The following is a 54979-nucleotide window of genomic DNA, read 5'->3' as shown; positions in this document are numbered from 1 at the left end:
CCTCAGGCAGTCTTGCCCCGGCTGACCGGGTGGTTGTAGTGCAAGCGAAGCTGTAGGGCAGGTTCCTGGCCAGGGATGCAGTTTGCGCTCTGCTGGTTTTGATTGCAGGGTTGGCATTCCATCGATGTAGATGACCTCATGGCTCTCGTTGATGTCTGGTTCAGCAAGCACCACCTCCAGCTCCAGTTGATCGATCCGGCTGGCGGCCAGCACAAGCTCAAGGGGGGCGGTTGTTGGCCAGGGTTGACCGGCGAGGAACAGCGGATGCCAATGATGTTGTCCACCGCGCTGATCCCAGCAGCGCAGAGAGACTCCGCGGTGCAGTACATCCTGAACTTTGACCCCCGGTGTGAGTTGCAGGGCTCCAACAGCAACGGCCTCTATGGGGGGAGGCGTGAGGAGTGGGGCTGGTTGCGTTTGCTGCTGCAACCAACTGCGAACGAGGGGGATTTGTGCACCGCCGCCGACGGCTACGACCCCCTGTAGGTCTTTGAGTTCGCAACCATTGCCACGCCCCCTTGCCAGGGTTTCATTGAGCAGGCTGGCCAGGCTGTTAAGAAAGCCTCTGGCGATGAGCAGCTCTTCCAGCTCCCTGCGGCAGAGACGTAGAGGCAGGACTTCATTGCCTTCTGAATCGGCGGCAATCTCCAGCTGGGTGGCCTCGGCGCGAAGATCCACCTGGCTAAGGCGGCATTTGAGCCTCTCTGCAGCATTGAGGAGTGTTTCTGAGAGCGGAACGTCGGGATAAAGATGATTGGCAATCCAATGATCGAGGTCCCGTCCACCCAGCTTCAGTCCAGCCTTTCCAAGCACGCGTGCGCAGCGCAGGGCTTGTTTGCTGCTGTCCTGGAGATCTTGGCCAGCAAATCGAAGTAATTGGGCGATTGGAGCCGCCCGTCCTTCACCACCCTCGAGGGCCACGAGGGAGAGATCAATGGTGCTGCCACCTATGTCCATCACCAACAGCTTGGAGCCTGGGGGTAGGCCGGCACCCATGGCAGCGGCGGTGGGTTCATCAACCAGAGCGATCTCTTCGACCGGCAGTGTTGTGCAGACCTGATTCAGCCAGGTTCTGTAGGCGCGATAGCTCTCCACTGGCGCAGTGAGCACAAGACGTCGCACCTCGATATGGGGAGGGAGTCGGCGCCAGATCTGCTGCAGCAAGATTTCTCCGGCCTGTTCTGGCGAGAGGCAAGAGCCATCGCTTTTGGTTGGATGAGGTGCACCGATCCAGCGCTTGAAGTCTCTGCTCAAGCTTGGGTGACCCTGCCCCACCAGGCCTGCTTCGTCCACTTGCTGCCCCACTAGAGGGTTGGGGTCATTGCTTTGGCCGGCCCAGATCAAACTGGGGACTTCTCCAGGGCGACGGCTGATTGGTGGGAGATCGAGGAGTTGAGGGCTGGCAGCACGTTCAGCTTGGAAGGCCACAACCGTGGTGGTGTTCCCAAGGTCAATGGCAAGGGTGCCAACTTGTTGGAAAACCTGAAGCTTTTCTTCGCCCTCTGGGGGCATGTCCATGGCCATGGCCAGGTTGTAGTCATCACAAGGTTAAGAGACAATGACCATGGATCGGTTGCAGCGCCTGGTGCTCTCTTTTTATCGAGAGGACCCTTGCATTGAGGCTGAGCTCGAACCGTTGCTCGATTGCCGCATGACCCGTAGTTGGGGGAGCATCCGGATTGAGTGTGTGGATGAAGAGCACTTGGAGGAAGTCAGCGCTTTGCTGACCCATCTGAGGCTTCCCTTGGCGGCCTTGGGACTTGGCCGACAGATTGTTTTGCGGGTGCCGGGTTCTTTACAACGGACCTATCCCATGCATGTGCCCTTTCACAGTGATCTATTGGCCTAATGCTGAGCAGCGCTCGCCTACAGTGACCTTGAGAGATAAGAAGTTTCTGTGATCACATCGGGAGTGGAACCCAAAGACCTTGCCAAGCGTGGGGAGAGTCTCATCCGTCAGTCGAGCAACCGCTACCTCACTACGGTTCGAATTGCGTTTCGGGCGAAGCAGCGCCGTTTTGATGATTTTGATGGCCTTTTGGAGGAATCGAGTGTGAAGCCGGTTCAGCGAGCCATCGTTGAACTAAGCGACGAGCAGGACCAACCGGATCTGCTGCCTGGCTGAGGTGATGATTCAACAGGAGGGCCCTGGCTGGCGACTTGCCAGGGACCCTGCTAGGACATCCTTCCCGGTGCTGATTGGAGGGGAAGGCTGGGCTATCGAGCTCACTCAAGATGAGTGGCAGTGTTTGCAGTCTCTGGTTGTTGAACTCACTGATCAACATCAGCAGCTTGTTGATCAGCTGCTGGCAGAGGAATCTGTCTGTCTGGAGATGGAACGTCAGCCGTGGTGGGCTTGTCTGGATGGGGATCGTCACAGCTGGAGCCTGCAGGTGATTTTGCAGGGCGATGGCGAGAAGGCTCGTGGCGCTGAAGGATGTTGGTCGGTACCTGCTGCGCAAGCGATGGCCACTGCGATGAGAACCACCTGGGACTTTGATCAATGATTAGAGAGGCTGATCGATAGCGGGATCATTGATCTTTCCCCGAGCTTGCACAAGGTAATTCACAGTTTTTCCACAGCCTGCAGGTTTGAATCGCCCTCTCGGCTCAAGCATGTGGAAAAAGGTCTGCTTAGGTGCTTGCCCCCTTGACGTGGATCGTTCTTGCTTCCCATCGAGACTGCATGCTGACAGCCTTGCAGTGGAAGGCTGTCAGAGCGTTGTTCTCGCCATGAGATTGATTGAGATGAGGTCTTTGGGTAGGTCTTGACGGGAGTGGTTCAGATGTGGAGAACTGGTGTCGTGTTCTGGAGTCAAGATGCACTTGAGGGATGTCCAAGAGATCGCAGAAGAAACTGTGAGACAACCGATGGTGCAAGCTCAGAAGGTGCAATCCCAGGAGGTTGTAGAGGATGCCAGGCTGGATGGCGTGGTCAGCTTCCAGGCCGAACTGCCTCTGCCTCTGCAAGAGGCTATGGCAGGCTTTATCGAGACATGTCCCAATTGGGATCAGTATCGGTTGATCAAAGCAGCTTTGGCTGGCTTCCTTGTGCAGAACGGGGTGGATTCAAGAGAGATCACCCGTCTTTACGTGGCCAACATGTTTCGCAGCGATTCTCTGATGCAGGGATTTTGAATGCTGCTGCTGGCTTATTCGTTAGTGGCGGGAGGGTGCGCCTTACTTGGCTGAAGCGTCGTTAGCTGGCTTGTGGTTCGAGCAACAGACATGTTCCTGGCATCTGGTCTGACGACAAGAGCAGCCCTTCTGTGATTGGTTTTGAGGAAGGCTTAGTGGAGTGGTCCAAGCCATTGCAGCAGATCATTGGCAGTGCTTTTGGGAATTGGCAAGATTGAGAGGCGATTGCCCTTGCGAAGCACTGGTAGTTGCTCAGCGCTGTATTTGTCCCGCAGACTTTCTAGACTTAGGAGTTCGCTAAAGCGTCCGAGATAATGCAGTCGAACGCAATCCCAGCGCGGCTTGTCTGGTGATGACTTTGGGTCGTAGTACTTGGCTTTTGGATCAAATTGTGTGGGGTCCACCAGGCCGGTTTCAATGACCTCCATGAGCCCTACGATTCCAGGAGGCTTGCAGTTTGAGTGATAAAAGAATGCTTTGTCTCCTATGAGCATCGAACGCATAAAATTGCGTGCTTGGTAGTTGCGAATCCCATCCCAGAGGGTGTTGCCTTCTTTTTGGAGGTGGTTGATGCCGTAGGCATCGGGCTCGCTTTTCATCAACCAGTAGTTAGGGTCTTGTTTTGTCATAGGATCTAAAAAAAAGTGGTGGTTTGGATAAGGTTTTGCTAGCCCCCTTCCTAGGGGTCTTATTCGTTATGAACCTTTCTAGCTAATCGAGCTATAGAGGCATTCCTTTGAAAAGGTAATTAACTTGATGCCAATCCCTATTGAAAATCTGTGTCTTTGGATCTGATTGCTTGCTATCGCAACACTGGTTTCGAGGCTGTTGCTGATGGGGTGATGTCATTCTTTGATCGGCGCCTTGATCTTCAACATAGTGGAGTCGCATTCGGCAATAACTCATCTTCATCCGAGGCAGAACCAGCCAAAGTGTCAACCGATATCAGCCTTGTTGCAATTGATCGCTCAGATCCAGAGGCATTTGCTCTTGCAGATGTGATTGTTCGAGGTGTTACTGCTGCTCTCGATCAATATCTTAAGGATCGTCCGTTATTTAGAGACTGCTCTCCAGAACAGTCTCTGTTTGTTATTCCGATTTTTAATATCCAACGTTATGGTCCTGGGGAAGGTTTCAAACGCTGGCATTGTGATTGGACTATCAGCGATGAGGCAACTGAGCCTGTTCATAGAATGCTTGCTTGGATCCTTTATTGCAATGATCTTGATTCGGCTGGTACTGAGTTTTATTGGCAGCAACATCATGAATCTGCAGAGCGAGGAAAGCTAGTCATTTTCCCTGCAGGCCCATCTCATATTCATCGTGGCCAAGTGAATCATAAAAGCACTAAAACGATTGCTACAGGCTGGATTAATGCAGGCAGTAGAGACTCTTATCTTTCACGTTTGGCAGACTCTTGAAACTTTTGTTCAAAAGCAAATTCTCAGCCCAAGATTCATAAATTTTTATACTGAGTTCGTTAAATGTTGATTCTGAGACTCTTTAGTGAATTGTTGCCTTTGCTGGCACTCGGCTATTTGATTGGTCGCTTTAAAGCAGAACTTGCATCTCAAATAGCGCCACCTCTTATCAACTTTGGTATACCAGTAAGCCTGATGGGTCTTCTGCTCAAGAGTGGGATGGATTGGCGCCTTTTTGAGGCCCTTGCGATGTCATTGCTTACGATTGGATTGCTGATAGTTGTCATTAGAACTTTCCCAAAAATCAGAACTATTATTGGTAAGCGAAGTTTGCTGTTGGGTAGTGTCTTTGGGAATTCAGGCCATTTAGGGATTCCTGTTTCATTGGCTCTTTTGCCAAGTCAAGCACTCAGTTTTAGTATTGGTTATGACCTTGCCTCCACGTTACTTGTATGGAGTTTAGGACCCATACTTTTCGCAAACTCCTCATCCGAATTGAAGGGAAGAGCTGCTTGGACTAATCTTTTAGGTGTTCTGACTAGTAGTCCTGCGACGAAGGGACTGGTTGGGGCATTTTTTGTTCAGTTGACTCCATGGAATGATCAAATCACCTCTGCTCTTTGGGCCCCATCCAGAATTGTGATTGTTCTAGCTCTAATGATTGTTGGGATCCGTTTGGGCTCTTTTGGGTCTGTTAATAATCCAGGAATTAGAAACTTGTTCTCATTAGTTGGACCTAGCTTGCTGATAAAGCTGATGTTTCTTCCTGCCTTAATGTTGACGCTTGCCAAGGTTTTTGGCTTGTCAACTTTGATGTCTAATGCCCTTGTCTTGCAGGCGGCTACACCCACAGCTATATCTGTTTTGTTGTTAGCGGAAGCAAGTGGTAAGGAGCAACACGTTGCGGCTTCTTTAGTGGCTTGGAGTACTTTGATTTCATTGGCGACAATCCCTATTTGCTATTTAGTTCTTCAATCGATTAATTAATTCAAGAATTGAAGTTATTCTCAAAAAAATCATAGAGGCGACTTCTTGTTAATGAATTGCCTGAGTTGGCTAACGATTTTTGACTCCCTAAGTATCTTTACTCTCTTTCAACAGGAAGTTTTCACTGCTTACTCGTTGATGGTCTGTCTTATGTTGGCCATGGTTGAGATTTGAGGAATTGATGTTTGTGCTGCTGCTAAGGTGTATTTGGAAAGCATTTCTCGATGAGCTTTAGAGAATGCTAATTGTGGTAGAAGTGATAAGATCTAGGCCTGCAGACTATCAACAATGAGTTTATATCAAAGATGTTAAGTTTTCTCGGCAATTACAGTGCTTGAGTAGACCGGGGATGAGGCATACCCATCTGGGCTTTTACTTGCTAACTTCTGCGCTCTTGCAAGTTCTAAACGCACTATGATGAGCGCGAGCAGTCTGCAAGTCTTACCGATGGATTTTTCTGGTCCGGGTGCAATTGATCAAGCGATTGAGGCAGGGATAGATCTTGATGGCAGCCCAATTCCTGTGGAGATGCTCAAACTCTACAAGGAAGTCATGGATCAAGAAGGTGCGAGAAAGAGGAGTGGAGTCAAGAAGTCTATGCGTAATCGTATCGTCCGTTCAGGAGCCAAGCATTTCGATCAAGAGATCCTCAATCAACGTCTTATCGCTGCTGGATGGGAAGGCTTGACGTCAAAGGAGATTGCATTTTTCTTTGGCTGATTCAGACTGCATAAGTGCGATATCTTTGATAAACGATTTGTTGATCGTTAACCTTTTGATGGCTACCTCTAGGCCGAGAGTTGTTATCAAATAGACACTTATATTCGTCAATAGGTTTTGATTTGACTATTGCTCTAGACGTTGGTGTGATTAAATTGATTGGCATGAGGGTGATTGTTCTTTGTCTAGCCGCGAAGTCAAGCATGAAAGCAGATTGACAAGTCTTCCTGCTTCACAGGAGCTTTTAAAGCTTGAAGCCTCGGCGAGAAAGCAAGGCAGCGGGATTGAGATTAATTCACTCAATGGACTTTGGAAGTTTGTATCTGTTTGGAAGCAAGGCAAAGAGAAAAAAGACTTCTTCTCTTCTTTGATGCTTCGATTTTTCTCTGCGAGCCTAGAGCTCAGGCAAGAGAATGGGAGTCATGAATGCTTGCCTTTGGTGATTGCTAACTCTGTTGCCATTGGCTTGCTAAAGCTTGAATTCACAGGTCGAGGGGCGCTCAAGGGATCGCAGCCTCTACTGCCTTTCTTTTTTGATCGAATCACAGTTAGTTTTGCTTCAAGGGTTTTATGGAGCCGCTCGCTTGATGTGCCCGAAGAGAAAGAAAGGCCTTTCTTTGCTCTGATCTCAATGGCCCCGAACGAAGACTGGCTGGCGGCTAGAGGCCGTGGGGGCGGCCTTGCGCTTTGGCTCAAGGGCTAAATCAAACAAGCAGCCCATTAAGGTTTAATATTGCCCTGGCTATTATTAATCGATAAACCAGTAGGATTGCCGTTACAAATAGAGCACCAGTCGCATCATTGTCGAAGAGAGGAATGAGCATGAAGTTGAGGCTAGTGATCAGTTGGCCGTAGATTAGGCCCTTAAATGTGGTGCAATTAGGTTGCGGAAATGTTCGCCGCGGGCTTCGAAATCTTGGTATTGATCAAAACTTGCGCAGGCAGGTGAAAGCAACAGGCAAGCGGCTTGTCGCTCTAGGCCCAGTGGAATGGCCAAAGTCACAGCAGCGTTGAGGTTGCTGCAGCAATGCAACTCACCACTGAAGCCAGATGTTTGGATCAGCTCTTGCAGTTCTGAAGCGCCTGCACCAAACAGGATTACAGCGCAGGCGTTCTGATCCAATTGCTTGAGCCATCCAGAAGCATCGCCCTGTTTGGTTTGCCCACCTGCAAGCACAACTGCAGGAGCAGGGACGGCCTTGAGGCCCACACAGGCGGCGTCATAGTTCGTGGCCTTGCTGTCGTTGTAGACGCTCATTTGCTGGATATGCCCAAGCTGTTCGAGTCTGTGAGGCACGCCTGGGAACGAGCGCAGGCTGGCTTCGATGGCCTTTGCTGGCAACCCCGTTTGCCGGGCTGCGGCTGTCACCAGCAGCAGGTTTTGAAGATTGTGTTGTCCAGGCATGGCCAAAGCCGAAGCGGCAAAAAGCGCTCCTTGCGGTTCCCTAACCAGCCCCTCAGCGTCAATCCAAAAGTCGGCGCGATGGTTTGCAGTACCAGGCCCTTCGCTGCTCACCCACAGCCCCTTATCCCAGCTGGATCTTTGGCTGCGAAGATCTGGATCATCGCCATTGAAGATGCGGATCTCTGAGCGCTCCAGTAGGCCACGCTTGATCGTTCGGTAAGCATCAAGGGTGCCGTGGCGTTCGAGGTGGTCGGGGGTGAGGTTGGTCCAAATGCCAATGCGTGGGGCAATCTCAGGGGCGGCTTCGATCTGGTAACTGCTGAGCTCCATGACCAGCCAGTCGGGGCGCTGTGCGTTTGGTTGCCGCCATTTGAGTGCGACTTCAGCCGCGGCATGGCCAACATTGCCGCCCATTGGTGCTCTGAGGCCATTGCTTTCAAGCAAATGATTGAGCAGGTGGGTCACTGTTGTTTTGCCATTCGTGCCGGTAATGGCGATCCATGGCAGATGGCTCAGGCTTCGCCAGGCCACTGCCATCTCTCCATCGATGTCGATGCCGCGTTGACGCAGTGCAGTCAGTGTTGGGTGGTCCCAGGCGATGCCAGGGCTGATGACCACGGCATCAAGTTGATCCAGCCAAGGGATGAAGCTCGTCAGCTCTAGAGGTTTGCCTAGCTCGACAGCAATTCCCTGCAGACGTAGATCAGCTGCCAAGCTTTGGAGATGGGGCTCGATGCTGCGCTCAAGCACTGTGACTTGATGTCCCTCTGCTTGCAGAAGTCGTGCCGCACCTATGCCGGAGCGTCCAAGCCCCACGACCACAGTGCGTGCCATCGATGAGTCCTGTGTTTGTAAGGGGAGTGGGCGATACTGGAATCGAACCAGTGACTCCTACCGTGTCAAGGTAGTGCTCTACCTCTGAGCTAATCGCCCGCGGGGCCCTTCGATCAGAGTGAGTGGTGACCGGTGGCTTTTCAAGCAGCGAAGCTAGCAGCCTGGCGATACGAATCTTCAGTGCCGCAGCATTTCCACCCGCCAGCGCTGACGCTTGGTCATTTCCAGCGCCAGCACCTTGAGCGTGCCTCGACCCTGAAGTTGCAGGCGATCGCCCACTACAAGTTCTCGACTTGTTTGTCGGACTGGTTCCCAGTTCAGGCGCAGATGACCTTGCTTGATTTGATTGACCACTTTGGCCCGCGATAGACCAAAGCCGGCCGAGGCGATTGCATCGATCCTGCAAGAGGCCTCAATACTGTTCAATCGGCGGGTCAGGCGATGAGCTGGTGGCTGCAGTTGAGCTACTGCCACGGCTTCACAGGTGATCTCTACCTCTCGCACCCTGCTGCTGCGGCCGTCGAGATTGACGGCTAACTCAGGAGTGCAAAGGGCTTGTGCACCGCGATCACCGCGAATCCACAGATCTCCAAGTTGTTCTGGTTGAGCGTCGATCGCCTCTAGGGCTTGGCGGAGATCTGTTGGGCTGGGGGCATCAAATAAAAAGTTGCCATGCAGCAGCAGACCATGAATCGGGGCTGCTTGTGAGGGAGTGGGGTGATGGTGATCTTCGCTGCGCCAGCAACACAGCCGCTGGCGTTCAGCGCCAGGGTGACCACCGTCGGCGTGCCAGTGCAGATCAGTGAGGGTGGAAAATCGATGCAGGGCTTCTTCCCGCAAGGGAGCAGAAACAAACGCACTCCAGCTGGGCTGCCAGGTCCGTAGCACTGTGTCTGCCTGGACGAGCAGGGCTTCCATGCCTTGTGGATCCAGGCAACCTTTGAGCAGCTCTTGCCTCGGCAAGATCACAGTTCGCTGAGGCTCGTTAAGGCGAGGGGATTGGCTTCTCGTAGCACTTTCCAGGGCAAATCGATGCCCATTGGGGTCTCTAGCAGCAGCAGCCACTGGCCTTGGTCATGGCGATTGCGCAGGATGCGAACGTCTTCAGCGTTTGGAATTTTGACGCTGATTGCGGCTGCATAACTACCCATCCAACCTGAGACGAGGCCCAGCAGTCCTCCGATGATTGATGCACCCAGGGTGCCGTAACTGGCAAAGGTATCCATATCTGTACTGAGCGTGATGAAGATGCCGAAGATGAAGCCAAACGGCAGCAACCAGACGGCCATCAGTTTTTGACGACGGCTACGGGTCAGCTTGGGGCTCAGCCTCTCGATTGAATCAATGTCCATCGATTGGAGTGGGTTGCCATTTCCCTTGGGCTCTGAGGCCGTTCTCTCAGGTTGTGTTTCTGAGTTGGTTGCCGGCTGAATCAGCTCACAGCGGGTTAGCGGGGTCTCTGCTGCCTTGAGTTGTTCATTCAATTGATCTGCGTGGTCTCTTTCGGCGAGAACAAGAACGCAAATAGCCATACAACACACCTCAATCGTTTGAATTCTGAACCCTGTTTTGTGATCTGCAGGGCTTGGAGCCTGTAGATCTCTACAGTGCCCTGCTGCAGTCTTGCGCCGGTTGATGACGAAAGTTCTGGTTTCAGACCCTATCGACCAAGCGGGAATTGACATCCTCGCTCAGGTTGCACAGGTGGATCAGCGTGTGGGCCTGTCAGAGGATGACCTCAAGGCGATGATCGGCGACTACGACGCGCTGATGATTCGTTCTGGCACGCAGGTCACGGCGGATGTGATCAAAGCCGGTGCACGTTTGCGCATCATTGGTCGGGCGGGTGTTGGCGTCGATAATGTTGATGTGCCGACGGCCACCCAACAGGGTGTTTTGGTGGTGAATTCGCCGGAAGGCAACACTATTGCTGCTGCCGAACAAGCGTTGGCTTTAATGCTTTCGCTCTCTCGGCATGTGCCTCAGGCCCATGCCAGCACGATGGCTGGGGGTTGGGATCGCAAGAAATATGTAGGGAACGAGCTCTATAAGAAAGTTCTTGGCGTGGTTGGGCTCGGCAAGATCGGCTCCCATGTGGCCCGGGTTTGCAATGCCATGGGTATGGAGGTCATCGCTTACGACCCCTTCATCTCTGCGGACCGTGCTCAACAGATGCAGGTGCGACTCTCAAGCTTGGAGAATCTTTTTGAGCAGGCCGACTACATCACCTTGCATCTCCCTCGAACTCCCGATACCGAGAATTTGGTCAATGCGGAATTGCTGGGCAAGATGAAGTCCACAGCAAGGCTCGTGAACTGTGCTCGCGGTGGCATCATCGATGAGTCAGCCCTTGCTGATGCCTTGACGGCTGGAGTGATTAGCGGGGCTGCCTTGGATGTTTATGCCCAGGAGCCATTGGCTACCGATTCGCCGCTGCGCTCTGTGCAGGAGCGCTTGATCCTTACGCCCCATCTCGGTGCCTCAACGACGGAGGCGCAGGAGAACGTGGCTGTGGATGTGGCGGAACAGATCCGAGACGTCCTGCTTGGTCTTCCTGCCCGCAGTGCTGTGAACATCCCTGGCCTCAGTGCAGAGATCATGGAGCGGCTCAAGCCTCATTTGCAATTAGCCGAGACCCTGGGGCTGTTGGTGAGCCAGCTCTCCGGAGGACAGTTGCAGGAGCTTGAAGTTCGTCTTCAGGGGGAGTTCGCTCAGCATCCCTCTCAGCCTCTGGTGATTGCTGCTCTCAAGGGCGTGCTGACCAGTGCCCTTGGCGATCGGATCAATTACGTGAATGCGTCCTTAGAAGCCAAGGGCCGTGGCATTCGTGTCTTGGAGGTCAAGGACGAGACAAGTAAGGATTTTGCCGGAGGGTCCTTGCAACTGACGACTCGTGGTGACCAGGGCGGTCACAGCGTGACGGGTGCGGTGTTTGCCAATGGCGATCTGCGCATCACCACCATTGATGAATTCCCGGTCAACGTGTCGCCTAGTCGACACATGCTGTTGACCAGGCACCGCGATATGCCTGGGATCATCGGTCAGTTGGGCTCCGTGCTTGGTGAACACAACGTCAACATTGCATCGATGCAGGTGGGGCGTCGCATTGTGCGCGGTGATGCGGTGATGGTGCTGAGCATTGATGATCCAATTCCGCCCAGCTTGCTGGTCACCATCCATGCGATCAATGGCATTAAGGAAGCCCATCCGGTCACCCTCTGATCAGGGCTGATGAGATGAACTCTGCTGCTGCTCTTCTCTGGTGGCGTCTTTCTCTGCCTATTGCAGATGAGCTGGAAGAGTCGATCATCTGGAAGCTGACAGATCTGGGTATCTGCCGACTTGCTGTTCAACATGCGCCTGAGAACTCTGAGCGCACCCTGTTGGCATGGTTGCCATCGTCTGAGTGGTCCGAGTCGGACAGAGATCAGCTGATGGTCAACCTGCGTCCTCTGGCAGAACCATTTGGCCTGAAATTAGCCAACCCCACTTGGTGCGAGGTGGCCGATGAAGACTGGAGTTTGAACTGGAAGCAAGATTGGCAACCCGATCCGGTGGGGCAGCGTCTGTTGATCTTGCCGGCTTGGTTGGATCTGCCGCAGGAGTATGCCGATCGGCTTGTTGTGCGAATGGACCCTGGCAGTGCTTTTGGTACTGGTAGCCATCCCAGCACTCGCCTTTGCCTGGAGGCGCTAGAGAGGAACCCCCCGCTGGGCTTGAGGGTGGCAGATCTCGGCTGTGGCAGTGGGGTGTTGGGTTTCGCCGCATTGGGTTTTGGGGCCAGGCAGGTGCTGGCCGCTGATACGGATTCTCAGGCTGTCTGCGCCTCTAGAGCCAATGCAGAGCTCAATCAGCTCGATTTAGATCGTTTCAGGGTTGTGCATGGTTCTGTGGATGCTTTGTCAGCGCAGTTGCAGGGAGAGGTCGTCGACCTACTGCTCTGCAACATCCTTGCTCCTGTGATTGAGGCTTTGGCTTCAAGCTTTGATCAGTTGTTGAGTGCGAATGGTCGATGTTTGCTCAGTGGCTTGCTGGTTGATCAAGCGCCAAGGCTTCAGGTGGTTTTGGAGGCGCTGGGATGGCGGGTGAATAGCCTGACTGAGCAGGGCTGCTGGGGGCTTTTAGATGTTTCTAAGCGGTAATTCTGCGCAAATTTTTATATAAGCCAGGGTTATCAGTACTCGTTCTTTGATTGGCCTTAGCCGGGCAGATTGCACGATCAGACTGTATTTTTGCTGTGAGGGTGTTAGAAGGAGCGATCCAGGGGGGTTTACTTCTGGATTTCTATGCGTTTCCATCCATTCCATGGCTTCCTACAAAGTCACCTTGATCAGCGAGAGCGAGGGCCTGAACAAGACCATTGAGGTTCCCGATGATCAGTACATCCTTGATGCTGCTGAAGAGCAGGGCATCGACCTGCCCTATTCCTGCCGTGCTGGGGCCTGCTCCACATGTGCAGGCAAGCTCACAGGTGGTTCTGTGGATCAGTCCGATCAGAGCTTCCTCGACGACGATCAGCTTGAGGCTGGTTTCGTGTTGACCTGCGTTGCTTATCCAACCTCTGATTGCACCATCAAGACCCATGCTGAGGAAGAGCTCTATTGAGCTCAGGGCAGTTGTCTCTGTTCCCGATCAGTGCTTGCGAATCGGGATCCCATCAGCCACCCTCAGCGGGTGGCTTTTTGCTTCATGGTGGTGTTGATGGCTCTGTTTTAGATGTGACGTCTGTTGCCCCTGCCAGAGCGGATGTCGATGTTGTGTTGGCGCACGGCAGTATTCACACCAGTCCTGGTGGGCAATACAGTTTTCGTGTGATTGGTTCTTGTTGCCGGCTGTTTGATCGCGAGGAACTGCCATGGCCTTGCTGTCGCCTTGCCTGGCGGAGCAAGGAGCCAAGTTGGCGACGTGTGGGCCGGCGCTTTGTTGCTGATGTGGCGGCTCGTCGTTGTCCGTCTTATGTCGTCGAGCTATTGCAGCCTGGTTCAAAGCCCACAGTCACAGTGCTGACATTGTTTTCTCAGCGTTTGACGCCGAGTTTGCAGGAGTGGTGGTATAGCCGTGGGCAGCTCTCCAAGGACCCAGCAAATCTGCTGCCAGCTTCGATGCTGCTTGCAAGCGAAGAGGCCCCATAGTGTTGCTCGGCTCAGGGGTGATTGGCTACTTGCTTGGCATTCTGATCAACGGCCAACTTGTTATGAGTGCGATTCACTTAGACAGCTGATCGAAGTTATTGATAGAGCATTTGCCAGCTTTGGATTGCATCAAACAGAAGCCAAAGCAGCTTTTTTTGAACGAGGCTTTGCGTATAGAAGCAGTAAATGATTTGCTGAGAAGGAGCGTATTGATAAAATTATCAGCCTGGAAATTGCTATTGATTGTGCTGAGCAGGCTATGTAAAAGCCTTGTTGAGGCATGATTGGGTCATCAGTGAAAACAGGCTTCGATTCTCACCTCAAAGTTACAGCTTGGGTCTTGAGAAGCTTGTCTGATCGCCACAAGAAGAAATGAGATCACTTTCCTCATGATTTGGTTTGGCTGGGAATGGGATGACATTTGTTTGTCTCCATCTCTCAGCTCAAGCGGTTGTAAGTAAAGTCAGAAATGCGGAAGTTCGTTCATCCATTCATGCCAAATCAGTTGGCGGCTGGAGGCATTGCTGCGCCATGCTTTGCCTTGCGATTGATGATTCATTTTTGTTTTGCCTGGCCATAGATGCCAAAGACTTTTGTTGATAACTGCAGGCCATGCTTCTGCTAGAAGTGATGCTGGCCAGCTGATTAGTAGCTTCAATGAGAGGTTAAAGAGAGCCCTTTTTGAATGGCTCATCTTTACTTTCAGTTCTGCAATCCAAATGCTTAAGCAAGGTGTTCTTGAACAAGCTTTTGAGAAGGCTTGATCGCTGTAAGGCTTGTCTTTTGCGGCAATCCTTGAGCTATGAGCAGCAGATCTTTGTGTAGAGCGCAGGCGAAGCCTCTCAGAGGAGATTGTTCTGAAGATCGGCGCCTTATTCAGGCCAAGCCTTCAAGCCAATCATTCCTCCCAGCGCGCGAGCGACAGGGCAGGCGGAATCAGTCTTGAGGCAGACCCTCGCCTGCAACCTGCTCATTTGATCTAGGGCGATTTGCTAGTTCCCCTGGGAGGTTGAGAGTATGTAGCTGACAAGCCTTGTCTCGCAGAAGAGATATCTCTCAATCAGCTTGTTCAATCAGTGATTAAGACAGGAACAAACACTGAAGTTTTAGATCGCTATTGCAGACAAGACTCTTTCAAACGAGATGATGGCCAGATTTGTCAGGCAAAAAAAAGGACCTCAGCTTTCGCTGAGATCCACTGATTGTTTTTTGCTTCTTGAGTGATCAGAAGTAGATCTTGCCACCACCCCATTGGTCGCCCTGTACTTTCTCAGCCGTGAGGATGTAACCGGCGATTAGGCGCAGGTCTTCATCGTTGAGCGTACGCATCTGAACGTAGACATCGCTGCTGCTGATGCCTGGGTGGGTGTCGGCAATGCTGTATTCCCCGTCATATGACATGGGATTTTTCAGGAATTCGACCAGGCCGTCCACGTTGTCACGAGGAGGTGATGCCAGTGAGAGAGCCTCAAGGTCCAGACCAACGTTTTGATTGGTCTTGGTGACGCCTTGGTTATGGCAGGTGGCGCAGTTGCTTTTGAAGAGCTTGCTAGCGCTCTTGATTTCTGACTCGCTGAAGGTTACCTGCTGTCCGCCTGAGCCTGCGGGAACGGTGAGGGTCTCGGCATCCCATTGGGCAGCCATGGCCGGAGAGCTAATGCTCAAGCCAATTATTACGGGCAAAACGATCAATAGTTTGATCAGGGACCGTCCCAGGGATGCAAAGAGAGAGGCCATGGAATACGCCAGTTACTGACAGAAGCGACAACACCTTGTATCACGGGGCGGGAGCTCTAAGGGCCGTAATCAAGAACTGTTGCAGCTCGGAGCGACTTCAAAACTGAGGAAATCCTTGGCGAGGATGGTGTTCGAAAAGATCGCTTGAGCTTCTCGTAGCAGGTCATTTGGGGTAACCGGATTGCCTGGCGCATAGCGGGGACTGAGGTGGGTCAATACGAGTTTCCCGACGCCGGCTTCGGCAGCTGTTTGGGCCGCCATGGTGCTGGTGGAGTGCTGCTTCTGATAAGCCATTTCTGCTTCGCTATGGGCGAAGGTTGCTTCGTGGATCAGCAGGTCCGCGCCTGCGGCTAGCGAGACAGCAGCTTCTGAAAACACCGTATCGGTGCAGAACACGATGCTGGCGCCTGGGCGCTCTGGTCCACAGAAGTCCCGGCCATCCACCACGCGGCCATCATCGAGGCTGACCTGTTCACCACGCTTTAAGGCGGCATAGACGGGGCCTGGCGGGATGCCGAGGCTTTGGGCTCGCTCAAGGTTGAAATGGCCTGGCTTGGGTTTTTGGTCCACGCGATAGGCGTAGGCCGGCACTCGATGGGTGAGCGGGGTGCAGCGCACCAGGATGTCTTTGTCTTCAAACACAATCAGGTTCTGCTCTGCTGCGTCTCGCACGCGATGAACCTTGAGGGGGTATCCGATCCTGGTGGAGCTATTGCGCAGCACGCCTTGCAGATAGCTTTCCAGTGGATCGGGGCCGTAGAGATCCACTCCGTTGCTGTTGCCGGATAGGCCGAGGCTGGCCAACAGACCCGGCAGGCCAAACACATGGTCGCCATGCATGTGGCTAACGAACACTCGTCTGAGTTGAGACAGACGCAGATCGCTGCGCAGGAACTGATGCTGAGTGCCTTCTCCGCAATCAAACAGCCACAACTCAGCACGTTGGGGCAGCCGCAGAGCCACGGCAGAAACATTGCGGGCTCGTGTCGGTACGCCCGAGCTGGTGCCGAGAAAGGTGACCTGCAAGGCCTTGCACACCCCAAAGACCATGCTGCCATGGCTTGGGGCCTGGCCTGGTTGTTGTGATCGGGGCACACTGAATGTCCTTGTTGAACATGTTGATTGGCTTTGCCAGCGCCGCTATGGGCTATGGGATTGGTCGGCGGGGTCACACTCACGGCCGTAAGCCCTGCTGCCGAGGTGATTGCTGTGCAGGAGCCAGTGATGCGGGTGCTGGTGCTGGAAGCATCAGCTCTGCGTCTGCGGGCTGATGCTGAGCAGCCTTTGCTTGTGGCAGGCCTGGGTTCGAGGGAGCAGAGGCTGAGGGCGCTTTCTGTTCGCAAGCAGCGCGGTCAGCTGCGGCTGACCCTTGAGGGGCGGTCGCGGCGATCGCTATCGCTTGCTTTGCAGCGTGAGCTCAGGGTTCGCAGTGCAGACCCACGCGGGATATGGCTGGGCAAGCGTCGCTATCGCGGTGAGTTGAGGGTTCGATCAGTTGGTGCAGGCTTGCAGGTGGTGAACCACCTGCGCGTTGAGGACTATCTGGCCAGTGTGGTGGGCAGTGAGATGCCGGAATCCTGGCCTCTGGCTGCACTGCAGGCCCAGGCGGTGGCCGCTCGCACCTATGCCCTCGCTCAACACGGCAAAGCAGGTGGTTTTGATCTCAAGGCCACCGTTGCCAGTCAGGTGTATCGCGGTGTGGAATCTGAAACCGCCAACACTCTGAAGGCGGTGGAAAGCACCCATTCGCTGGTTTTAGTGCATGGCGGCCAGTTGATCGATGCTGTTTTCCACAGCAGCTCTGGAGGGGCAACAGAAGCCAGCGGGGCGGTATGGAGCAAGCAGCTGCCTTATCTGGTCAGCGTGCCGGACCACGATCAACACAGCCCTGTGCATCAGTGGGACGTGTGGTTTGAGCCGCATCAGTTGCGAAGAGCGTTCCGCGAAACCGGTGGTTTGAGCAGCATTGCTGTGTTGGGCACCACGGGCACGGGCAGAATTCGCCAGGCTCTTGTGCAGGGTCCTCGTGGTGATTTGCTGCTGAGCGGCAAGCAGCTGCGCCAGCGTTTGGGTTTGAAGAGCACCTTGGTGCGCTTTGAAATGCTTGCTTCGAAGTCTGCAAAGCCTGGCGCAGGCGTTGGCCTTAAGCGCTTTGAGCACAGCTTTGGAGATAGAAAATCTTCTGGCGCTGGAACGGTTTTGATGGGGTCTTGGCGTGATCGAACAACAGCCAGCGTTGATGCCAATGCCAGTTTCATGGGCCTGACCCCGCCGCCGCCTGTGCCGCCTCTGCCGCTTCACTCAACACGCCGTTCGCGCCATCAGCCGCTGATGTTGCTGGCTATGGGGCAAGGTTTTGGCCATGGCGTCGGCATGAGTCAGTGGGGTGCCCATGGCCTGGCGCAACGGGGTGCAGATTTCCGCCAAATCCTCAATCACTACTACCGAGGCGCAGAGATTGTTCCCTATCGGCAGCTACAGAATTCCTCTTTGGCCTTCCTGTGGCGCTCTCCCCAGCCTGGAAGAGTTGAGAGCATGGGAGACGCCTAATTGAACCTCTTGCGGTCTTCTGTCGCCTCTGAGCAAGGGTTCGCGAGCACGATCACGCTGCGAGAGAACCTGCCAAGCCTTGTGGAAGCTGTTGTTGATGCCCTAGAGGGGCATCTAAGGCAGCGGCTGGGGGAGCAGAGGCCGAAACCGCTTGGCTTGGCCACTGGCCGCACGATGGTGCCGATCTATGCCGCACTGGTGGCCCGTGTGCAGCGTTGGCCCGCTGATGAGCTGGAGCATCTGCGGCGCAGTTGGTGCAGCTTCAATCTCGATGAGTATGTGGGCTTGGGGTTAGCTGATAGGCGCAGCTTTGCGGCCTATATGACGCGTCATTTAGGCAAGCCGTTGCAATTGAGCCCGCAGCAGTTGCATCTTCCCGATGGCGAGGCGATCAATCCAGAGCAGCAGGCTGGCAGTTATGCCGCTCAGTTGCAGAGTTTTGGTGGTGTTGGGTTGCAGTTGTTGGGCTTAGGCAGCAATGGCCATGTGGGCTTCAATGAGCCGCCTTGTGGCCCAGAGGCGTCTTGCCGGGTGGTGTCGTTATCGCAGTCCACCCGGAAACAGAATGTTGCTGCTTTTGGTGGTAATCCCAGTCAGGTGCCATCTCAAGCACTCACGCTTGGATTAAAAGAAATTCTCGCGGCAGATGAAATTCATTTGATCGTGACGGGTTCAGCCAAAGCAGAAATTCTCAAGGCCTTGCTTAATTCGCCATGCACGGATCAGTTGCCGGCAAGTTGGTTGCGCAATCATGCTCGGGTTGCACTTTGGGCAGATCAAGCAGCTCTTAATCGAGAGAAAGTTCCTGAAGCGAATTTCAGTTAAAAGTTGATTTGAGTTGTTCGTCTTTCTTGCTTGCAAGCAAGAAAATCACTAGTGAAAATAGACAATTAAGAGTATCATGGTAAGGCGCTATTTGACATAGTATTTACCTTGTTGAAGACATTTGCTTAGGAGAAGAGACGTTAGGTCTTAAATGTCTACATTGGCCTTGTACATGGCCAATGAACTATTGCGATAATATTGTCAGATTAAGATCGGCTACACCTTCACTGATAAAACGGTGTCAGTTGAATCGAATCAAGCAAGCCAGAATGGCCTGCTTGTCGAAGCTGGGGTTGATTACACGATTAACAATTTCGGAACCACCTCATTCAAGCTGTATGGCCGTGGCGGTCTTGAGTTCTGGGATTCAAACCGCGGCACTGATTGGCGTGCCTCCGGTGGTGTCACCTTCCAGTTCTAAGAATCACTGTTCAGCATTCAACTGAAACCGCTGGGTGTCGTGATCACGACCTCAGCGGTTTTTTTTTTGGGCCGTCTTATCCCCTTCGCATGTCGTCACAGCCGTCGTGGTGGTGCTGCTGCTGCCTAGTTATCTCGCCATTGTGTCTTGCCAGCTCTCTAGGTTTGAGCTGATGTGATGCACATCGTCGAGTTCATCTAGTGCATCCAGCAATTGCAGGCATTGGTCTTCGCTTTTTTGATCTGCTTGGCTGACCGTGGTGAGTGGTCTCCAGCAGTGTTCCCATCCCTCAACAATCCAGCCTTGATCTTTGAGCCCAGCCTGCAGGCCTTCTAAGGCTTGAAACGGGCCATACACCACAGCGCCATCGTCGATCAATTGATAACCATCAGCTTCAAGCTCCAGCAGGTTTTCCAGCAATGCATCTTCTGAAACCTTGCCTCCATCTTGCGCAGACTGCGCACTCAAATACACTTCGCTGCGTTGCTCAAACAAGTAGGCCACGCAGCCGCTTTCGCCGAGCTTGCCGCCGTGTTTATTGAAGGTGAGGCGTAGGTCTGCGGCCGTGCGATTGCGGTTGTCGGTGAGCGCTTCGATCAGCACCGCAACGCCACCAGGGCCGTAGCCTTCATAACGGATGGCTTCCAATTGGCATGCGCCGTTTTGGTCGTGGCCGGAGCCTTTTGCAATCGCGCGCTCAATATTGGCCGCAGGCATTCTTGCGGCTTTGGCTTTGTTGATTGCGGTACGCAGTTGAAAATTACCGTTTGGGTCGCCGCCACTTCTTGCTGCCACAGAAATTTCTCGTGCCAGGCGGGTGAACACAGCACCTCGCTTGGCATCCACCACCGCTTTGCTGCGTTTGATTTGAGACCATTTGCTATGGCCGGCCATGGCGGAGGCTGATGAGCTTGTTGTTTGACCATCAACGCTAGTGGCGTTCGCGTTGAACGACAGTGTTGCGATCATCCCCGTGCGTTGAACACAACTTTTGGCTTCACTGTTGCGTTGTCTTCCCAGTAGGCCATTCCGGCAACTTCGCCTCTGCAGTCGATCACCACGAGCATGGGCTTGTTTGCGCTTGGCTCAGTTTGGTTTGGAGCAGATTCTTGCTGATCAGAGGCCAGAGGTTTGGGTGCTGGTTGGCATTGATCTGGATGGGCGGTAATGCGTCGCCCGCAGCTCCAGCTCTCCTGTTGCTCTTCGTTGAGTTGCAGTCTTGGTAGGTGTGCAAGGGCCGTGAGTGGCGGTAACACAGCAGGCGGAGTCGTTAGGGCTGGATTGTCTCGATCGGGTAGTGGTACGGCTTGTTGCTCGTGAAACCCCAGTGCCTGGGTTCGCTTTAACCATCCCAGACAAGCGCCGCAGCCAATTAATTCGCCTAGATCTCGTGCGAGAGAGCGAATGTATGTGCCTGATGAGCAATGCACGTTAAAGTCGATTTGGCCCAGTTGTTGGTTCCAGTTGAGTAGCTGCAAGCGATCAATCGTGATCGTTCGCGCTGGAATCTCCATCGTTTCTCCCCTGCGGGCACGTGCATGGGCGCGTTCCCCTTGCACATGCACGGCTGAAACTTGCGGTGGCCGTTGCTGAATCCTGCCGCGAAACGGCTCGAGATAGGCCTCGATCTCTGCTGTGTTCAATTCGGGCCAGGCTTGCTTGGAGATCAGATCCCCTTGTTGATCGTCGCTACTGGTGCGTTGGCCCAGTTGGATGCTGCCGCGATAGCTCTTGGCGCCGGGTAGATAGGGCAGCAGTCTGGTGGCATGCCCTAGGGCGATGGGCAAAACTCCTGTGACGGCAGGATCAAGTGTGCCGCCGTGGCCCACGCGCTTGAGGCCAAACACACGCCGCATTCGGCTCACACAGTCGTGGGAGGTGAGGCCAGCAGGCTTGTCGATCACCACAAAGCCGAATGGCACCGTCACCTGATCAGCAGCGTTCAGTTTGTGACTGCTGCTGCCCGCATTGTCTGCAAAGGCTGAGATTGCTCAGCTGGAGGCAACCACACTGATGCGCTTGCGGTTGCGCAGGCTGCGGCGAATGCTTTCGAAGGTCACCACACCATCGGTTAGAGCGAAGAGGGTGTCGTCTTTGCCCTGGCCAACGTTCACCCCTGGCAACACTGAGGTGCCGCGTTGGCGAATCAGGATCGACCCTGCTGTAACGGTTTCGCCGCCATAGGCCTTCACTCCAAGACGCTTGGAATTTGAATCGCGGCCGTTGCGTGTGGAGCCTGTGCCTTTCTTATGAGCCATGGTGATTTAAGATGTATTGAGAGTAGTGTATGGAGAGGGTGGTTAGCTGAGTGCTTTGCCGTCTATTGAAATGGATTGAACCATTACTCGCGTGAGTTCTTGGCGGTGTCCATTTTTGCGTCTTGTCTTCTTCTTGGGGCGCATTTTGTAGACGATGATCTTGGGGCCACGGCGGTGGTCCATCACCTTCAGTTCCACGCTGGCGCCCTTCACGTAAGGCTGGCCAACTGTGGCGTCATTCTTGCCATCCTTGATCAGCAGTACCTTCTCAAGGGTGACGGTGTCATCAACAGCCGCTTGCAGACGGTCTAGGTCGTAGTAACGGTTGGGTTGCAACCAAAACTGCTGGCCAGAGGCCTCAACTATGGCGTATGAATCACTTTGGTCTTTAGCTTCAGCTTTGGCTGTAGCGGCTTTTGGCTTTGCGGCGGGTTTCTCGGCCATGGGTGCTTTAAGACGCGTTCAGGCTCGGAATCTGCAGAGCTGGGCTGATAAGCGCCGCACCACTTTGACCGATTTGGCCTGACTCGCAATCGAGAGTCAAACAAACATCGTCCCGCGTTTAGGCGCCTTTAGTCAAGATTGAACGCTGATCCCTGAGCGTCAAAACCTCGGAGCGAAGCCGACTTTGATCATTGCTTCTCTTGCGGCTCAACACACCAGCATTCTTTGATGTTTGCTGTGATTGGTGTTTTGCCAGCCCTGCTCTGCCTGAGGATGTTGTGCTCGCAGGCCTAGGAGAGTCTCTGATCAGCTTGTTGCAGCCTCAGTTGTCTTGAGGAGAGGTTTTCGTTGATGCAGAGATTGATGCATGAGTGATTTTCGAGATTCTTGCGCTGTTCCTCTGGCCCTAGATCGCGAGTTGATCGGCATTGTTTGCTGTTTGATCGATCACCTAGGTTGTGGAGATCCATATGGATTTCATTGACGCTTTCTGGCAACAGTTCAGACTTGAGTTGCATGAGAGAGAGTCATCGCCGGGCGTTCTATTCGCATTGCTCGATCTAGCAAAACACCTTTGGGTGATGCTTCAACACTCGCTTTCCGCAGAAGTACCCCTTTTGTTGATATCAATCAGTTCCGATTTAGAAGATGCTTCTGAGATGCAATTATGAGCCCAAGAAAAACCTACATCCTCAAGTTGTACGTAGCAGGGAATACCCCTAATTCGATGCGGGCGCTTAAAACTCTGCGCGACATTCTCGAGAACGAGTTCCGTGGCGTGTATGCGCTCAAGGTGATCGATGTGCTCAAGAATCCTCAGCTTGCAGAGGAAGACAAAATTCTGGCGACACCAACCTTGGCCAAGATCCTGCCGCCACCGGTGCGCAGGATCATTGGTGACCTCTCAGATCGCGAACGGGTTTTGATTGGTCTTGACCTCCTCTATGACGAGATCTATGACGAGATTCCTGAGGAGATGCTCGGCTCAGCGGAGCTCGATTCGTTCGCAGACGATGACATTGCGTCGCCAGATTCTTAAGGCTCGCGGTGCAGCGCTTTGTTCCAGGGCTAATTCTCTCTAGCTTTTGAGTAGAACGTCCTAGCTATGCAGTCTTTTAGTGCCGGTGGCTCCTCCCAGATTCAGGTGCAGAAGCTGCCTACTGGGATCGAAGGTTTTGATGACATCTGTCATGGCGGCTTGCCGACGGGGCGTAGCACGCTGATCAGTGGCACGTCGGGTACAGGCAAGACAGTTTTTTCACTTCATTTTTTACACAACGGCATTACCCAGTTCGATGAGCCTGGAATCTTCGTGACCTTTGAAGAGTCTCCATCAGATATTTTGCGAAATTCCGTCAGCTTTGGTTGGAATCTTCAAGAGATGGTGGAGCAGGATAAATTATTCATACTCGATGCTTCACCGGATCCTGATGGTCAAGATGTTGCAGGCAGCTTTGACCTTTCAGGGTTAATTGAAAGGATTAATTATGCCATTGTTAAATATAAAGCGAAACGGGTGGCAATCGATTCAATGACAGCCGTTTTCCAACAGTACGACGCAATTTCTGTGGTGCGTAGGGAAATCTTTCGCTTGATTGCACGTCTTAAGGTGATTGGCGTTACCACCGTAATGACCACAGAACGGATTGATGAATATGGCCCAATTGCACGCTATGGGGTAGAGGAGTTTGTCTCCGACAACGTCGTCATCCTACGCAATGTTCTTGAGACTGAGAAGCGTCGACGTACCGTTGAGATTCTCAAGTTACGTGGCACAACTCACATGAAGGGTGAGTTCCCATTCACCATGGGCACCCAAGGCGTCAGCGTCTTTCCTTTAGGCGCAATGCGGCTTACGCAGCGTTCCTCCAACGTGCGGATTAGTTCTGGTGTTCCTCATCTTGATGAGATGTGTGGTGGAGGTTTCTTCAAGGATTCGATCATTCTTGTTACTGGTGCAACGGGCACTGGTAAAACCCTTTTGGTGTCGAAGTTTATTGAGGATGCTTTCCGAAATAAGGAACGCGCGGTTTTGTTTGCCTATGAGGAGTCGCGAGCCCAACTTCTGCGTAATGCCACCAGTTGGGGGATTGATTTTGAAGAGATGGAAAGTGAAGGCCTGTTGAAGATTATTTGTGCTTATCCAGAGTCGACTGGTCTGGAAGATCATCTGGAGATTATTAAAACGGAGATTGGACAATTCAAGCCATCGAGGATGGCGATTGATTCACTTTCGGCCCTTGCACGTGGCGTGAGCCTCAATGCCTTTAGGCAGTTTGTGATTGGAGTAACAGGCTATGCAAAGCAGGAGGAAATAGCGGGATTCTTTACCAATACCGCTGAAGAGTTTATGGGAAGTCATTCGATTACCGACTCCCATATCTCCACAATCACAGATACTATTCTGCTGCTTCAGTATGTGGAGATCCGCGGCGAGATGGCCAGAGCTGTGAATGTATTCAAGATGCGTGGCTCATGGCACGACAAGAGAATTCGTGAGTATGTTATTACTGATAATGGCCCACAGATTAAAGACTCATTCTCTAACTTCGAACGGATCTTCAGTGGTGCTCCTCATCGTATTGCTGACGACGAACGCGCTTAATGTTCCTTCGATGTAAGGGCCTTAAAGCCACTGGTTGATTCAGTTTATTGGCTGAATTAGAGTTCTAAACCTTGTTCTTGTTGCCTAGTTGTTCGTACTGATTGCACGATAAGCTCGTCGGCATCTGTTTGCTCAAGAGGTAGATCAAACCAAAAGGTTGTGCCCAGCTCAACCTCACTGGCCATTCGTATTTGGCCGCCATGCTTTTCGATGATGCCGCGCACGATTGATAGTCCAAGACCGGTGCCGGCTTCTGTATGCACGGCATTTTCCACACGGTAGAAGCGGTCAAAAATATGTTGTTGGTCATCCTGATTGATGCCATGGCCTGTGTCCGAAACTTCTACGCGCAGCTTGGGGAGTGGTGAGAAAAATTCGCAATGTGGTGCTGATTTGCTGCTCTCGATTGGAGACATTTTGCAGCTATCAGGCCATGTGTAGGCTCGCACCATCAGGCTTCCACCAGTACGACTAAACTTGAGCCCATTGCCGACTAAATTGTCGAGCACTTGGAGTAATAGATCCCAATTTCCCAGGATTGTTGGTAGCTCATCATCTGTATTGAACTCAATATGAATCTGCTTGTCATCTGCATTAAGCCGATAGTTGCGTAGGGTTTGCTCGATGGCAGGGCGAAGATCCATGGGCTCGAACTGCACGGTCCGTCCGGATTCCAATCGCGAAAGGTCGAGTACATCATTAACGAGTCGAGCCAGCCTATCGGTTTCGGAATTAGCAACACCTAAGAATTCTTTCTTTTCTTCTTCGCTGAGTTGATCACCGAGATCATGCAGTGTTTCTACATAGCTTTTGATATTGAACAGTGGTGTTCTAAGTTCATGTGAAACGTTGCTAATGAAGCGGCTTTGGGCTGCATTGAGCTCCACTTCTCTTGTGAGGTCCTGCACTGTGATTGCGATGCCTTTAAGGGTTTCACCGCTTTGATCACGTACTGACTGCAACACGATGCGAAGTGTGCGTGATGGTTCTTCAAGACTGCAACGCAGATCGTTACTTTCACCGATATTGCGCAGCAGAGATTGAAGTGGATCATGCAGTTCGTTTGCGATGATCTCTGGTAACTCATTGAGCAGTTCCTGGCCCTCAAGATTTCGACCTTCCCAGCGAAATAGCCGCCGTGCTGTTGGGTTGGCCAGCACGATTTGTCCAACTTCATCGAGCAGTAAAGCGCCATCGGCCATCGTGGCAATCAGCGATTGCTGCTTCACTTGGGCGGCAGTGAGCTCTTCAATATTGGCGGCGTCATAGGCCTCCAGTTGGGAGGCCATGGCGTTGAAGCCATTCAGGAGTTCTCCCAGTTCTCCTCCCATCGGTAGAGCGATTCGAGCTTCGAAATTGCCGGAAGCAATGGCCCTTACACCACGCAGCAGCTCCTTCACAGGCTGCGTGATCGTTAGAGCATTGAAAACGGCGCCGAGAATTACAAGCACCCAGATGGAGATGAAGACGGCAATCGTCACCTGTCGCGTGAGAGCCGCGCTGGCAAGAGCTGTGTCGTTGGGGTTGACCCCCAGAGCCAGTGTCCCCAGATAATCACCTTTCCACACCAGTGGAACGAAGACATCGGTGAGTTGACCTTGAGGGGTGAGGTGCTGGCGAATCAGTGCGTTTTCTGGTCGTGATGGCAGCTCTGCTGGCAGTTCCAAGCGATGGTTGAGTTGCAGATCGTTATCACCGCTGACAGGGGAAGCGCTAATGGGGATTCCCAGATAGATCAAGCCATCTGGGTCGGCGAAGAAGATGTAACGAAGGCTGCGCGAGCGCCAGAATTGTTCGGCAACAGTTGCCAGTTCCCTGTCACGTCCTTGGGCGACAAGTTCAGTGACGTTTCCGGAAAGGAGGAGTCCTAGATCTCTGGCGTAACGCGTGTCATTCATCCCTGCATCCCTTTGGATGCCGTTGAGGACGAAGAAGGTGACGCCTGTCATCAGCAGGCTTACCACCAGTGTGGCGATTGCCAACAGCTTGGTCTGCAGGCTGAATTCTGCCCACCAGAGATAGATGCGTTCCCCCCAGCCGGGTGGCTCTGGTGGGGGTTGGCCATCTCCTGGGGGAGCCCACTCTGCGATGGCTTGCGAAGTACTGCTGGCCATCAACCCATTCAGCGTCTCTTCACCCTAGGACTGGCGCACTTGGTGACCGATGTCCCGGCGGTAAGTGATCCCTTCGAAATACACCTGATCAAGACCTTGGTATGCGTTTGAGAAGGCCTGATCAAAATCGTTTGCTTGAGCCACAACCGCCAACACTCTGCCGCCATTGGTCAGTTGATCTCCCTCTTCAGTGCAGCGGGTGCCAGCATGGAAAAGCTGTAGGGATGGGCCTGGCTGCAGCTGAATGTTGAGGCGGTCACCCTTGCGGGGTGCATTGGGGTAGCCCGCTGCTGCTGCCACGACACATGCACTGCAGCGGTCCTCGATCAATAGCTCTGGTGCTTGATCGAGGCAACCAAGTGCACAAGCCTGCAGAACTTTTGCCAGCTCTGGACCCATCAGTGGCATGAGGGTCTGGCATTCGGGATCGCCGAAGCGACAGTTGAATTCAATCACCTGCAGCCCATAGGGGGTGAGCATCAATCCGGCATAGATGACACCTCGATAGTCGATGCCTCGCTGCTTCAGGGTCGCAAGGGTTGGCTCAAGGACAACCCTGCGCACAAGGTCGAGTCCTGCTGCATCGAGCAGGGGAGCCGGGGCATAAGCCCCCATGCCCCCGGTGTTAGGGCCCCTGTCGCCGTCTTCTAGACGTTTGTGATCTTGAGCAGGGGGCAGCAATAACAATTGCTCGCCATCGCAGAGTGCGAAGACGGATACTTCTGGCCCCTCTAGTCGCTCTTCAAGCACCAATTGGCAACCGGCAGCTCCGAATCGGCCGCTGAAGACCTCCTGGATCGCTTCAGCTGTTGCTTCGATGCTGTCGGCTACGCAGACCCCTTTGCCTGCTGCTAAACCATCGGCCTTAACAACCAAGGGTTGTTGCACTTGATTCAGCACGCTCAGAGCGTCTGCTGCTGTGCTCACTGTCCAGTGTTTTGCTGTTGGCACGCCGGCTTGAGCCATCAGGGTTTTGGACCAGGCTTTGCTGGCTTCCAGCTGGGCACCCTCGGCCCCTGGCCCAAATACAGCTAGCCCGGCCTTGCGCAGTTCGTCAGCCACGCCAGCGGCCAGTGGAGCTTCCGGCCCTATTACCACTAGATCGATCTGAAGCGATTGGCAGGCATCAATCAGGCCATTGACGTCGGTTTCTGCGATCGCCAGGCATCCACAGCCCTGCTGCTCTTTTGTGCCCCCATTCCCTGGTGTGACCCAGACGTCTTCTATGCCGGAACAGCGTCGTAGTGCCCATGCAAGGGCGTTTTCACGCCCACCACTACCAACCACAAGCAGCCGCTCTAAAGGGGGGAGAGGATGGGGACGGGTGCTGGACATGGCCATAGGAACAAGCAGGGACGGGGAAGACCCCTAGGTTTGAGCAGGTCGGATCTCGTCAGAGGAATCCGTTGCCCTCTTCCATCTTTGTTGAACGACTCAACTCCATGGGGATTCATTCGCTGCCGCTGACTGTGCTGCTGCTGGCTGCCGTTAATCAGGCTGCGCCTCTTAATTCTGCGCCTGGCCCCCGTGCTCCCGCTAGGGAGCCCATGTCTGAACTGGTCTATCGGCAAGTGTTGCTTGATGGGGCGATACCAGAGCTCAAAACAGCTTGTGCTGACGCAGCCCTGTTTGGCTTCAACTTGCGTCTGCAGGAACTTCGTAATCGCCTGATTGACATTGCTCCTGCACCTCAACCCTTTGAGGTTGTGATTGCCAATGCTGAAGCATTGATGGTCTGCAAGGCTCCAGCTAGCACGCAGACGGTGCTCAGTCGTATCAGCCCAGCGCCAGGCAGTCAGCGTCGCGCTTGGTTGCTGCTCTCCTGGCAGGCGGCCAACGCATCTTTGGATCATGCTCAGGCGGCCCTTGCTCTGCGACGCCTGGCAAATGGTGATCTCACGTCATTGAATTTTGAGCAGCTCACCGTTGGCTATGGAGATGATGGCCTGCCGCTGACCCGAGCTGCTCTTGATCTCTTGGTGGAACATGAGGTTTCCCTGGATCGTTCGGCTGAGGCGGTCATGGTGCTGTTGGCTGGCCGTGAGCGTGGCGCATTGGGGGCCCGCCGTCTTGCTCTGGCTGCTGAGTTGCTTCAAGGTCTAGGCAACGATCAGCACTCAACACTGTTGGAATCAGCCCTTGACCAGGCGGCGGCAGATCAAGCTTGGGGGCTGGCAGAAGACTTGCTGCGATTGCAATTGAAGTTCGATTTAGCAGCGGGTGGTGACGGCTTAAGGCCCCGACAACGTCTAGAGCGTCTCGCTAATCGCCTCGATGACCGCTACACCCTGTGGGAGTTGGTTCGGGGGGATCTAGATCAGCAGGATGCTGCAACTCTGCTAGAGCAAGAGCTGCGCTCGCCGCGTCAGCCTGGCGGCCATGCTGCTGTTGAAGCGCATCAAAGTGCGCCTCCTGTTTCAGTTCCATCAGAATTCAAATGACGCCAGATCATGGCCCTCTGCTCTATGAGGGCAAGGCCAAAAGGGTCTTCGCTGCGGATCAGCCCGATCGTGTGTTGGTGGAGTTCAAGAATGACGCCACGGCGTTTAATGCACTCAAACGGGCTGAACTCGAGGGCAAGGGGCGACTGAACTGTCAGATCTCGGCACGACTGTTCGAGATGCTTGAGCGCGAGGGTGTGCCCACTCACTACCTCGGCCTGGCCGCCGAAACCTGGATGCTTGTTCAGCATGTTGATGTGATTCCCCTAGAGGTTGTGATTCGCAACGTGGCGACTGGATCGCTTTGTCAACAAACGCCGATTGCGGCTGGTACTGAGCTTTCGCCCGCTTTGTTGGACCTCTACTACAAGGACGACAATTTGGGAGATCCCTTGCTGAGCGAATCAAGGCTGCAGCTGCTTGGATTGATCAGTTCGCAGCAGCGTTTCGAGATCGAACAGTTGGCCCGTCGGGTGAATCAGCTGTTGCTGTCATTTTTTGAGAGCTTGGATCTGTTGTTGGTGGACTTCAAGCTCGAACTTGGACTCAACAGTGCAGGCACTCTGCTGGTGGCGGATGAAATCAGTCCTGATACCTGCAGGCTTTGGGACCATCGAAATAGCGACCCCCAGGCCCGCATCCTGGATAAGGATCGCTTCCGCCAGGACCTTGGTGGAGTGATTGAAGCCTACGGGGAGATCCTCAAACGGGTCCAAGGGGTATGAGCTAATCCCTTCAACTGCAGGTAATGTCAGCGCACATTTGGCGGCTTTGTAGCCGGATTCTTATCACCTATGGCCAGCTTCCTATCTAGCGGACCCTCGGATGCCTTGCGGCGAGGTGCATTTGGCCTGGTTCTGACCTTGCCGCTTCTTGCTGCTCCTGCGCGTGCTCAGACACCCGAGCAGGACACTCAGCCCCCAGCTAGGGAGATCTTGGTTGCCGATGATGTGCAGTTGGAGGCCACTCCTGAAGGCGTCGTCGAGGAAAGCCTTGAGGTCGAGCAGATTCAGGTCACCCCTGCTGAGCAGCAAGAGCTGCCTCTCAACGCATCTGAACAGTTGCCTGAGGAGCCTCGTGTCTTGATCACCGAGGTGATCATCGAAGGGATTGCAGGCCATCCGGAGCAAGAGCGTGTAGAACTCGCCGCTTATGACGCCATGGTTGTGCGTCCCGGTAGTCGTGTGACTCGAGATGAGCTCAAACGTGATCTCGATGCGATTTACGCCACGGGCTGGTTTTCTGATGTGCGCATTGAGCCGAGTGACGGCCCTTTAGGGGTTCAGCTCGTGGTGCAGGTGCAGCCCAATCCATTGCTCACCAAAGTGGAACTTGATCCACCTGATGTTGAGCTTTCTGAATCTGTGATTGAGGAAACATTCAGCCCCGACTACGGCAGGACTCTCAATCTCAATGAACTGCAGGCTCGTATGAAGGAGTTGCAGCAGTGGTACGCAAACGAGGGCTATTCCCTGGCTCGGGTCACCGGCCCTACGCGCGTTTCTCCAGATGGAGTGGTGCAGCTCAAGGTGATCCAGGGCACGGTGGCAGGGGTGGAGGTGCAGTTCCTCAATAAGGAAGGTGATTCCACCGATGAGAAGGGTGAGCCGATTAATGGCAAGACCAAGCCCTGGGTGATTACACGAGAGATATCAATCAAGCCTGGCGAAGCATTTAATCGAAATCAGCTTGAGGCTGATATTAAGCGTCTCTATGGCACATCTCTTTTCAGTGATGTCAAAGTCACCTTGAAACCGGTTGCTGGTGAACCTGGCAATGTGACAATCATTCTTGGCATTGTTGAGCAGTCCACCGGTTCGTTGTCAGGTGGTCTGGGTTATAGCCAGAGTCAGGGTGTTTTTGGCCAGATACAACTTCAGGACAGCAATCTTCTTGGTCGGGCCTGGAATATGGCATTGAACATTACTTATGGTCAGTATGGAGGCTTGGGAAGCATCTCATTTACAGATCCATGGATTAAGGGTGATGCTCACCGCACGTCATTCCGTACCTCTTTATTCCTCAGTCGTGAGGTTCCGCAAGTTTTTCAGAGCCAGAATAATGGCAATATTCGTACCCTTAAAGATTACTATGATGGTGGTTCTAGTTACGTATATGATATAGATAACAGCAATAATCCTGCGGGAAGGAAATTTGATTCGGTTTCTGATGCAGAGAATGCAGACTCAAATACTAGTTGGTTTGACTATGAAGGGAATTCTGTTGCTTTGCAAAGAATTGGTGGAAACATAATTTTTGCAAGACCTCTAAATGGTGGCGATCCATATAAGAAAGCACCATGGAATGTCTTGGCTGGCTTAAATATTCAGAAGGTCAGGCCGATTAATTTCTCTGGTGATAGCCGTCCATACGGGGTTAGCTCTGATGATAGAGAGAGTAATGGTGCGCCTAATGACGACGTGATTTGTATCGCATTTGACTGTGCAGATGAAAACAATCTCCTTGGTGTAAGAGTTGCGGCTACTTATAATAATTTGAATGATCCTCGTAATCCAACTTCTGGTAACTTTTTTAGTTTCGGTACGGAGCAATTTGTATCTGTTGGGGAGCATTCACCGACCTTTAACCGTCTTCGGACTAGCTATACACATTTCATTCCAGTTAATTGGTTGAAACTTGCCAAGGGCTGCCGTCCTAAGCCAGGGGAGCCGGAAAATTGTCCTCAGGCCCTTGCTTTTCAGGTTAAGGCAGGCACAGTTTTAGGCGATCTACCTCCTTATGAAGCCTTCTGTCTTGGTGGATCTAATTCCGTAAGAGGTTGGAGTGATTGTGATTTATCTGTGGGACGAAGCTTTGTTGAAGCGACGATTGAATATCGATTCCCGATTTGGAATATCGTTTCTGGTGAGGTTTTCGTTGATGGCGGTACTGATTTAGGTTCCCAAGAGAATGTTCCTGGTAAGCCAGGCAAACTTCTCGACAAGCCTGGTTCTGGATTCTCGATCGGTTCTGGTCTGATTGTTACCACTCCAGTAGGGCCATTGCGACTTGAGGTGGCAACCCAGGATTTCACTGATGAGTGGCGCTTTAATCTCGGGGTTGGCTGGAAGTTCTAGTGGCTTTTTGGCCCACCAGTTATGACCGTGCTTGGACCCTAGGCGGAGCTGTCTCAAGACGAGGCATTGGGCTTCATGGTGGGGAGGTCGCCGAAGTGCGCTTACAGCCTTCGGCGCAAGTTGGCTTCCATGTCTCCTGGCTGGACAACAGCGACCCACCAGTCACTTTGGGGCCACATCAGGTTCGCGATAGTCAGCTTTGCACCACTTTGGAACTGGGCGACCGCCATTTAGGCACGGTGGAACATCTACTTGCGGCCTTGGCTGGCTGTGGCTTGACCCATGTGGAGATCCAGGTTGCTGGTGAGGAAATACCGCTTCTTGATGGTTCAGCTCTGGGCTGGGTGGAGGCGATAGCCGAAGTGGGCCTTACTCCTGCTGCAACCCCTCGTGTCGATCCGCTCGTGCTTCAGCGTGCTTTGGTGTGTCATCGCGGTAGCAGTGTGATCACAGCGACACCTGCCGAGCGCTTCAATCTTGTTGGTGTGATTGATTTCCCACAAGCTGCTATTGGTCATCAGATGCTGGCGATTGAGCTCACTCCAGAGGGGTTTACTGAACAGATTGCTCCGGCGAGAACATTTGGGTTTCGCGAACAGGTGGATCAGCTCTTGGCGGCGGGCCTTATCCAGGGGGGTGCCCTAGACAATGCCTTGGTTTGTGATGGTGATCACTGGTTGAACCCGCCACTGCGATTTGCTGATGAACCAGTGCGCCATAAGCTCTTGGACTTGATCGGAGATCTTGCACTTGTGGGATTCCCTCAGGCTCAGGTTCTCGTCTATCGGGGCTCCCATGGACTCCATAACGATCTGGCGAATGCTCTCCTTGCCGTCTGTCCTGTGACTGTCTCTTGACCGATCCCTCTCCTAATACTGCTGTGTTAACAAGTGAGCAGATCATGGGGCTGCTGCCTCATCGATATCCGTTTGCACTGGTTGATCGTGTTGTGCTCCATGAACCTGGCCAGCGGGCTGTTGCGATCAAAAATGTGACCCTCAATGAACCTCAGTTCCAGGGTCATTTCCCTGGTCGTCCTTTGATGCCTGGGGTCTTGATTGTTGAGGCGATGGCCCAGGTGGGTGGTTTGATCGTGGCCCAGATGCCAGATCTGCCCAAGGGGTTATTCGTATTTGCAGGGATCGATGCAGTTCGTTTTCGCCGTCCGGTGGTGCCAGGAGATCAGCTCATAATTAGCTGCGAGCTGCTTAGCTTGAAGCGGCAGCGCTTTGGCAAGGTCAGGGGGGAAGCCAGGGTGGAGGGCCAGCTGGTTTGCTCTGGTGAGTTGATGTTTTCCTTGGTGGACTGAGGATCATGAGCGAGGTGAGCAAACTCTCAGCGATCACTGCCGAAAAAAAGGCTCAGGTTCACCCTGCGGCTGTGGTGGATCCTCGTGCTGAGCTCGCTTCCGGGGTCGTTGTTGGGCCGGGAGCAGTGATTGGACCTGACGTGAAGATTGGTCCTGATACCTGGATTGGTCCCCATGTGGTGCTCGATGGCCGTTTGACCCTTGGCGCCAAGAACCGGGTCTTCCCCGGTGCCTGCCTTGGTCTTGAGCCACAGGACCTCAAGTATCGCGGCGCACCCACAGAAGTGGTGATTGGCGATGCCAACACAATTAGGGAATCCGTCACCATCAACCGGGCCACAGAGGAAGGTGAACAGACCAAGATCGGTGATCACAACTTGTTGATGGCCTATTGCCACCTTGGTCACAACTGTGAGCTGGGCAATGGGATTGTGATGTCGAATGGAATTCAAGTGGCTGGTCATGTCGTGGTCGAAGACCGGGCCGTGATCGGCGGCTGCTTAGGAATTCACCAATTCGTTCACATTGGCAGTCTTGCCATGGTTGGAGGTATGACAAGGGTTGATCGCGATGTCCCCCCGTACTGCCTCGCCGAAGGGCATCCAGGTCGATTGAGGGGGCTTAATCGTGTTGGCCTGCGGCGCAGTGGTCTGCAGACTCAAGAGGGAGGAGAGCTTGGCCAGTTGCAGGAGATTTGGAATCTGCTGTTTCGATCTGACCATGTCTTTGTTGAGGGGTTGCGGCTTGCTCGACAAGAGCAGTTGATGCCAGCGGCTGCACACCTCTGTGCCTTTCTGGAGGCCTCGATTGAGAAGGGACGTCGCGGTCCTATGCCTGCGATGTCTTTGAGTCGCTGATGGTGCGCCTGCTGATCAGCACTGGCGAGGTCTCTGGTGATTTGCAGGGAAGTCTCTTGATTCAAGCTCTCCAAAGGGAGGTTGAACGGCGATCCTTACCGCTTGAGTTGATGGCCCTTGGAGGTCCCCGCATGCAGGCTTCTGGTGCAGAACTGCTTGCTGATACGGCTCCGATGGGTGCGATTGGACTTTGGGAGGCCCTGCCTCTGGTGCTCCCCACTTTGCGACTTCAGTCTCGGGTGGATCACGTTCTCAAGCAGCGACCACCCGATGCCGTGGTGCTGATCGATTACATGGGCGCCAACGTGCGCTTGGGGCACAAGTTACGGCGCTGGTTTCCCAGGGTGCCCATCATTTACTACATCGCTCCTCAGGAATGGGCTTGGCGTTTTGGCGATGGCGGCACCACTCAGCTGCTGAGTTTCACCGACAGAATTTTGGCGATCTTTCCGGTTGAAGCTGAGTTCTATTCCCAGCGAGGGGCCAAGGTGACTTGGGTCGGTCATCCATTACTCGATACGGTGAGTGTGTTGCCTGATCTTCAGCAGGCGCGTGAGCGGCTTGGCTTGAAGCCTGGCCAAAGATTGTTGTTGCTTTTACCGGCTTCCCGGCAACAGGAACTTCGTTACTTGATGCCCACTCTCGCCAAGGCAGCAGCTTTGCTTCAGCAGCGTGACCCATCCCTTGAGGTGATTGTTCCTGCAGGATTAGCAAGTTTTGAGACGTCTTTGCAGGAGGCTCTTGAGGCGGCGGCAGTTCGAGGGCGAGTGCTTTCGGCTCAGCAGGCCGATGAACTCAAACCAATGCTTTATGCGGCGGCGGATCTTGCCCTCGGCAAATCAGGCACCGTCAATATGGAGCTGGCCTTGCGTGGTGTTCCCCAGGTGGTGGGCTACAAGGTGAGTCGGATCACAGCATTTGTGGCTCGACACTTTTTGCGCTTTCGGGTGGACCATATCTCGCCGGTGAATCTGTTGCTGAAGGAACGGCTTGTGCCGGAATTACTACAGGATGAGTTGACTGCAGAAGCACTTGTGCAGGCAGCTATCCCTTTATTGGAGGATCCTGCCCAGCGCAATGAGATGCTCGAGGGCTATCGGCGATTGCAGCAGACGCTTGGCGTTCCAGGTGTTACCGATAGGGCAGCCAAGGAAATCCTTGATTTAACCAAGACATGAAGACAACGTTTCGACCTTTGAGGAGATGGTGGATTGCCATCTTTCTCTGTGTTGCCTTACTTGGCTTGCCGCTTCAAGTTTTGGCGTCAGTCGAGGAAGCCGTTTTTGCCGGGGGCTGCTTCTGGTGTCTTGAGCATGATCTGGAGGGATTGACCGGTGTGATTTCTGCTGAGAGTGGTTACACAGGTGGTGATTTGCCTCGCCCCACCTATCGCCAGGTGAGCTCTAAGACCACAGGTCATCAAGAGGCCGTACAGGTGCGATTTGATGCCTCTCAAATCAGCTATGCAGAGCTATTGCGCAGCTATTGGCGCAATGTTGACCCTCTTGATGGTGATGGCCAATTTTGTGATCAAGGTGACTCCTATCGACCTGTGATCTTCACCCGAGATGACCAGCAGGCCAGCGAGGCGCGTGAGAGTGCTGATGCTGCGGCTTTGGAACTGGCCCAGCCCATGAGCAATCTGAGAGTTGAGATCAAACCTTCAAGCGAATTCTGGCTGGCTGAGGATTACCACCAGAATTACGCGGAGCTCAATAGCATCAAATACAACTTCTATCGATACAGCTGTGGCCGCGACCGCCGGCTAGATCAGCTATGGGGTGACAGAGCACGAACCGGCTTGCCATGGCAGCGCCCAGATCAAGCAAATCTAAGGAAAAAATAAAATCAGGATGACCTTTGGAATCGTGCAGTTCGCAGTGAAGATGCGGGTTTCCACCCATCCCTTCTGCTGAAAAAGCTGCTTAACATCTGCTGGAGATTTAAGTAGGAGATGTATGTATCTGCTGACCGTTAAGGATGGACTAGTGACTCGGCATGTTGGCCCGTATCCTTCTCCGAAGCAGGCTTCCGATGACTTGGAAAGGGTTTTGGCATCTTTTTCTGAACGAGCACGTTGGCAGATTCATGCGTTGGAATCCCCCAAGACCCTTTCGCTTTCAGAGCGGATTCATGCCAGGAATGGGGCGATGAATGCTGCAGCCTCTTGAGTTAGACGGTCTTTCCTTCTCCCTCTGGCTTTGATGCCCAAAGCTTCTTTGATCAGATCGCTATCGAATACCAGGTCAAGGACTGTCGTCATTCAAGCCAGCTCAATATCCCGAATCAAAATTAAGGGCCCCGATTCTGATCAAGCAAGCGAAAACTCTTTGCTGATCAATTTTCTGGATAGGTTGCTAGCTCTAGGTATGAGCATTGCCAACCCTGCGCGACCTTGAGCGATCAACGTTGTACTCGTGTTGTGATTCCTTCTTTGGCTCATTTTTCGCTGAGTTGAATGCAAAGCCTCTTGACTCAAGACTGACTACAAATCCAATTCACCAAAGTGCGAACCCCGTAGCCGGTGGCACCAGATGGATTGAGGCCTTGGCCCTTTTCAGACCAGACCGTTCCGGCGATGTCGATGTGGGCCCATGGGATGGAGGCCTCAACAAACTCTTTGAGGAAAAGGGCCGCGGTAATTGATCCTCCAGGACGAGGTCCTGTGTTCTTGAGGTCAGCGAGGTTGGATTTGAGACCCTCTCGATAGGAGCTTGGCAATGGCATGCGCCACAGGCCTTCGCCGGCTGCCTCGGCGGCAGCGGTTAGGCCCTCAGCCAGGGGATCATTAGCTGTCCAAAGGCCAGCGATCTCTTCGCCAAGTGCGATAACGCAAGCCCCTGTAAGGGTTGCTAAATCCACGATTGCGTCTGGTTCGAGTCCGCAGGTGTATACCAGTGCATCGGCAAGGGTCAGACGGCCTTCGGCATCGGTGTTGTTGATCTCGATGGTGGTGCCGTTAGAGGCCCGCACGATGTCTCCTGGATGGACAGCGGATCCATTCACCATGTTTTCGCAGGCGGCCACGATCACATGCACTTCCACTCCCTTGGGTCGCAGTTCTGCAATCGCTCGGGCGGCTCCAAGTACAGCTGCGCTGCCGCCCATGTCGAACTTCATCAGATCGATCTGGGCAGCTCCAACTTTGAGGTTGTATCCACCGGAATCGAAGGTCAGTCCCTTGCCTACAAGGGCCAGTCGTCGTTGAACTGGTCCTTGAGGGCGATAGGTGAGGTGAATGAATTTTGGCTTCAGATCAGAACCTTGAGAGACTGCTAGGTAGGCACCCATTTCCCGTTCGGCGCATTCAGATCGCTCCAGCACAGTGCACTCGAGGCCGTGTTCGTGGGCAAGTTGAATCGCTGTTTGGGCGAGGGCCGTAGGGGTAAGACTGTTAGCAGGAGCCGCAACCAGCTGCCTTGCTAGCTCAACTCCCGCACAGGTCGGGTGAACGGCTTGAAGATCTTTGCTGGCTGAGTCGGGCAGACCAATGAGCTCCAGTTTTGTTGGCGTAGAGCGGGGCTCAGGAGCACTGCGAAAGCGGAGGTCTTTATAGAGGGAAAGGCGAACGGCTTCTGCGACGGCCCTTGCGGCAGATGCCGCATCCAAGGGCTCCCAGGGGAGCATCATCCCCAGGGTTCCACTGCATCCGAGGCTTGCTTTCGCTCCCAGGGCAGCCGCCTTGCGAAGGTCATCAAGCCTCATGTTCTGGGGTTCTCCGAGCCCTACGAGCACCAGCAGGTTTGGCTTGTTTTGGAGCAGTTGAACGGTGGCGATTTCTCCGGATTTGCCTTTGAACATCTGCTTCTCAAGGCTCTGCATCAGAGAGCCTTTGCAGAGTGTTTCCAGCTCGTTTAAACGTTCCTCCATCTTTCCCTCAAGCATGCCCACCATGAGCACATCGCCAGTCCAGCTCTGCAAGGTTGCTGGAAAAAGGCAAATTTCCATGGGATGTTGATGAGGTGGCGCGATGTTAGCCGTGCCGTTTAGCTGCATTCAGCTGTGAACGGGGTGCTCCAGCGAGCTCTTGTTTCTTTGTTGAACGGTGGCAGCCAGTGCTGGATCAGTTGTTGCTCGAGCTTTCGACGGGCTTTGGTGCTCTCGGGAACATCGCTCCAAAAACGGATGCTGAGCTGGCTTGTTAGTCCTGCCTTGGCCAGGGCTTCGGCATAGGCCGCCAGGTAGGCCTTGCAATCATGCTCACCCTTCCAGCGGCGATCTGCAGCAATCGTTTCGCCCACATAAAGCAATAAAGGAGTATTGAGGTCTGCTGGGCGGTCCATCACCAGATAAACGGCTGGGCCATGGTGAGGGCTGTTAGGCCAGCGCCAGAAGCTCAGGGGGAGAGGGGTGAGCTGCAGGGGCTTCAATTGGTCGATGACTGTTTCTTGATCGCTACCAAACAGCGAGCTCTGCCGAGCGATATCTGGCTCTCCTTGGAATAGATCGGCTTGATGGCCTTGAATCCGCCTCTGCCAGCTTTGTAAAAGGTCGCGGCTAAGAATGAGCTCCTGGCGGGGGGCGAGCCCTGCGGATGGAACTTGGTTTGGGAATAGGTGGCCCTGACCACGCGCGGTTTGCATTGATTGATCACCTTTGCGGAAGCTTTGGAGCTGCGCTTGTTGGCTCAAAGTGCAAGATGCCAATCACCCTTTGGGGATCGCTCATTGAGGGGACGTTACCGAGTCAGTGAAGGCAGCGTTATTGCCAACGTGGCAGTCTTTGAGGTAACTCCACCAGCCCATCACGAAAAGCCACCACCACAGCATGGGTGCGATCTCGTGCTGGCAATTTTTGCAGCAGGCTGTGCACATGGCTCTTGACCGTATCGATCGAGAGATAGAGCTCATCGGCAATGTTTTGATTGCTCATCCCTTTACAGATTCCTCGAAGCACATCTCCCTCGCGCAAGCTGAGGTTGTCGATTTGGCTGCTGGTCTTGCCATTGCCGAGACGACCGTGACGTAAAACTCCTGCAACCACACTGTCTAAGTAGGTGCCATCGCTTTCGATTGCGCTTAGAGCTGCTAGCAGGGTGCCACTGCCGACGAGCTCATGGGCACAGAGGCCATCGCAATGGGCTTCTATTGCATCCAGCAGGGTGCGTAATACAGGTCGTTGAATCAGCATCAGGGCCTTGAGATCAGGCTTGAGCTGTTTTGCTTTACGGACCAGGCTTGGGCCATTCCCGCTCTCCAGTAGATCGGTGCAGATCAGGAGATCTGCATTAGAGCTTTTCAGGCAACTGAGGGTCTCGTCCTCACTGGTTGCAGCCCCAACGAGGGGACCCAGGCAATCAAACCAGCCCACCCAACTTGTGATTAAGACGCGATCGGCTGTGGCGACAACAGTGCGACTGCGACGTAGCAGGGGATGGCTTTGTTGACTTGTTTTCTGGAGAGAAGAGATCCGGGGAGTGATGTCCACTGGTTGCAACCAGGTAACAGGAGCGGTTAGAGCCTCATTGTGGAGATTACGTTGATCCGCACTGTTTCTGACGACGAGAATTTTGCACAATTCCAACCAACAAGCCCAGGGCGTTCATGGCCTTCTTTGAATCGGAGATTGTTCAGGAGGAGGCCAAGCGGCTGTTCACCGACTATCAACAGCTGATGCAACTCGGTTCTGAATATGGAAAGTTTGATCGGGAGGGTAAAAAAAAGTTCATCGACACCATGGAGGAGTTGATGCAGCGCTATCGCGTGTTTATGAAGCGTTTTGAGCTCTCCGAGGATTTTCAAGCAAAGATGACTGTTGAACAGCTGCGCACTCAGTTGGGCCAGTTCGGGATTACGCCTGAACAGATGTTTGAGCAGATGAATCAAACCTTGACCCGGATGAAGACAGAGCTTGAGCAGGACTCTGGCTGAAAGTGATGACTGGCTGACTTGCTACCCGTACGATCCGCTCAGCTAGAGATCCTCTAACCATGCCGGAGACGCCGATCACCATGCCGGCCTGGTTGGAGCGGGGCATGGTTGACTTGTTCCCTTCAGGCCAATGGGGGGATGCTGATCAGCAACTTGCGACTCGTCTTGAAGAGGCTCGAGAACAAAACCGACCCCTAAGGGTCAAGCTTGGTATTGATCCCACTGGTCGTGATATCCATCTGGGACACAGCATCCTGTTTCGCAAACTCAGAGCTTTTCAGGATGCGGGCCATACAGCAGTGTTGATTATTGGCGATTTCACTGCACGAATCGGTGACCCAACCGGCAAGAGCATCACCAGAGTGCAGCTCACCTCTGAGCAGATTGAGGCCAATGCGACAACCTATCTTGCCCAGCTGGGTAAGGGGCAGTCAGAGGAAAGAGCGCTGCTCGATTTCACAACCCCTGGGCGCCTGGAAGTGCGACGTAATACTGAGTGGTTGGCTGACTTGGATTTGCCCGAGGTGATTGGTTTGTTGGGCACTGCCACGGTTGGGCAAATGCTGGCTAAAGAAGACTTTGGCAATCGGTATGGCTCAGGTGTTCCGATAGCTCTGCATGAGTTTCTGTATCCCCTCTTGCAGGGTTACGACTCGGTAGCGGTGCAGGCAGATGTTGAACTTGGGGGGACTGATCAGAAATTCAATGTCGCCATGGGGCGGGATCTTCAGCGTCATTTCGATCAGCGCCCTCAGTTTGGGCTCCTACTCCCAATCTTGGCTGGCCTGGATGGGGTGCAGAAGATGAGCAAGAGTCTCTCTAACACTGTGGGACTGAATGAGGATCCCCTTTCCATGTATTCCAAGTTGGAGAAGGTTCCTGATGCCCTTGTCAGCAGTTACGTGGTTTTGCTTACCGATCTCGACCCTGAAGCTTTACCTGTCAATCCGCGTGAACGGCAGAAGGCCATGGCTCTTGCGGTCACGGCCAGCCGTCATGGCATCGCGGCGGCTGAAGCAGCCCAGAATGATGCAGCCAGATTGGTTTCCGGCTCTCAAGATGACGCTGCATCTGTGCCAGAAGCGTTGCTTTCGGATGTGAATTTTCCGGCCAAGGCCTTTTATCTGCTAAGTGCGATTGGACTTTGTGCGAGCAGTAGCGAGGCTCGGCGTCAAATCAAGGGTGGTGCGGTACGCCTGGATGGCGAAAAAATTACCGATCCCAATTTGGAATTCACTGACTCCAGCCTGCTGATGGGCAAGGTGCTGCAAGTGGGCAAGAAAACCTTTCGTCGTTTGACGCGTTGAGTGAAGGACCAAACCCTGCTGTGATGACCTCGCCATTGACTCCTGCCGATCAACTGATCATTGCTCTTGATGGCATGGAGCGGGCTGAGGCCCTTGCATTCAGCTCAAAGTTGCCAGAGGTCAGTTGGGTCAAGGTGGGCCTGGAACTGTTTGTTAGTGCGGGGCCAGAGGTTTTGGCTGATCTACGGGAGCAAGGGTTACGGATTTTTCTTGATCTCAAGTTTCACGATATCCCTGCCACCATGGCAGGAGCTTGTCGCCGAGCAGCGAGCTTTGGCGCTGAGTTGATCACGGTGCATGCCTGTGCTGGCCTTGCTGCCCTTGCTGAAGCTCAGAGGGCTGCTTGCGAGGGGGCTGCGGAGGTTGGCTTGTCAGCACCCCGGCTGTTGGCCGTCACTGTGCTCACCAGTTGGGATCAGAAGCGTCTAGCGAATGAGCTGTGCATTCCTCAGTCTATTCAGGCCAGGGTGGAGTGGTTGGCTGAGTTGGCTGCGGAGTCAGGGTTGGGCGGCTGCGTGTGTTCTCCCTGGGAAGTAAGCGGCTTACGCCGACTTCATCCCTCGCCATTTGAGTTGGTGACTCCTGGTATTCGCCCCTCGGGGGCTGAATTGGCGGATCAGGTCAGGGTCATGAGTCCTGCAGCGGCGCTGAATGCAGGAGCTTCACGTTTGGTGATTGGCCGGCCGATTACCCGTGCTGTTGATCCGGCAGAGGCGTTTGCACGCTGCTGCTTTGAGATTGAACAGCGTCAGCTGGACTGACCGAGGCGAGGTTCGGTGCCCGCCAGTAAGCGTTGCAGATTGGAGCGGTGTCGCCACACCACCATTGCCATGGCGGCAAAGGCCACCGCCAGGTAAGCAGGCGATGAGTTGCCTTGAAAGCGCAAGATCATCAGCAACGGCAAGCTGAGGGCGGCGATGATGCTCGATAACGACACGATCCTGCTGAAGCTCAGCACAGTGAGGAAGATGCCGAAACAGGCCAGCCCTACAGGCCAGGAGATGCCTAGCAGCATCCCAAGACCTGTTGCGACAGCTTTGCCACCTTTCCATCCCAGCCACACAGGCCAGATGTGACCTGCCAAGGCTGCTAGACCTGCCGCAACTTGCCAGCCATCATCCAGCTCAAGTGCCCTAGCAACAAGTACGGCGGTTGTGCCTTTGCCAACATCGATAAGGAAAACGGCTAGGGCAGGACCTTTACCCACCTGGCGCAACACATTGGTGGCCCCGGTTGATCCCGAACCCTTCTCACGCAGGTCGATTCCTGCCAGCCATTGGGCTGCAAGATATCCGCTGGGTAGTGAACCGAGCAGATATCCCATGATTAGGGAGAGAAGATTCCCAAATAGAGAGTTGAACATCATCAGAGCAGTTCTTCGTCTTCGAACCGTTCTTGCGGCCCAGCTGCAAAGGCTAGCCATAGCGGGAACTGAAGCACGGGGATCTCTACGCTGCGTTGGGCTGCATCAATCAGGATGAGGGGAACTTCCCCTCGTTCCTCAAGTCGGTCGGCGCGTTCTACAAGAGCTTCGCCGCGTTCAAAAAGAACAATGCCGCTGCTAGGGCCGAAGTCTTCTCGAGCGAGGCCTAGAGCATCTTGAAGGCCACGTCGCCATTCGCCAAGCCGCTCTGGTTCGCCGGCAAGCACCAGGCTTTGGAATCGGTCGCCATAGAGTTCACCGAGGATGGCAATCAGGGCTGCAGCCACAAGGATGTTGCGTGTTCGGCTGTTTCTGCTTGGCTGTGCTCCTCGCCCACCCTGATTGAAAAACCAGTCTTCTAGAAGTTCTTTGTCCCTGGGATCAAGGCTGCGTCGCAATTTCCAAGGATCGGCGTAGAAGTCTGGTTGACTTAGAAATTGCTCCAGACATTCACGGATCAGGCTTTCGTCTGGTTTAAAGGTGTCAGCAACAGCTAGGGCGTTGTCCTGAGCGCCGGCTTCGGGCGTTGACTTGGGTTGGTCTAGGGGAGAAGGTTGGACCACAACAGGCTGCACAACCAGTTCAAGTTGCTCCACTGATTGGGCTAGGTCTTGCAGAGCGCCTGTGAGGTAGTCCTGGAAGCCTTTGACCCGCCTGGCAATAGCATCGGACTGGCCAGCGAAGGAACTGCTGAGCTCCTTTTCCAGTTGGGATTTGCGGTTGGAGAGGTCTTTGATTTCTGCTTCGAGTTGATCGCGATGTTGCTGCAGCTCCGTCAAGGCCACTTGCAGGAGTGGAGCAAGATCTGGTTTGTCTTGAGGAGCAGCTAGGAGATCGGATTGAGAGTCTGCTGAGTTCTGCGAGGGCTGTTCAGGCGCAAGCTGTTGAGGAGAAGGCTGTTCAGGAGAAGTCTGCCCAGGGGGAGGCTGTTTGCGGAGGGGGAGGTCGGCTTCAGGCATGAACCAGGCAGGCAGTGGTGGTCTTGCTCTCAGGAGAGATGTTGGGTCTGTTTGGGGAGTTAATGAGAGAGGGCCGATCTGAACCCATCACTGATTTGGGGGCGATAAGGGGGTAAGCAGGATTTGTCAATAGCTGTGCGTTTGCTTGTGGGCCTTGATGACATCAGCTGAAAAGAATCTGGGTGAGCAACACATCCATCAAAGACACTGTGACCAGGGTCATCACAACAGCGCCAGTGGTGCTGGTGCCAACTTCTTTTGGACCACCACGCGTTGTGAGGCCCCACCCGCAAGCCAGAACAGCAATCTGAAGGCCGAAAACCAATGATTTGATCAGCATGAATGGCAAATCATCCGGAGTCAGCCAGGTGCGCACGGAATTCCAGAAGACCTCTGGTGGAATTTGATAAAGATTGGTGCTGCTGACCTGGCCGCTCCAGAGGGCTATACCGAAGAACAGCATGCATTGCACCGGTGCCATGACCACCATGGCGATCACTCTTGGAACCACCAAGTACTCAACCGGTTCAGTTCGCAACATGGTGATGGCATCGATCTGTTCAGTGACCTTCATGGTCCCCAGCTGAGCTGCATAGGCCGTGGCTACCTTGCCAGTGAGCAGCGTGGCGGTGAGCAGAGGGGCGATTTCCCTTGCCATCCCAATGGCGAGAATCCCTCCTACCGTGGATCCAGCACCTTGTCTGCTCAGTTCTGCGGCGACCTGGATGTTGAAGACCGTTCCTGCGGCTAAGCCTGTGATCAGCACAATCAGGAAGCTGCCTGGACCGGCCTCCATCAGCTGATCAAACAGGTCGACCTTGTTGATACGACCTCGGGCGGTGGCTGCCACTGCCTGGCCTCCGATGATGAGGCTGCTGCCCAGTCGCTTCAGCCAGCGAGGAGTCGTCATGACATGGCTGCCTGGTTGTGAGAGTTCCTTTCGGGCCAGCCTCGCATCACCACAAGACCCAACGCCACAAGTACTGCGGGAATGAATCCCATGCACATGCGAATGGTGATCAGAGCGGATTCGGGTTGATCCGAGTAGCTCAGTGCTCCGCCTGCTTCTACCACTGAGCGATAGCCAGACAGTGAAAGCAGAATGCCGAGTAGTTGGATGCTCACACCAATACCGATTTTCTGAACTAGCACCATCCAGGCGGTGTAGAGGCCTGCTGGCTTGTCAGGGTCAGCATCAATTGCATCTGGTAGCAGACACCAAGGGATGAGATAAGCATTTGCGGCTCCAAACCCCACCATGCCAATGGTGGCCAACAAAGCCATCAATCTCAGACCATCAGTGCCGGCTGTAGGCCAGAGGTTGGCGAGGGATGCATCAGCGGAGATAGGGGGGAGCAGCATCGAAACAACACAAGCAGCTATCCATAGACATCCACCCCAGCACAGGGCCCTGATTCGCCCATGGCGATTGGCATACATGCTCCAGACCTGAAGGCCGATCAGGGCGCAGAGCTGGAAGGGCAGCAACATCCAGGTGGCCAGTTCTGCGGGTACGCGCATCAACTGAACCAGGTAAATCAGAGCAACTGGCTGCATCAACTGCAAAGCGCACCAGAGCAATAGGTAAAGCCCCAGAACTTTGAGGAAGCGTCTGTTGCTGATGATCCTCACAAGCTGTCGACGTAGGGGCTCGTGATGGCAACGGGGGCGCCTGGCGGTTTTTGTGAAAGGGGCCAGCCCCCAGCAGCAGGCGAGGGTGGCTAAAGCTGCGATTGTGCCGGTGATGCGGCCCATGGCCAAGTAACCGTTGGCACCGTTGACCAGCAGTAAAGGCGTCACAATCAAGCCACTTGCACCGGCGATGATTGATCCGGTGAATCTGGCGGCGTTGAGACGGTTGCGCACAGATGTGTCTTCTGTGAGCTCTGTGGAGAGGGCGGAGTAAGGCAGATTGACGCTGGTGTAGGCGGTCATCAGCAGAATCGCCATCACGATGTAATACATCGTTTTCTGGGCAACGTCTCCGGGAGGAACCCACCACATGGCAGCCAGGCTGATGCCGAGGGGGAGTGCTGCGCCAAGCATCCAGGGAATCCTTGGGCCCCAACGAGTTTGGGTGTGATCGCTCAGCCAGCCGATCATTGGGTCATTGATCCCATCCCAGAGCTTGATCACCATCAGCAGTGAGCCGGCAACAATGGCAGGCAGCCCGGCGGTCCCGGTAAAAAACACGAAGAGGTAGAAGCCGAGCAGAGTTGCTGCCAGCCCGGTGCCTGCATCGCCAAGGCCATAGGAGATCATCAGCCGGCGGCGTGATCCCTCTTGAATCGCTGTGGATTTCGTCAAGCTGCAAAAAGGGGGATGCGCAAGGTCATAATGCAGGGGCGCTGAAACGCAGATCCATTTCGTCTATCGCGATGGTTCTGCTGTGCTAGTGCGGGCGTTGTGTAGTGGTAAGACCTCAGCCTTCCAAGCTGATGACGCGGGTTCGATTCCCGCCGCCCGCTTTTTTGATTTTGCCTTTTAGAGCTTGAGTTTTGAGGCGTATTCCTCTGCCAGCAAGATCAACATGCTGCGGTTCTGCAGATCAATGTCCTCTGAAGTCCATGCATTAGGTCTTGCGGGTAGATCATCAGGGCTAGGACGTGCTGTGTCCAGGATGCGGTGCCAGGCAGAAGTCGGTTCAGGCAGATCAAAGTGCATGGCTTTGCTGTAGGCGTTGAAGCCCATCCACATCACCGCACCGCTGAAGCCTCGATTCAGGCTGTAGCAGATGGTATGGGACCAGCTGCCCCAATCGGGCTTGTCGATCTCAACACCATGCCATTGCAGCCAGAGATCGTCTGGACTCTGCTGAAGACGTACGGGCCTCTCCTCAGGGGGGTGATTGATGGGAGAGAAGAGTTCCGAAAGTTGGTGGCGAATCATCAGCAGCCTGCTGACGAAGAGGTGCAAATCCATATCGCATTGTTCAGGGTTCCAGAGCATCCAGCCGAGCGGGTTGTCCTGACACCAGCTGTTGTTGTTCCCCCCCTGGCTGCGGCCCACTTCATCTCCCATTAAAAGCATTGGCACTCCTCTTGAAAGCAACAGGGTGGCGATCAGATTGCGCATCTGGCGATGGCGGAGGGCCTGCACGGCATGGTCACTGCAGGGGCCTTCAATGCCGTTGTTCCAGCTGTTGTTGTGATTTTCACCGTCGCGGTTGCTCTCTCCATTGGCGAGATTGTGTTTGCGGTTGAAACTCACCAGGTCATTGAGGGTGAAGCCATCGTGTGCAGTGATGAAGTTCAGGGAACGTCCCAGCGGAGCTGGTTCACCTTTGTAGAGATCAGCACTTCCGCTTAGGCGTTGTCCCATCCTCCAGGCGCTGTCTTCGTCTCCTTTCCAGAAGGCACGTAGGTCATCTCGGTAATGGCCATTCCATGTTCCGATTCGTTGTGCTGGGAAATCGCTGAGTCGATAGAGGCCACCGCAATCCCATGGTTCGCTAAACAGTTTTAAATCGCTGAGCTCTGGATCAGCTTCAATCTCTTCAAATAGGGGAGGGTGTTCGAGCGGCTTTAGGCCTTCGCCTCGGCTCAGGGCAATCCCTAGATCGAAGCGGAAGCCATCGACTCCTAGTTCGATGGCCCAGCAACGCATCGACTCGAGAATCAGCTGCCTCACGATTGGACGATTGGCGGCGATGCTGTTGCCGCAACCACTTACATCCAGGTATTCGCCACTGTCGTTTTGGTGGTAATAGAGAGCATCGCTGAAGCCTCGCCAGCTGAGTGTGGGGCCATCAAGGCCGCCTTCTGTGGTGTGGTTGTAGACCACGTCAAGGATGACTTCAATACCCTCGTCATGACAGGCCGCAACCAGCTCGCGGACTTGTTGGCGAGCCTGCAATGGATCGTCACCATGAACATATTTGGGATGGGGAGTGAACCAGTTCAGAGGGCTGTAGCCCCAGTAGTTGTCCCGCCCCGTTGGCGCATCAGAGGGATCGAAAGCAAAAATAGGTAGCAGCTCTATTGCGGTGATACCCAGTTGTCGCAGATAGGGAAGTTTGTCAATGAGTCCCAGGAAGGTGCCTTGGCGCTGAGGTGTTACCTCTGACTTCGTGCCGCTGCTGAACCCTCCTACATGCAGTTCGTAGATCACGCTGCGGTTCCATGGGGTCCTGGGGCGTGGATGGGATGCGAAGTCAAAATGTTCTCGTTCGCACACCACTCCCTTTAGGCAGGCTTGGATATTGGGCGACGATCCTTTGGCCTGTTCTCTTTGATAGATGTCCCAGCCACTGATGGCTCTTGTGCAGGGATCAAGCAGCACCTTGGAGGGGTGAAAGCTATTGCTGTCAGGGTTGTGGGGGCCGAAGATCCGATAGCCATAACAGCAGCCAGTTTGCAATCCTTCCACCTCAACATGCCAGTAGTCGCCGGATCGATGGCAAGGCTGGAGCTCGAGGATGTGTTCTGGCTGCGTGGCATTTGCATCGGCAAACAGCAGCAGCTCCACGCGCTTTGCAGTTGGGGCGGCCACAGAGAAATTGACGCCTCGTGTTGTGATCGTGCTGCCCAGGGGCCAAGGAGTGCCGAGATGCATCTTGCTTACAGCTGTGTCTGCGGCGAGGCAGAAAGCATTGGGCACAAGCGAAGAAGTTCAGCCCGTTTCACAATGTCATGACGTTGTCCCAAGCATTGGAGTCGGGCAATCCTCCAGAGCAGCTGAGCGGGCCCCTCTGGGTTTTCCCACCCAATGGAGACTGTGACGGGGGGACAGCATGGTGGCTGGGATGTGACCCCGAACCCGTCTTAATCGACTGTCCGCCTTTAACGACAACCACTCTTGAGGCTCTAAAACAGCTCGCCTCGGGTCGCACGGCCCGGATCTTGCTGACCAGTCGAGAGGGGCATGGCAGGGTGCGTGCGTTTCAGGATGCACTCGGATGGCCTGTCTTGGTGCAGGAGCAGGAGGCTTATCTCCTGCCCGGGCTGACTTCGCTGGACAGCTTTGTTGATCAACACACCACCGCTGCGGGGCTGCGGTTGCTTTGGACGCCTGGGCCAACACCAGGGAGCTGCGTGGTTTTTGCTCCTGATCCTTGGAACGTACTTTTCTGTGGACGTTTGTTGATTCCTGTCGCGTTTGTTCAATTGGCTCCATTGGCGCATCGGCGGACTTTTCATTGGCCTCGCCAGCTCAGAAGCTTGCAAAAATTGCGCCAATGGATTCCTTCAGATTCAAGGCCTGCACTGGCTTCTGGTGCTCCCCTTGGGCCCCTCCGAGGAGAGAAATTGGCCCCATGGGATGCCTGGACATTGCAGGCAAATCAGTGAATCAAATTGTTCAATTTTCGTATAAAGCGTTGCGCCACGGTCCCTTTCGGTTGCCGGCAGCGGCTTGAGTCCATACGATTAGCGCGAATCGGGATAGCAGGGACGGATTTCGTCTTCTGCTCTGTCACTGAACAGTTTCCGTACCATCACCCCTTTCCTATGAACAAAGCTGACCTGGTCAACCTCGTCGCAGCCCGTACTGAGCTAACGAAAACAGATGTCTCCTTGGTGGTGGATGCTGCCATCGATACCATCATCGATTCCGTAGTGGAGGGGAAGAAGGTCTCCATCCTTGGCTTCGGATCCTTTGAGCCTCGTGATCGTTCCGCTCGTCAGGGTCTGAACCCCAAGACAGGGCAGAAGATCAAAATCCCTGCCAAGCGTGTTCCCGCATTTACCGCAGGAAAGATGTTCAAAGATCGCGTTCAGGGCTGATTGTTTAGCCCTTGTTTGCAGACGGGCGGTCGTCACGGCCGCCTTTTATTTGTGGGCCTACTGAGTCAGGGCTCCTTCCATTGATTCAATGGCCACGTCCTCTGAACTGCCTGATCATCTGTATGAGCAGATGGAAGCGGGGCAGCGGCTTAGGAATCAGGGCTATCGGGGCAGGTTTGCCCCGTCTCCGACGGGACCATTACACCTGGGCAATCTGTGCACTGCTCTGGTGTCTTGGTTGCAAGCGCGCTTGGCTAATGGGGCTTGGCTGTTACGGGTGGATGACCTGGATCAACCTCGCAATCGTGTGGGAGCGGTTGAGAGCCTCCAGCAGGATTTGCACTGGCTAGGCCTTGATTGGGATGGCCCCGTGGTGTTTCAGAGCCGCCGCCGTGGGCTTTACAACTCTTTCCTCTCGGCTCTGCGGCGTCAGGGGAAGTTATATGCCTGTCGATGTAGCCGGCGAATGTTGGCTGATATCTCAGCACCAGCTGGGCGGCATTTGGTTTACCCAGGCACGTGTCGAGATCTGGAGCTGTTTTGGGGGTGGCATGAGGGCAGGCTGCCCAGTTGGCGTTTAAGGGTGAGCAAAGAGTTCTCCCATACCAGTGGGGACGTGATTTTGCGGCGCGCTGATGGTTTTATCGCTTATCACTTGGCGACGGTTGTTGATGAACTGACTCTCGGGATTAGCGAGGTGGTACGCGGTGAAGATTTGCTTGACGCCATGAATGCACAGCTCGCTTTGATCAATGCGATTTCAGAGCGGGCTGTGATCTATCGCCACGTGCCGTTGTTGTGTGATGACCAAGGCCGAAAGTTGGCCAAGCGAGAGGGACATGCTGGTTTGGACAGCCTGCGTTCCGAGGGACTAGGGCCTTCTCATGTGGTGGGCTGGCTTGCTGCTAGCCAGAGCCTTGTCCCTTTTGGCGCTGAACTCACGGTAGGGGAGTTATTGAGTGAGTTGAAGAAGAAGGAGGGGGGGTTGAAAAGCGTGCTGAAACCTTAAAGGCGCAACGGCTCCAATTCTTAACGAAGCCTTCGGGATCGCAAGCGCAAAAATGTATGAAAATAAATAGCCACTTAATGCACACAATCAATGTCGATCTGCCCTAACTGCGGAGGTAGTGGCATTCAACGCATCAGTCATTTGAGGTTTCGTACCTGCTTGGACTGTCTTGGCCAGGGGAGCGTCATAGAAGAGCTGAACACTGGTTACGCGCTGAAGTCTCCAGCTGGAGATCTTCAAGCAGAACAGACGATCAAGACTCCTATGGCTGCTTCTGTGGTGAGCTGATTGAGATTAGTTAAGTTTTTGCAAGCGATTAAGATTATGCAGCTCCCTTAAGAAAGGGGAAGGTTGATCAATACATCAATGTTGTGCATTAAGACAAGTATGAGTTGAGAGCTTCGGTCAATTGAGCTTTAGTCCCTTGATGCTATTGACAACGCTCAGTGGCGCGATCAAGCGCTTGAAACGCTTTCGCCAGTGGTATCTCTATGCACGCCAAGGGTGTTTCTAATTGTCACTAGGTTGGCCGGATTTTCAAAACGCTTGTGAGCAACTGCAAGAAAGAACTAGAAGCAAGAAGAAGAGTGCCTCGCCAGGTGAGGCGCGATGGCATTGGATTCTCGATCTTCGCTCAATCAGAGGGCGCTGGTTGGTGTGATGTGGTTGCAGGGAAATCATCTGGCATCAGTTGATGAGAAGGCATTGACCATCGGCTTGGGGCTGCCAACGTGAAGTTACATTCAGTTGGAATCAATGAGCCCCACCTCTCGCATAAAGGGCGTTTCCCTTATGTCTTTGGTGGCTTTAAGCCTGGGATTGCAGGGAGCTCAGGCACAAGGCATGCTGCCCGGATGCCGACTTGAGAATGGCAGTCTTCAGTGCTTTCCTGGGCTCACTGCTTCCCCTCAGGAACAGATTCATGTTTTAGAAGGCCGCATTTCAGAGGATCAAAAGTCTGAAGAGCAGGTCGAGCAAAACATCGAAGGTTTAAGTCGTTTTGTTTTGGAAGGAGATGCTTTTGAAGGGCAACTGCTGAAGGCGGACCTGATGTTGGATGGTGACGCCATTGAATCGGTTCACATTCACTGGTATCGCCGCAAAGGTAACGGACATTGGCAGCTTGTAGCGAACGCTTCTGAAACCACCTATCAGCTTGGAAGCGACGATCTAGGACGTTCTCTGATGGCCGTCTTGACTGTTTCTACAAGTGATGGAAATGTGAAGCGAACTAATAGCAACGTGATTGGCCCGATTACTGCTAGATGATTCAGCTGATCAGGAGATTTCATTTTCTGCTTGTGGGCGGCTACCTATCAATGACTTCAATAGACTTTCAATTCTAGGTCGAGATCCATCAGCGCACTGATAATGAAGTTACTGCTTTTTGTGAGTCAACGACTAAAGCTTTTTGGCTAATATTTATTATTCCAATGGTTCAGCTTTTATTTGTCCTCAAGATGAACAGCTATAGTGCGATATGCCACCAGCATTAAAGAATGCCTTAGGTTTTAGGCGATAGTATTTATCTTCTATTTCTTTTGATTGCTCATCATATGGATGACTTAGCACTTCTTGTAGCTCTTTCACTAAGGAATAGTCGCCTTCTTCGGCCTGCTGATAGGCAGGGGCAATTAACCACTCTCGCCAAGTATATTTTGGATTGGTCAGTTTCATGATTTTTGATGTCTCTGTTGAATTGCCATTGTTGATGACGCGCTCGCGCCAGCTTTGTAGCCAAGATTGCCATTGCTCATCGATTTGTTGTGAAGTTTGGAAGTAGAAGCTCTTTTTTAATGCTGATAAATCATTTGGTATATGAGATAGCTCGCGAAAGAAGATCGTGTAATCCACTTTTGAATTGATCATTAACTGCGATAATTCCTCAAATAGATTGGAGTTGTATTCTTTCAAGCCAAGCTTGGCTGCCCACATTTTTTGGATTTGTTTATCCATGGCTTGTGCAAAGCCATCACGCACTTGGTTAAACTCTTTTAGGGCTTTAGCATCTTCTTCAAGTAGCGGCCTTAAAGCTTTCCAAAACATATGATAATTTGCTTCCGCCGCGATTGGCTGATTGAAGTATGAAAAGTGTTCGCCGCCGCCAGTCCAAGGCTGAAATGCTGGATCAAAGATTTCACAAAATCCAAATGGTCCATAGTCGAGGGTGAAGCCACCTGCGGCGCAATTGTCACTGTTGAAATTGCCTTGGCAGTAGCCAATGCGGAGCCAATTTGCTGTCAATAAATTAAGGCGATCACGAAAGAGCCGCGCCAACTCGACCAATTGAACTGTAAAAGAAAGGTTTTGATTAATGTCATTTTTGTATTCTCGTTCAATTAAATGCGACACAATCATGCGCAACTCTTCTAATGCTCTTGGATGACTATTGCTGCGAGCGCGACGCGCAAATAATTCTAGTTGACCAACTCGCAAAAAGGATGGTGCGACGCGAGTTGAAATTGCTACAGGATTATCCACCAAAATATCAGGGTCGGTGGATTGGGTGTGTTGAGAATACCAAGGCCGGGTGATTGTCTCAGATTTAGAAACATAGAGTGTTAACGATCGCGATGTTGGAACACCTAAAGCCTGCATATATTCTTGCGCTAGAAATTCACGCACACTTGAACGTAGTACTGCGCGTCCGTCGGCACCACGGCAGTAAGGCGTTGGACCACCACCTTTTAATTGCATTTCCCAGCGTTTGCCATTAATGATTCCTTCAAATACAGATATCGCTCGGCCATCGCCATATCCATTACCAGTGCCAAATGGACATTGTTGGTTGTATTCTCTGCCATAAATCGATAGTGCATAACCAGTTGCCCAGCCAACCTGTCGCATAGGCTCACGCGTAGCAGAGAGATCACCTGAAAATAACTTGCAAAATCTTTCATCAAATGCCAGCTCGTTGTTTAAGCCAAGCTCATTAAAAAATGTGGTGCTATGAGTTACATATTCTGGGTTTTTAAGCGGCGTGGGTGTTACAGGTACGAAATGACCAGAACAAACTTGTCGGGCGAGGTGATCATCACCATCTACCTTGGAATCAGGGTCAGTATTTAAACTATCCATCAGAGAATAATCCGCCAGCTTCTCAAACTCATCGACTGTTGTTACCCAGCGAGAAGCAGATGGTTCAGATGGATGCGACATTCTTGTTAAAAGTGACTTAGGAGGCCCGCCAAAGGTCCTTTATGTGTTTTGAACACCAGCGCATAAGCAAAAACGTTGAGTCTAAGGAACTTCTCTAGGGTGTTTTCTTGAAATTCGTTTTGCTGCAGTGGGCTGCTAAGCCTGATTTAGGCATCAACCCACCTTAGTATTCAACGATTACTCTCCTAATGGCTTTAAGCCCTTTGCTTTTTTGGTGGGTAGAGGTGTGCTGTCTTCACATACAGGATGCGGGAACACGTTGCACCAAATAACACTATTGAGCCTGCAAGAAGAACGTTCCAAAAGAAAGGAGGGATATCAAAAAGAAGGTAGTGGAGAATCATCCAGCTCACCCATGCTTAAACAGCACTTCTAGATATAGCAATGCAATGCCATCCTGGCTGCTGAAGCCAGCCCTTACCTGCTCGATTCGTTATCTGGGCTACTGGTTTGGTGTGGGATGCCTGAAGGAGAAGCCTTTTGATTTGAATGCCACCTTATACAGAGAGAAGACCTGTCTCCCGTTACTGCTGAGGTCTACACCCTATGGGTAAACAAGAGAGAAGAGCACGCTTCAAAGCGATGGCGAGCTCTGAGAGGAAAGCTCTGATCAGGAAAAAAATGAAAGCAGCAGGGCTAGTAGAAGGCAGTGGGGTACCTGGGACAACCTTGTCTTCATACGATCAAGAGCAAGTAAGGGAACTGATCCGAATTACCAGCTGTTTCCCTGAGATGCGCACCGATTAGGGAGACGCACTCCACCGTTAACAAGGGGCCAGCCTGTTGGTTCACGACCGTTAACAGGATTTTGGTTTTTTTGTCTGACCAAAATTGACACTGTGACCCCTTTCCGTCTCCGTTGAATCGTCACTAGGCTGCTCCTGACGCAATCACCAAGACATGCTTCGCTCGTTGACAACCGCTGCAGCGGCAGCAGTTCTGATGTGCACCCCTGCGATGGCATGCAGCAATCAGTTTGAGCAATTGGTTTCACAGTCTCAAGAGAGTGACGTTTACTTCCGGCGTAAGAGCAACCAGCCGCTGGTGAATGAACAGACCAGCATTGATGCAGAGAACTGCACTGCCAACGCAGATGGAGGTTTCACCTGTGACACCAAGGTGGTTAACCCCGTAAGCCCAGACAACAAATACAGGAACTAAGTGGACAAAAAGCCCTTTTGGGAACCAAGGATGATCTGGCGAGCGGTTGTGATCGATGTTGTGCTGTGCGTGCTCATGCTCACCCTCTCGGTC

At 53.3% G+C, this 54979-nt stretch carries 62 protein-coding genes and 2 tRNA genes (2 of these 64 cut by a window edge); 40 read left to right on the top strand and 24 right to left on the bottom strand.

The features are described from left to right. A protein-coding gene (locus SIB80_RS11490) for an Hsp70 family protein (RefSeq protein WP_011825185.1) crosses the window boundary here: on the bottom strand, positions 1-1524 show its 5' portion. It extends 102 nt beyond the left edge of the window; the window shows 1524 of its 1626 coding nt (coding positions 1-1524); the start codon lies at positions 1522-1524; its stop codon lies beyond the left edge, outside the window. A 40-nt stretch (positions 1525-1564) separates the two neighbouring features. On the opposite strand from SIB80_RS11490, the gene SIB80_RS11485 reads away from it, so the two are divergent. The 4 genes from SIB80_RS11485 (at position 1565) to SIB80_RS11470 (ending at position 3138) form a co-directional block, all read left to right on the top strand. Further along, positions 1565-1849 carry a hypothetical protein gene (locus tag SIB80_RS11485; RefSeq protein WP_063396306.1) on the top strand — a complete coding sequence of 95 codons (285 nt, stop codon included), beginning with the start codon at positions 1565-1567 and terminating at the stop codon, positions 1847-1849. A gap of 48 nt (positions 1850-1897) precedes the next feature. Further along, positions 1898-2125 carry a DNA-directed RNA polymerase subunit omega gene (locus tag SIB80_RS11480; RefSeq protein ID WP_011130810.1) on the top strand — a complete coding sequence of 76 codons (228 nt, stop codon included), beginning with the start codon at positions 1898-1900 and terminating at the stop codon, positions 2123-2125. Between the two features lie 4 nt (positions 2126-2129). After that, positions 2130-2507 carry a DUF1818 family protein gene (locus SIB80_RS11475; RefSeq protein ID WP_063419596.1) on the top strand — a complete coding sequence of 126 codons (378 nt, stop codon included), beginning with the start codon at positions 2130-2132 and terminating at the stop codon, positions 2505-2507. Between the two features lie 364 nt (positions 2508-2871). Then, positions 2872-3138 (top strand): DUF2811 domain-containing protein, encoded by a 267-nt coding sequence (locus SIB80_RS11470; protein ID WP_063406576.1) that lies wholly within the window; start codon positions 2872-2874, stop codon positions 3136-3138. A gap of 152 nt (positions 3139-3290) precedes the next feature. Here the strand turns inward: SIB80_RS11470 and SIB80_RS11465 are convergent, their stop codons facing one another. Beyond that, complete coding sequence (locus SIB80_RS11465; RefSeq protein ID WP_063419535.1) at positions 3291-3767, bottom strand: EVE domain-containing protein; 477 nt, start codon at positions 3765-3767, stop codon at positions 3291-3293. Positions 3768-3923: 156 nt separating this feature from the next. On the opposite strand from SIB80_RS11465, the gene SIB80_RS11460 reads away from it, so the two are divergent. The 4 genes from SIB80_RS11460 to SIB80_RS11445 all read left to right on the top strand — a co-directional run bounded on the left by SIB80_RS11460 (position 3924) and on the right by SIB80_RS11445 (position 6969). After that, on the top strand, positions 3924-4559 hold the full coding sequence (locus SIB80_RS11460; protein ID WP_063419534.1) for a 2OG-Fe(II) oxygenase: 636 nt from the start codon (positions 3924-3926) through the stop codon (positions 4557-4559). Between the two features lie 93 nt (positions 4560-4652). Continuing rightward, positions 4653-5546: an AEC family transporter gene (locus SIB80_RS11455; protein ID WP_236066006.1), complete on the top strand. Its 894-nt coding sequence runs from the start codon at positions 4653-4655 to the stop codon at positions 5544-5546. Positions 5547-5993: 447 nt separating this feature from the next. Beyond that, positions 5994-6266, top strand: a complete 273-nt coding sequence (locus SIB80_RS11450; RefSeq protein WP_063419532.1) for a DUF4090 family protein — start codon at positions 5994-5996, stop codon at positions 6264-6266. A gap of 214 nt (positions 6267-6480) precedes the next feature. Then, entirely contained in the window at positions 6481-6969 is a 489-nt protein-coding gene (locus SIB80_RS11445; protein ID WP_063419595.1) for a hypothetical protein, read from the top strand. Between the two features lie 153 nt (positions 6970-7122). Here the strand turns inward: SIB80_RS11445 and murD are convergent, their stop codons facing one another. The 4 genes from murD to SIB80_RS11425 all read right to left on the bottom strand — a co-directional run bounded on the left by murD (position 7123) and on the right by SIB80_RS11425 (position 10037). Then, positions 7123-8505 carry a UDP-N-acetylmuramoyl-L-alanine--D-glutamate ligase gene (murD, locus tag SIB80_RS11440; protein WP_063419531.1) on the bottom strand — a complete coding sequence of 461 codons (1383 nt, stop codon included), beginning with the start codon at positions 8503-8505 and terminating at the stop codon, positions 7123-7125. Positions 8506-8532: 27 nt separating this feature from the next. Then, positions 8533-8604, bottom strand: a tRNA-Val gene (locus tag SIB80_RS11435). 78 nt (positions 8605-8682) lie between these two features. Then, positions 8683-9474, bottom strand: a complete 792-nt coding sequence (locus SIB80_RS11430; protein ID WP_063419530.1) for a photosystem II S4 domain protein — start codon at positions 9472-9474, stop codon at positions 8683-8685. After that, complete coding sequence (locus SIB80_RS11425; RefSeq protein ID WP_063419529.1) at positions 9471-10037, bottom strand: hypothetical protein; 567 nt, start codon at positions 10035-10037, stop codon at positions 9471-9473. The genes SIB80_RS11430 and SIB80_RS11425 overlap by 4 nt, the downstream gene beginning before the upstream one ends. A 103-nt stretch (positions 10038-10140) precedes the next feature. Between SIB80_RS11425 and serA the strand changes: the two genes are divergently transcribed. The 4 genes from serA to SIB80_RS11405 all read left to right on the top strand — a co-directional run bounded on the left by serA (position 10141) and on the right by SIB80_RS11405 (position 13637). Next, positions 10141-11727 carry a phosphoglycerate dehydrogenase gene (gene serA / locus SIB80_RS11420; protein ID WP_063419528.1) on the top strand — a complete coding sequence of 529 codons (1587 nt, stop codon included), beginning with the start codon at positions 10141-10143 and terminating at the stop codon, positions 11725-11727. A gap of 14 nt (positions 11728-11741) precedes the next feature. Continuing rightward, complete coding sequence (prmA, locus tag SIB80_RS11415; protein WP_063419527.1) at positions 11742-12647, top strand: 50S ribosomal protein L11 methyltransferase; 906 nt, start codon at positions 11742-11744, stop codon at positions 12645-12647. Between the two features lie 163 nt (positions 12648-12810). After that, on the top strand, positions 12811-13110 hold the full coding sequence (locus SIB80_RS11410) for a ferredoxin (protein ID WP_011130797.1): 300 nt from the start codon (positions 12811-12813) through the stop codon (positions 13108-13110). 113 nt (positions 13111-13223) lie between these two features. Next, the gene (locus tag SIB80_RS11405) at positions 13224-13637 is read left to right on the top strand and encodes a hypothetical protein (RefSeq protein ID WP_063419594.1); all 414 of its coding nucleotides are present in this window, start codon (positions 13224-13226) and stop codon (positions 13635-13637) included. Between the two features lie 1224 nt (positions 13638-14861). Here the strand turns inward: SIB80_RS11405 and psbV are convergent. Further along, positions 14862-15374, bottom strand: coding sequence for a photosystem II cytochrome c-550 (gene psbV, locus SIB80_RS11400; protein ID WP_063419525.1), 513 nt, complete (start codon positions 15372-15374; stop codon positions 14862-14864). A 69-nt stretch (positions 15375-15443) separates the two neighbouring features. Next, the gene (rnz, locus tag SIB80_RS11395) at positions 15444-16400 is read right to left on the bottom strand and encodes a ribonuclease Z (protein WP_063419593.1); all 957 of its coding nucleotides are present in this window, start codon (positions 16398-16400) and stop codon (positions 15444-15446) included. 96 nt (positions 16401-16496) lie between these two features. Here rnz and SIB80_RS11390 point away from each other — a divergent pair, with 96 nt between their 5' ends. From SIB80_RS11390 to SIB80_RS11380, 3 genes are all read left to right on the top strand, one after another. Beyond that, a complete protein-coding gene (locus SIB80_RS11390; protein WP_328585572.1) occupies positions 16497-17924 on the top strand; it encodes a SpoIID/LytB domain-containing protein in 1428 nt (475 codons plus the stop codon). Beyond that, positions 17925-18749, top strand: a complete 825-nt coding sequence (locus tag SIB80_RS11385; RefSeq protein WP_063419523.1) for a glucosamine-6-phosphate deaminase — start codon at positions 17925-17927, stop codon at positions 18747-18749. 238 nt (positions 18750-18987) lie between these two features. Further along, a complete protein-coding gene (locus tag SIB80_RS11380; RefSeq protein ID WP_063419522.1) occupies positions 18988-19170 on the top strand; it encodes a hypothetical protein in 183 nt (60 codons plus the stop codon). Positions 19171-19299: 129 nt separating this feature from the next. Here the strand turns inward: SIB80_RS11380 and SIB80_RS11375 are convergent, their stop codons facing one another. From SIB80_RS11375 to rplU, 4 genes are all read right to left on the bottom strand, one after another. Beyond that, on the bottom strand, positions 19300-20064 hold the full coding sequence (locus SIB80_RS11375; RefSeq protein ID WP_063419592.1) for a YebC/PmpR family DNA-binding transcriptional regulator: 765 nt from the start codon (positions 20062-20064) through the stop codon (positions 19300-19302). Between the two features lie 71 nt (positions 20065-20135). Further along, the gene (truB, locus tag SIB80_RS11370) at positions 20136-21098 is read right to left on the bottom strand and encodes a tRNA pseudouridine(55) synthase TruB (protein ID WP_063419521.1); all 963 of its coding nucleotides are present in this window, start codon (positions 21096-21098) and stop codon (positions 20136-20138) included. Between the two features lie 63 nt (positions 21099-21161). Then, on the bottom strand, positions 21162-21428 hold the full coding sequence (rpmA, locus tag SIB80_RS11365) for a 50S ribosomal protein L27 (RefSeq protein WP_011825214.1): 267 nt from the start codon (positions 21426-21428) through the stop codon (positions 21162-21164). A 42-nt stretch (positions 21429-21470) separates the two neighbouring features. Further along, a complete protein-coding gene (gene rplU / locus SIB80_RS11360) occupies positions 21471-21872 on the bottom strand; it encodes a 50S ribosomal protein L21 (protein WP_063419520.1) in 402 nt (133 codons plus the stop codon). Positions 21873-22063: 191 nt separating this feature from the next. Here rplU and SIB80_RS11355 point away from each other — a divergent pair, with 191 nt between their 5' ends. The 4 genes from SIB80_RS11355 to kaiC all read left to right on the top strand — a co-directional run bounded on the left by SIB80_RS11355 (position 22064) and on the right by kaiC (position 24477). Then, the gene (locus SIB80_RS11355; RefSeq protein ID WP_169190012.1) at positions 22064-22207 is read left to right on the top strand and encodes a hypothetical protein; all 144 of its coding nucleotides are present in this window, start codon (positions 22064-22066) and stop codon (positions 22205-22207) included. A gap of 123 nt (positions 22208-22330) precedes the next feature. Continuing rightward, complete coding sequence (locus tag SIB80_RS11350) at positions 22331-22543, top strand: hypothetical protein (RefSeq protein ID WP_370520976.1); 213 nt, start codon at positions 22331-22333, stop codon at positions 22541-22543. Beyond that, positions 22540-22911 (top strand): circadian clock protein KaiB, encoded by a 372-nt coding sequence (kaiB, locus tag SIB80_RS11345; protein ID WP_063419518.1) that lies wholly within the window; start codon positions 22540-22542, stop codon positions 22909-22911. Before SIB80_RS11350 ends, kaiB begins: the two co-directional genes overlap by 4 nt. A 66-nt stretch (positions 22912-22977) precedes the next feature. Beyond that, entirely contained in the window at positions 22978-24477 is a 1500-nt protein-coding gene (kaiC, locus tag SIB80_RS11340) for a circadian clock protein KaiC (RefSeq protein WP_063419517.1), read from the top strand. Between the two features lie 56 nt (positions 24478-24533). On the opposite strand, the gene SIB80_RS11335 is transcribed toward kaiC, so the two are convergent. Together SIB80_RS11335 and purD are read right to left on the bottom strand one after the other, a co-directional pair. Further along, the gene (locus SIB80_RS11335) at positions 24534-26591 is read right to left on the bottom strand and encodes an ATP-binding protein (RefSeq protein WP_063419516.1); all 2058 of its coding nucleotides are present in this window, start codon (positions 26589-26591) and stop codon (positions 24534-24536) included. Positions 26592-26615: 24 nt separating this feature from the next. Next, a complete protein-coding gene (gene purD / locus SIB80_RS11330; RefSeq protein WP_063419515.1) occupies positions 26616-27932 on the bottom strand; it encodes a phosphoribosylamine--glycine ligase in 1317 nt (438 codons plus the stop codon). Between the two features lie 101 nt (positions 27933-28033). Here purD and SIB80_RS11325 point away from each other — a divergent pair, with 101 nt between their 5' ends. From SIB80_RS11325 to SIB80_RS11285, 9 genes are all read left to right on the top strand, one after another. Continuing rightward, on the top strand, positions 28034-29032 hold the full coding sequence (locus SIB80_RS11325; protein ID WP_063419514.1) for a hypothetical protein: 999 nt from the start codon (positions 28034-28036) through the stop codon (positions 29030-29032). Further along, on the top strand, positions 29029-29757 hold the full coding sequence (gene purC / locus SIB80_RS11320) for a phosphoribosylaminoimidazolesuccinocarboxamide synthase (protein WP_063419513.1): 729 nt from the start codon (positions 29029-29031) through the stop codon (positions 29755-29757). Before SIB80_RS11325 ends, purC begins: the two co-directional genes overlap by 4 nt. Positions 29758-29826: 69 nt before the next feature. Continuing rightward, a complete protein-coding gene (locus tag SIB80_RS11315; protein ID WP_063419512.1) occupies positions 29827-32109 on the top strand; it encodes a BamA/TamA family outer membrane protein in 2283 nt (760 codons plus the stop codon). Then, positions 32109-32966: a UDP-3-O-acyl-N-acetylglucosamine deacetylase gene (lpxC, locus tag SIB80_RS11310; protein WP_063419511.1), complete on the top strand. Its 858-nt coding sequence runs from the start codon at positions 32109-32111 to the stop codon at positions 32964-32966. Before SIB80_RS11315 ends, lpxC begins: the two co-directional genes overlap by 1 nt. Further along, the gene (fabZ, locus tag SIB80_RS11305; RefSeq protein ID WP_196757485.1) at positions 32963-33418 is read left to right on the top strand and encodes a 3-hydroxyacyl-ACP dehydratase FabZ; all 456 of its coding nucleotides are present in this window, start codon (positions 32963-32965) and stop codon (positions 33416-33418) included. The genes lpxC and fabZ overlap by 4 nt, the downstream gene beginning before the upstream one ends. Positions 33419-33423: 5 nt before the next feature. After that, complete coding sequence (gene lpxA / locus SIB80_RS11300) at positions 33424-34275, top strand: acyl-ACP--UDP-N-acetylglucosamine O-acyltransferase (protein ID WP_063419510.1); 852 nt, start codon at positions 33424-33426, stop codon at positions 34273-34275. Continuing rightward, positions 34275-35453 (top strand): lipid-A-disaccharide synthase, encoded by a 1179-nt coding sequence (gene lpxB / locus SIB80_RS11295; RefSeq protein WP_063419509.1) that lies wholly within the window; start codon positions 34275-34277, stop codon positions 35451-35453. Before lpxA ends, lpxB begins: the two co-directional genes overlap by 1 nt. Further along, positions 35450-36121, top strand: a complete 672-nt coding sequence (gene msrA / locus SIB80_RS11290; RefSeq protein WP_063419508.1) for a peptide-methionine (S)-S-oxide reductase MsrA — start codon at positions 35450-35452, stop codon at positions 36119-36121. The genes lpxB and msrA overlap by 4 nt, the downstream gene beginning before the upstream one ends. Positions 36122-36233: 112 nt before the next feature. Next, positions 36234-36446: a hypothetical protein gene (locus tag SIB80_RS11285; RefSeq protein ID WP_074160135.1), complete on the top strand. Its 213-nt coding sequence runs from the start codon at positions 36234-36236 to the stop codon at positions 36444-36446. Here the strand turns inward: SIB80_RS11285 and SIB80_RS11280 are convergent. From SIB80_RS11280 to SIB80_RS11265, 4 genes are all read right to left on the bottom strand, one after another. After that, on the bottom strand, positions 36407-36538 hold the full coding sequence (locus tag SIB80_RS11280) for a hypothetical protein (protein ID WP_255454350.1): 132 nt from the start codon (positions 36536-36538) through the stop codon (positions 36407-36409). The two genes, SIB80_RS11285 and SIB80_RS11280, sit on opposite strands and share 40 nt — an antisense overlap. A gap of 212 nt (positions 36539-36750) precedes the next feature. Continuing rightward, positions 36751-38223 carry a leucyl aminopeptidase gene (locus SIB80_RS11275; protein WP_063419590.1) on the bottom strand — a complete coding sequence of 491 codons (1473 nt, stop codon included), beginning with the start codon at positions 38221-38223 and terminating at the stop codon, positions 36751-36753. 38 nt (positions 38224-38261) lie between these two features. Continuing rightward, positions 38262-38858 carry a GIY-YIG nuclease family protein gene (locus SIB80_RS11270; RefSeq protein WP_205909695.1) on the bottom strand — a complete coding sequence of 199 codons (597 nt, stop codon included), beginning with the start codon at positions 38856-38858 and terminating at the stop codon, positions 38262-38264. Between the two features lie 118 nt (positions 38859-38976). Beyond that, on the bottom strand, positions 38977-39702 hold the full coding sequence (locus SIB80_RS11265; protein WP_063419589.1) for a response regulator transcription factor: 726 nt from the start codon (positions 39700-39702) through the stop codon (positions 38977-38979). 116 nt (positions 39703-39818) lie between these two features. On the opposite strand from SIB80_RS11265, the gene SIB80_RS11260 reads away from it, so the two are divergent. The 3 genes from SIB80_RS11260 to pyrF are packed head-to-tail and all read left to right on the top strand — an operon-like array spanning position 39819 to position 42213. Next, positions 39819-40145, top strand: coding sequence for a DUF1825 family protein (locus SIB80_RS11260; protein ID WP_063396279.1), 327 nt, complete (start codon positions 39819-39821; stop codon positions 40143-40145). Between the two features lie 59 nt (positions 40146-40204). Further along, positions 40205-41452: a tyrosine--tRNA ligase gene (tyrS, locus tag SIB80_RS11255; protein ID WP_063419507.1), complete on the top strand. Its 1248-nt coding sequence runs from the start codon at positions 40205-40207 to the stop codon at positions 41450-41452. A 23-nt stretch (positions 41453-41475) separates the two neighbouring features. Then, positions 41476-42213 carry an orotidine-5'-phosphate decarboxylase gene (gene pyrF, locus SIB80_RS11250; RefSeq protein WP_063419588.1) on the top strand — a complete coding sequence of 246 codons (738 nt, stop codon included), beginning with the start codon at positions 41476-41478 and terminating at the stop codon, positions 42211-42213. Here the strand turns inward: pyrF and plsY are convergent. The 4 genes from plsY to SIB80_RS11230 form a co-directional block, all read right to left on the bottom strand. Continuing rightward, the gene (gene plsY / locus SIB80_RS11245; protein WP_063419506.1) at positions 42201-42815 is read right to left on the bottom strand and encodes a glycerol-3-phosphate 1-O-acyltransferase PlsY; all 615 of its coding nucleotides are present in this window, start codon (positions 42813-42815) and stop codon (positions 42201-42203) included. The genes pyrF and plsY overlap by 13 nt on opposite strands. 2 nt (positions 42816-42817) lie before the next feature. After that, a complete protein-coding gene (locus SIB80_RS11240) occupies positions 42818-43834 on the bottom strand; it encodes a DUF3086 domain-containing protein (protein ID WP_063419505.1) in 1017 nt (338 codons plus the stop codon). Positions 43835-43997: 163 nt separating this feature from the next. Beyond that, positions 43998-44744 (bottom strand): MlaE family ABC transporter permease, encoded by a 747-nt coding sequence (locus tag SIB80_RS11235; RefSeq protein WP_063415797.1) that lies wholly within the window; start codon positions 44742-44744, stop codon positions 43998-44000. Next, entirely contained in the window at positions 44741-46096 is a 1356-nt protein-coding gene (locus tag SIB80_RS11230; RefSeq protein WP_063419587.1) for an MFS transporter, read from the bottom strand. Before SIB80_RS11230 ends, SIB80_RS11235 begins: the two co-directional genes overlap by 4 nt. Positions 46097-46231: 135 nt before the next feature. On the opposite strand from SIB80_RS11230, the gene SIB80_RS11225 reads away from it, so the two are divergent. Beyond that, positions 46232-46302: transfer RNA gene (locus SIB80_RS11225), tRNA-Gly, on the top strand. A 16-nt stretch (positions 46303-46318) separates the two neighbouring features. Here the strand turns inward: SIB80_RS11225 and SIB80_RS11220 are convergent. Next, the gene (locus SIB80_RS11220) at positions 46319-48388 is read right to left on the bottom strand and encodes a glycogen debranching protein (protein WP_063419586.1); all 2070 of its coding nucleotides are present in this window, start codon (positions 48386-48388) and stop codon (positions 46319-46321) included. Positions 48389-48465: 77 nt separating this feature from the next. Between SIB80_RS11220 and SIB80_RS11215 the strand changes: the two genes are divergently transcribed. From SIB80_RS11215 to SIB80_RS11190, 6 genes are all read left to right on the top strand, one after another. Next, the gene (locus SIB80_RS11215) at positions 48466-49122 is read left to right on the top strand and encodes an MBL fold metallo-hydrolase (protein ID WP_063419504.1); all 657 of its coding nucleotides are present in this window, start codon (positions 48466-48468) and stop codon (positions 49120-49122) included. Between the two features lie 159 nt (positions 49123-49281). Next, positions 49282-49557, top strand: coding sequence for an HU family DNA-binding protein (locus SIB80_RS11210; protein WP_011130763.1), 276 nt, complete (start codon positions 49282-49284; stop codon positions 49555-49557). 88 nt (positions 49558-49645) lie between these two features. Next, positions 49646-50566, top strand: coding sequence for a tRNA glutamyl-Q(34) synthetase GluQRS (gene gluQRS, locus SIB80_RS11205; protein ID WP_063419503.1), 921 nt, complete (start codon positions 49646-49648; stop codon positions 50564-50566). A gap of 90 nt (positions 50567-50656) precedes the next feature. Next, complete coding sequence (locus tag SIB80_RS11200; RefSeq protein ID WP_063419502.1) at positions 50657-50854, top strand: hypothetical protein; 198 nt, start codon at positions 50657-50659, stop codon at positions 50852-50854. A gap of 321 nt (positions 50855-51175) precedes the next feature. Then, positions 51176-51301: a hypothetical protein gene (locus SIB80_RS11195; RefSeq protein WP_255454348.1), complete on the top strand. Its 126-nt coding sequence runs from the start codon at positions 51176-51178 to the stop codon at positions 51299-51301. Positions 51302-51322: 21 nt separating this feature from the next. Next, entirely contained in the window at positions 51323-51835 is a 513-nt protein-coding gene (locus SIB80_RS11190; RefSeq protein WP_063419501.1) for a hypothetical protein, read from the top strand. A gap of 186 nt (positions 51836-52021) precedes the next feature. Here SIB80_RS11190 and SIB80_RS11185 read toward each other — a convergent pair whose 3' ends face one another. Then, positions 52022-53725, bottom strand: a complete 1704-nt coding sequence (locus SIB80_RS11185; protein ID WP_063419500.1) for a protein adenylyltransferase SelO — start codon at positions 53723-53725, stop codon at positions 52022-52024. 900 nt (positions 53726-54625) lie between these two features. Between SIB80_RS11185 and SIB80_RS11180 the strand changes: the two genes are divergently transcribed. Both SIB80_RS11180 and SIB80_RS11175 read left to right on the top strand, forming a co-directional pair. Further along, entirely contained in the window at positions 54626-54886 is a 261-nt protein-coding gene (locus SIB80_RS11180; protein ID WP_063419498.1) for a hypothetical protein, read from the top strand. Next, positions 54887-54979, top strand: partial view of a hypothetical protein gene (locus SIB80_RS11175; protein ID WP_041384534.1) — the beginning only. The gene runs 114 nt beyond the window's last position; 93 of the gene's 207 nt are visible here — the first part of the coding sequence; the start codon lies at positions 54887-54889; the stop codon falls past the right edge of the window.

Origin of the sequence: Prochlorococcus sp. MIT 1327, assembly GCF_047304785.1 — a bacterium.
Taxonomy (GTDB): domain Bacteria; phylum Cyanobacteriota; class Cyanobacteriia; order PCC-6307; family Cyanobiaceae; genus Prochlorococcus; species Prochlorococcus marinus_D.
Note: the sequence above shows the minus strand (reverse complement) of the source record. Positions and strands in the feature narration are given on the sequence as shown.

Bases quoted from the DNA above. Each gene is read 5' to 3' on its own strand.
- SIB80_RS11195 (WP_255454348.1), top strand. From the start codon at position 51,176: ATGGCATTGGATTCTCGATCTTCGCTCAATCAGAGGGCGCTGGTTGGT.
- pyrF (WP_063419588.1), top strand. From the start codon at position 41,476: ATGACCTCGCCATTGACTCCTGCCGATCAACTGATCATTGCTCTTGAT.
- SIB80_RS11270 (WP_205909695.1), bottom strand. From the start codon at position 38,858: ATGCAAACCGCGCGTGGTCAGGGCCACCTATTCCCAAACCAAGTTCCA.
- SIB80_RS11235 (WP_063415797.1), bottom strand. From the start codon at position 44,744: ATGACGACTCCTCGCTGGCTGAAGCGACTGGGCAGCAGCCTCATCATC.
- SIB80_RS11475 (WP_063419596.1), top strand. From the start codon at position 2,130: ATGATTCAACAGGAGGGCCCTGGCTGGCGACTTGCCAGGGACCCTGCT.
- SIB80_RS11230 (WP_063419587.1), bottom strand. From the start codon at position 46,096: ATGATCTCCTATGGCCTTGGCGATGCAGGCACCGGGCTGGCAGCAACT.
- SIB80_RS11190 (WP_063419501.1), top strand. From the start codon at position 51,323: ATGAGCCCCACCTCTCGCATAAAGGGCGTTTCCCTTATGTCTTTGGTG.
- SIB80_RS11485 (WP_063396306.1), top strand. From the start codon at position 1,565: ATGGATCGGTTGCAGCGCCTGGTGCTCTCTTTTTATCGAGAGGACCCT.
- lpxA (WP_063419510.1), top strand. From the start codon at position 33,424: ATGAGCGAGGTGAGCAAACTCTCAGCGATCACTGCCGAAAAAAAGGCT.
- SIB80_RS11240 (WP_063419505.1), bottom strand. From the start codon at position 43,834: ATGCCTGAAGCCGACCTCCCCCTCCGCAAACAGCCTCCCCCTGGGCAG.
- SIB80_RS11285 (WP_074160135.1), top strand. From the start codon at position 36,234: ATGTATCTGCTGACCGTTAAGGATGGACTAGTGACTCGGCATGTTGGC.
- SIB80_RS11315 (WP_063419512.1), top strand. From the start codon at position 29,827: ATGGCCAGCTTCCTATCTAGCGGACCCTCGGATGCCTTGCGGCGAGGT.
- SIB80_RS11465 (WP_063419535.1), bottom strand. From the start codon at position 3,767: ATGACAAAACAAGACCCTAACTACTGGTTGATGAAAAGCGAGCCCGAT.
- SIB80_RS11260 (WP_063396279.1), top strand. From the start codon at position 39,819: ATGGCCTTCTTTGAATCGGAGATTGTTCAGGAGGAGGCCAAGCGGCTG.
- lpxB (WP_063419509.1), top strand. From the start codon at position 34,275: ATGGTGCGCCTGCTGATCAGCACTGGCGAGGTCTCTGGTGATTTGCAG.
- psbV (WP_063419525.1), bottom strand. From the start codon at position 15,374: ATGGCCTCTCTCTTTGCATCCCTGGGACGGTCCCTGATCAAACTATTG.
- SIB80_RS11450 (WP_063419532.1), top strand. From the start codon at position 5,994: ATGGATTTTTCTGGTCCGGGTGCAATTGATCAAGCGATTGAGGCAGGG.
- SIB80_RS11335 (WP_063419516.1), bottom strand. From the start codon at position 26,591: ATGGCCAGCAGTACTTCGCAAGCCATCGCAGAGTGGGCTCCCCCAGGA.
- SIB80_RS11220 (WP_063419586.1), bottom strand. From the start codon at position 48,388: ATGCATCTCGGCACTCCTTGGCCCCTGGGCAGCACGATCACAACACGA.
- serA (WP_063419528.1), top strand. From the start codon at position 10,141: ATGACGAAAGTTCTGGTTTCAGACCCTATCGACCAAGCGGGAATTGAC.
- SIB80_RS11215 (WP_063419504.1), top strand. From the start codon at position 48,466: ATGACGTTGTCCCAAGCATTGGAGTCGGGCAATCCTCCAGAGCAGCTG.
- plsY (WP_063419506.1), bottom strand. From the start codon at position 42,815: ATGTTCAACTCTCTATTTGGGAATCTTCTCTCCCTAATCATGGGATAT.
- rpmA (WP_011825214.1), bottom strand. From the start codon at position 21,428: ATGGCTCATAAGAAAGGCACAGGCTCCACACGCAACGGCCGCGATTCA.
- rplU (WP_063419520.1), bottom strand. From the start codon at position 21,872: ATGGCCGAGAAACCCGCCGCAAAGCCAAAAGCCGCTACAGCCAAAGCT.
- msrA (WP_063419508.1), top strand. From the start codon at position 35,450: ATGAAGACAACGTTTCGACCTTTGAGGAGATGGTGGATTGCCATCTTT.
- gluQRS (WP_063419503.1), top strand. From the start codon at position 49,646: ATGGCCACGTCCTCTGAACTGCCTGATCATCTGTATGAGCAGATGGAA.
- prmA (WP_063419527.1), top strand. From the start codon at position 11,742: ATGAACTCTGCTGCTGCTCTTCTCTGGTGGCGTCTTTCTCTGCCTATT.
- SIB80_RS11210 (WP_011130763.1), top strand. From the start codon at position 49,282: ATGAACAAAGCTGACCTGGTCAACCTCGTCGCAGCCCGTACTGAGCTA.
- SIB80_RS11200 (WP_063419502.1), top strand. From the start codon at position 50,657: ATGTCGATCTGCCCTAACTGCGGAGGTAGTGGCATTCAACGCATCAGT.
- SIB80_RS11185 (WP_063419500.1), bottom strand. From the start codon at position 53,725: ATGTCGCATCCATCTGAACCATCTGCTTCTCGCTGGGTAACAACAGTC.
- SIB80_RS11280 (WP_255454350.1), bottom strand. From the start codon at position 36,538: ATGACGACAGTCCTTGACCTGGTATTCGATAGCGATCTGATCAAAGAA.
- murD (WP_063419531.1), bottom strand. From the start codon at position 8,505: ATGGCACGCACTGTGGTCGTGGGGCTTGGACGCTCCGGCATAGGTGCG.
- tyrS (WP_063419507.1), top strand. From the start codon at position 40,205: ATGCCGGAGACGCCGATCACCATGCCGGCCTGGTTGGAGCGGGGCATG.
- SIB80_RS11325 (WP_063419514.1), top strand. From the start codon at position 28,034: ATGGGGATTCATTCGCTGCCGCTGACTGTGCTGCTGCTGGCTGCCGTT.
- SIB80_RS11425 (WP_063419529.1), bottom strand. From the start codon at position 10,037: ATGGCTATTTGCGTTCTTGTTCTCGCCGAAAGAGACCACGCAGATCAA.
- SIB80_RS11470 (WP_063406576.1), top strand. From the start codon at position 2,872: ATGGTGCAAGCTCAGAAGGTGCAATCCCAGGAGGTTGTAGAGGATGCC.
- SIB80_RS11375 (WP_063419592.1), bottom strand. From the start codon at position 20,064: ATGGCCGGCCATAGCAAATGGTCTCAAATCAAACGCAGCAAAGCGGTG.
- kaiB (WP_063419518.1), top strand. From the start codon at position 22,540: ATGAGCCCAAGAAAAACCTACATCCTCAAGTTGTACGTAGCAGGGAAT.
- SIB80_RS11180 (WP_063419498.1), top strand. From the start codon at position 54,626: ATGCTTCGCTCGTTGACAACCGCTGCAGCGGCAGCAGTTCTGATGTGC.
- purC (WP_063419513.1), top strand. From the start codon at position 29,029: ATGACGCCAGATCATGGCCCTCTGCTCTATGAGGGCAAGGCCAAAAGG.
- purD (WP_063419515.1), bottom strand. From the start codon at position 27,932: ATGGCCATGTCCAGCACCCGTCCCCATCCTCTCCCCCCTTTAGAGCGG.
- SIB80_RS11410 (WP_011130797.1), top strand. From the start codon at position 12,811: ATGGCTTCCTACAAAGTCACCTTGATCAGCGAGAGCGAGGGCCTGAAC.
- kaiC (WP_063419517.1), top strand. From the start codon at position 22,978: ATGCAGTCTTTTAGTGCCGGTGGCTCCTCCCAGATTCAGGTGCAGAAG.
- SIB80_RS11275 (WP_063419590.1), bottom strand. From the start codon at position 38,223: ATGGAAATTTGCCTTTTTCCAGCAACCTTGCAGAGCTGGACTGGCGAT.